General features: G+C 66.4%; 47 protein-coding genes, 3 tRNA genes, 2 rRNA genes and 8 pseudogenes (2 of these 60 only partly in view). 31 read left to right on the top strand and 29 right to left on the bottom strand.

The genetic code is table 11. The annotated features are described in order from the left end of the window. On the top strand, positions 1–797 hold the 3' portion of the coding sequence (locus QM789_RS18440) for an aldehyde dehydrogenase family protein (RefSeq protein WP_420353258.1). It extends 640 nt beyond the left edge of the window; the window shows 797 of its 1,437 coding nt (coding positions 641–1,437); its start codon lies beyond the left edge, outside the window; its stop codon occupies positions 795–797. Between the two features lie 40 nt (positions 798–837). On the opposite strand, the gene QM789_RS18435 is transcribed toward QM789_RS18440, so the two are convergent. From QM789_RS18435 to tsaD, 4 genes and pseudogenes are all read right to left on the bottom strand, one after another. Next, positions 838–1,257 carry an EVE domain-containing protein gene (locus QM789_RS18435; protein ID WP_420353350.1) on the bottom strand — a complete coding sequence of 140 codons (420 nt, stop codon included), beginning with the start codon at positions 1,255–1,257 and terminating at the stop codon, positions 838–840. A 42-nt stretch (positions 1,258–1,299) separates the two neighbouring features. Then, a pseudogene (locus tag QM789_RS18430) lies at positions 1,300–1,524 on the bottom strand (YciI family protein); the annotation flags it as partial. 2 nt (positions 1,525–1,526) lie between these two features. Then, positions 1,527–2,471 carry an NAD(P)H-dependent glycerol-3-phosphate dehydrogenase gene (locus QM789_RS18425; protein WP_420353257.1) on the bottom strand — a complete coding sequence of 315 codons (945 nt, stop codon included), beginning with the start codon at positions 2,469–2,471 and terminating at the stop codon, positions 1,527–1,529. Continuing rightward, positions 2,468–3,550, bottom strand: coding sequence for a tRNA (adenosine(37)-N6)-threonylcarbamoyltransferase complex transferase subunit TsaD (tsaD, locus tag QM789_RS18420; protein WP_420353349.1), 1,083 nt, complete (start codon positions 3,548–3,550; stop codon positions 2,468–2,470). Before tsaD ends, QM789_RS18425 begins: the two co-directional genes overlap by 4 nt. A gap of 72 nt (positions 3,551–3,622) precedes the next feature. On the opposite strand from tsaD, the gene QM789_RS18415 reads away from it, so the two are divergent. The 4 genes from QM789_RS18415 (at position 3,623) to QM789_RS18400 (ending at position 7,368) form a co-directional block, all read left to right on the top strand. Further along, the gene (locus QM789_RS18415; RefSeq protein ID WP_420353256.1) at positions 3,623–4,324 is read left to right on the top strand and encodes a uroporphyrinogen-III synthase; all 702 of its coding nucleotides are present in this window, start codon (positions 3,623–3,625) and stop codon (positions 4,322–4,324) included. A gap of 69 nt (positions 4,325–4,393) precedes the next feature. Then, positions 4,394–5,728 carry a hypothetical protein gene (locus QM789_RS18410; RefSeq protein ID WP_420353255.1) on the top strand — a complete coding sequence of 445 codons (1,335 nt, stop codon included), beginning with the start codon at positions 4,394–4,396 and terminating at the stop codon, positions 5,726–5,728. A 10-nt stretch (positions 5,729–5,738) separates the two neighbouring features. Next, positions 5,739–7,193 carry a heme biosynthesis protein HemY gene (locus QM789_RS18405; protein ID WP_420353254.1) on the top strand — a complete coding sequence of 485 codons (1,455 nt, stop codon included), beginning with the start codon at positions 5,739–5,741 and terminating at the stop codon, positions 7,191–7,193. 99 nt (positions 7,194–7,292) lie between these two features. Next, positions 7,293–7,368: transfer RNA gene (locus tag QM789_RS18400), tRNA-Thr, on the top strand. A 719-nt stretch (positions 7,369–8,087) separates the two neighbouring features. Here the strand turns inward: QM789_RS18400 and QM789_RS18395 are convergent. Continuing rightward, positions 8,088–8,588 (bottom strand): Lrp/AsnC family transcriptional regulator, encoded by a 501-nt coding sequence (locus tag QM789_RS18395; RefSeq protein ID WP_420353253.1) that lies wholly within the window; start codon positions 8,586–8,588, stop codon positions 8,088–8,090. A 273-nt stretch (positions 8,589–8,861) separates the two neighbouring features. Between QM789_RS18395 and QM789_RS18390 the strand changes: the two genes are divergently transcribed. The 6 genes from QM789_RS18390 to QM789_RS18365 are packed head-to-tail and all read left to right on the top strand — an operon-like array spanning position 8,862 to position 17,210. Then, positions 8,862–9,530, top strand: coding sequence for an APC family permease (locus QM789_RS18390; RefSeq protein WP_420353252.1), 669 nt, complete (start codon positions 8,862–8,864; stop codon positions 9,528–9,530). Beyond that, on the top strand, positions 9,490–10,320 hold the full coding sequence (locus QM789_RS18385) for an amino acid permease (protein ID WP_420353251.1): 831 nt from the start codon (positions 9,490–9,492) through the stop codon (positions 10,318–10,320). The genes QM789_RS18390 and QM789_RS18385 overlap by 41 nt, the downstream gene beginning before the upstream one ends. Beyond that, positions 10,317–11,201 carry a universal stress protein gene (locus QM789_RS18380; protein WP_420353250.1) on the top strand — a complete coding sequence of 295 codons (885 nt, stop codon included), beginning with the start codon at positions 10,317–10,319 and terminating at the stop codon, positions 11,199–11,201. Before QM789_RS18385 ends, QM789_RS18380 begins: the two co-directional genes overlap by 4 nt. Before the next feature lie 30 nt (positions 11,202–11,231). Further along, positions 11,232–13,943: a cyanophycin synthetase gene (gene cphA, locus QM789_RS18375; RefSeq protein WP_420353249.1), complete on the top strand. Its 2,712-nt coding sequence runs from the start codon at positions 11,232–11,234 to the stop codon at positions 13,941–13,943. Position 13,944: 1 nt separating this feature from the next. After that, on the top strand, positions 13,945–16,107 hold the full coding sequence (locus tag QM789_RS18370) for a cyanophycinase (protein ID WP_420353248.1): 2,163 nt from the start codon (positions 13,945–13,947) through the stop codon (positions 16,105–16,107). Positions 16,108–16,118: 11 nt separating this feature from the next. Then, positions 16,119–17,210, top strand: coding sequence for a succinylglutamate desuccinylase/aspartoacylase family protein (locus QM789_RS18365; protein WP_420353247.1), 1,092 nt, complete (start codon positions 16,119–16,121; stop codon positions 17,208–17,210). 40 nt (positions 17,211–17,250) lie between these two features. Here QM789_RS18365 and QM789_RS18360 read toward each other — a convergent pair whose 3' ends face one another. Both QM789_RS18360 and rocF read right to left on the bottom strand, forming a co-directional pair. Then, positions 17,251–18,294 (bottom strand): ornithine cyclodeaminase, encoded by a 1,044-nt coding sequence (locus QM789_RS18360; protein ID WP_420353246.1) that lies wholly within the window; start codon positions 18,292–18,294, stop codon positions 17,251–17,253. A gap of 9 nt (positions 18,295–18,303) precedes the next feature. Further along, a complete protein-coding gene (rocF, locus tag QM789_RS18355) occupies positions 18,304–19,230 on the bottom strand; it encodes an arginase (RefSeq protein WP_420353245.1) in 927 nt (308 codons plus the stop codon). Between the two features lie 110 nt (positions 19,231–19,340). On the opposite strand from rocF, the gene QM789_RS18350 reads away from it, so the two are divergent. Continuing rightward, positions 19,341–19,775, top strand: coding sequence for an Lrp/AsnC family transcriptional regulator (locus QM789_RS18350; protein ID WP_420353348.1), 435 nt, complete (start codon positions 19,341–19,343; stop codon positions 19,773–19,775). On the opposite strand, the gene QM789_RS18345 is transcribed toward QM789_RS18350, so the two are convergent. Beyond that, complete coding sequence (locus tag QM789_RS18345; protein ID WP_420353244.1) at positions 19,776–20,243, bottom strand: MarR family winged helix-turn-helix transcriptional regulator; 468 nt, start codon at positions 20,241–20,243, stop codon at positions 19,776–19,778. A gap of 57 nt (positions 20,244–20,300) precedes the next feature. Between QM789_RS18345 and QM789_RS18340 the strand changes: the two genes are divergently transcribed. Further along, a complete protein-coding gene (locus QM789_RS18340) occupies positions 20,301–21,218 on the top strand; it encodes a quinone oxidoreductase family protein (RefSeq protein ID WP_420353243.1) in 918 nt (305 codons plus the stop codon). Between the two features lie 9 nt (positions 21,219–21,227). On the opposite strand, the gene QM789_RS18335 is transcribed toward QM789_RS18340, so the two are convergent. The 6 genes from QM789_RS18335 to QM789_RS18310 form a co-directional block, all read right to left on the bottom strand. Beyond that, entirely contained in the window at positions 21,228–21,884 is a 657-nt protein-coding gene (locus tag QM789_RS18335) for a prolyl oligopeptidase family serine peptidase (protein ID WP_420353242.1), read from the bottom strand. A gap of 305 nt (positions 21,885–22,189) precedes the next feature. Beyond that, positions 22,190–22,693, bottom strand: a complete 504-nt coding sequence (locus tag QM789_RS18330) for a VPLPA-CTERM sorting domain-containing protein (RefSeq protein WP_420350317.1) — start codon at positions 22,691–22,693, stop codon at positions 22,190–22,192. A 488-nt stretch (positions 22,694–23,181) separates the two neighbouring features. Beyond that, a complete protein-coding gene (locus QM789_RS18325; protein WP_420353241.1) occupies positions 23,182–24,210 on the bottom strand; it encodes a dihydroorotate dehydrogenase-like protein in 1,029 nt (342 codons plus the stop codon). After that, positions 24,210–27,803: a pyruvate:ferredoxin (flavodoxin) oxidoreductase gene (gene nifJ, locus QM789_RS18320; protein ID WP_420353240.1), complete on the bottom strand. Its 3,594-nt coding sequence runs from the start codon at positions 27,801–27,803 to the stop codon at positions 24,210–24,212. Before nifJ ends, QM789_RS18325 begins: the two co-directional genes overlap by 1 nt. A gap of 8 nt (positions 27,804–27,811) precedes the next feature. Beyond that, a complete protein-coding gene (locus tag QM789_RS18315; protein WP_420353239.1) occupies positions 27,812–29,479 on the bottom strand; it encodes an NAD(P)-binding protein in 1,668 nt (555 codons plus the stop codon). Positions 29,480–29,524: 45 nt separating this feature from the next. Then, positions 29,525–30,790: an MFS transporter gene (locus QM789_RS18310; RefSeq protein ID WP_420353238.1), complete on the bottom strand. Its 1,266-nt coding sequence runs from the start codon at positions 30,788–30,790 to the stop codon at positions 29,525–29,527. Positions 30,791–31,049: 259 nt separating this feature from the next. On the opposite strand from QM789_RS18310, the gene QM789_RS18305 reads away from it, so the two are divergent. Next, positions 31,050–31,868: a prolipoprotein diacylglyceryl transferase family protein gene (locus QM789_RS18305; protein ID WP_420353237.1), complete on the top strand. Its 819-nt coding sequence runs from the start codon at positions 31,050–31,052 to the stop codon at positions 31,866–31,868. A 36-nt stretch (positions 31,869–31,904) separates the two neighbouring features. On the opposite strand, the gene QM789_RS18300 is transcribed toward QM789_RS18305, so the two are convergent. After that, on the bottom strand, positions 31,905–33,032 hold the full coding sequence (locus QM789_RS18300) for a VPLPA-CTERM sorting domain-containing protein (protein ID WP_420353236.1): 1,128 nt from the start codon (positions 33,030–33,032) through the stop codon (positions 31,905–31,907). A gap of 293 nt (positions 33,033–33,325) precedes the next feature. On the opposite strand from QM789_RS18300, the gene QM789_RS18295 reads away from it, so the two are divergent. Then, positions 33,326–33,499 carry an FAD-dependent oxidoreductase gene (locus tag QM789_RS18295; RefSeq protein ID WP_420353235.1) on the top strand — a complete coding sequence of 58 codons (174 nt, stop codon included), beginning with the start codon at positions 33,326–33,328 and terminating at the stop codon, positions 33,497–33,499. Further along, the gene (locus QM789_RS18290) at positions 33,475–34,053 is read left to right on the top strand and encodes an NAD(P)/FAD-dependent oxidoreductase (RefSeq protein WP_420353234.1); all 579 of its coding nucleotides are present in this window, start codon (positions 33,475–33,477) and stop codon (positions 34,051–34,053) included. Before QM789_RS18295 ends, QM789_RS18290 begins: the two co-directional genes overlap by 25 nt. A gap of 1 nt (position 34,054) precedes the next feature. On the opposite strand, the gene QM789_RS18285 is transcribed toward QM789_RS18290, so the two are convergent. Both QM789_RS18285 and QM789_RS18280 read right to left on the bottom strand, forming a co-directional pair. Further along, positions 34,055–35,341, bottom strand: a complete 1,287-nt coding sequence (locus QM789_RS18285; protein ID WP_420353233.1) for an NAD(P)/FAD-dependent oxidoreductase — start codon at positions 35,339–35,341, stop codon at positions 34,055–34,057. Between the two features lie 9 nt (positions 35,342–35,350). Next, positions 35,351–35,950: a cupin domain-containing protein gene (locus QM789_RS18280; protein ID WP_420353232.1), complete on the bottom strand. Its 600-nt coding sequence runs from the start codon at positions 35,948–35,950 to the stop codon at positions 35,351–35,353. Between the two features lie 303 nt (positions 35,951–36,253). Between QM789_RS18280 and QM789_RS18275 the strand changes: the two genes are divergently transcribed. The 7 genes and pseudogenes from QM789_RS18275 to QM789_RS18245 all read left to right on the top strand — a co-directional run. Continuing rightward, positions 36,254–37,003, top strand: a complete 750-nt coding sequence (locus QM789_RS18275) for an ABC transporter substrate-binding protein (protein WP_420353231.1) — start codon at positions 36,254–36,256, stop codon at positions 37,001–37,003. A 57-nt stretch (positions 37,004–37,060) separates the two neighbouring features. After that, entirely contained in the window at positions 37,061–37,723 is a 663-nt protein-coding gene (locus QM789_RS18270) for an amino acid ABC transporter permease (protein ID WP_420353230.1), read from the top strand. Between the two features lie 9 nt (positions 37,724–37,732). After that, entirely contained in the window at positions 37,733–38,461 is a 729-nt protein-coding gene (locus tag QM789_RS18265; RefSeq protein ID WP_420353229.1) for an amino acid ABC transporter ATP-binding protein, read from the top strand. Positions 38,462–38,839: 378 nt separating this feature from the next. Beyond that, entirely contained in the window at positions 38,840–40,489 is a 1,650-nt protein-coding gene (lldP, locus tag QM789_RS18260; RefSeq protein ID WP_420353228.1) for an L-lactate permease, read from the top strand. Next, the gene (locus tag QM789_RS18255) at positions 40,486–41,244 is read left to right on the top strand and encodes an FCD domain-containing protein (RefSeq protein ID WP_420353227.1); all 759 of its coding nucleotides are present in this window, start codon (positions 40,486–40,488) and stop codon (positions 41,242–41,244) included. Before lldP ends, QM789_RS18255 begins: the two co-directional genes overlap by 4 nt. Before the next feature lie 10 nt (positions 41,245–41,254). Further along, the gene (gene lldD / locus QM789_RS18250) at positions 41,255–42,397 is read left to right on the top strand and encodes an FMN-dependent L-lactate dehydrogenase LldD (RefSeq protein ID WP_420353226.1); all 1,143 of its coding nucleotides are present in this window, start codon (positions 41,255–41,257) and stop codon (positions 42,395–42,397) included. Positions 42,398–42,799: 402 nt separating this feature from the next. After that, positions 42,800–43,373, top strand: a pseudogene (locus QM789_RS18245) (IS21 family transposase); the annotation flags it as partial. On the opposite strand, the pseudogene QM789_RS18240 reads toward QM789_RS18245, so the two are convergent. The 4 genes and pseudogenes from QM789_RS18240 to QM789_RS18225 all read right to left on the bottom strand — a co-directional run bounded on the left by QM789_RS18240 (position 43,321) and on the right by QM789_RS18225 (position 45,468). Further along, positions 43,321–43,841, bottom strand: a pseudogene (locus QM789_RS18240) (ATP-binding protein). The pseudogenes QM789_RS18245 and QM789_RS18240 sit on opposite strands and share 53 nt — an antisense overlap. A gap of 50 nt (positions 43,842–43,891) precedes the next feature. Next, the gene (locus QM789_RS18235; protein WP_420353225.1) at positions 43,892–44,158 is read right to left on the bottom strand and encodes a hypothetical protein; all 267 of its coding nucleotides are present in this window, start codon (positions 44,156–44,158) and stop codon (positions 43,892–43,894) included. Between the two features lie 142 nt (positions 44,159–44,300). Beyond that, positions 44,301–44,849, bottom strand: a complete 549-nt coding sequence (locus tag QM789_RS18230; RefSeq protein WP_420353224.1) for a nucleotidyltransferase domain-containing protein — start codon at positions 44,847–44,849, stop codon at positions 44,301–44,303. Positions 44,850–45,039: 190 nt separating this feature from the next. Continuing rightward, the gene (locus QM789_RS18225) at positions 45,040–45,468 is read right to left on the bottom strand and encodes a CopG family transcriptional regulator (RefSeq protein ID WP_420353223.1); all 429 of its coding nucleotides are present in this window, start codon (positions 45,466–45,468) and stop codon (positions 45,040–45,042) included. Positions 45,469–45,618: 150 nt separating this feature from the next. Here QM789_RS18225 and parA point away from each other — a divergent pair, with 150 nt between their 5' ends. The 3 genes from parA to QM789_RS18210 all read left to right on the top strand — a co-directional run bounded on the left by parA (position 45,619) and on the right by QM789_RS18210 (position 47,217). After that, the gene (gene parA / locus QM789_RS18220) at positions 45,619–46,236 is read left to right on the top strand and encodes a ParA family partition ATPase (protein ID WP_420353347.1); all 618 of its coding nucleotides are present in this window, start codon (positions 45,619–45,621) and stop codon (positions 46,234–46,236) included. Further along, on the top strand, positions 46,233–46,751 hold the full coding sequence (locus QM789_RS18215) for a DNA methyltransferase (protein ID WP_420353222.1): 519 nt from the start codon (positions 46,233–46,235) through the stop codon (positions 46,749–46,751). Before parA ends, QM789_RS18215 begins: the two co-directional genes overlap by 4 nt. Positions 46,752–46,947: 196 nt before the next feature. After that, positions 46,948–47,217 carry a hypothetical protein gene (locus QM789_RS18210; protein WP_420353221.1) on the top strand — a complete coding sequence of 90 codons (270 nt, stop codon included), beginning with the start codon at positions 46,948–46,950 and terminating at the stop codon, positions 47,215–47,217. Here QM789_RS18210 and QM789_RS18205 read toward each other — a convergent pair. Both QM789_RS18205 and QM789_RS18200 read right to left on the bottom strand, forming a co-directional pair. Next, a pseudogene (locus QM789_RS18205) lies at positions 47,198–47,962 on the bottom strand (IS5 family transposase); the annotation flags it as partial. The gene QM789_RS18210 and the pseudogene QM789_RS18205 sit on opposite strands and share 20 nt — an antisense overlap. Positions 47,963–48,271: 309 nt before the next feature. Then, positions 48,272–49,293: pseudogene (locus QM789_RS18200) on the bottom strand (IS110 family transposase). Between the two features lie 729 nt (positions 49,294–50,022). Here QM789_RS18200 and QM789_RS18195 point away from each other — a divergent pair. The 3 genes and pseudogenes from QM789_RS18195 to QM789_RS18185 all read left to right on the top strand — a co-directional run bounded on the left by QM789_RS18195 (position 50,023) and on the right by QM789_RS18185 (position 51,688). Continuing rightward, complete coding sequence (locus QM789_RS18195) at positions 50,023–50,244, top strand: hypothetical protein (RefSeq protein WP_420353220.1); 222 nt, start codon at positions 50,023–50,025, stop codon at positions 50,242–50,244. A gap of 128 nt (positions 50,245–50,372) precedes the next feature. Beyond that, positions 50,373–50,982 (top strand): annotated as a pseudogene (locus tag QM789_RS18190) (hypothetical protein). A 475-nt stretch (positions 50,983–51,457) separates the two neighbouring features. Next, positions 51,458–51,688, top strand: a complete 231-nt coding sequence (locus QM789_RS18185) for a hypothetical protein (RefSeq protein WP_420353219.1) — start codon at positions 51,458–51,460, stop codon at positions 51,686–51,688. 353 nt (positions 51,689–52,041) lie between these two features. Here the strand turns inward: QM789_RS18185 and QM789_RS18180 are convergent. Both QM789_RS18180 and QM789_RS18175 read right to left on the bottom strand, forming a co-directional pair. Beyond that, a tRNA-Gly gene (locus QM789_RS18180) sits at positions 52,042–52,115 on the bottom strand. Positions 52,116–52,382: 267 nt separating this feature from the next. Then, complete coding sequence (locus tag QM789_RS18175; RefSeq protein ID WP_420353218.1) at positions 52,383–52,937, bottom strand: DsbA family protein; 555 nt, start codon at positions 52,935–52,937, stop codon at positions 52,383–52,385. Positions 52,938–53,346: 409 nt separating this feature from the next. On the opposite strand from QM789_RS18175, the pseudogene QM789_RS18170 reads away from it, so the two are divergent. Both QM789_RS18170 and QM789_RS18165 read left to right on the top strand, forming a co-directional pair. After that, positions 53,347–53,963 (top strand): annotated as a pseudogene (locus QM789_RS18170) (IS5 family transposase); the annotation flags it as partial. A 65-nt stretch (positions 53,964–54,028) separates the two neighbouring features. Then, positions 54,029–55,179: pseudogene (locus QM789_RS18165) on the top strand (IS3 family transposase). 452 nt (positions 55,180–55,631) lie between these two features. Here QM789_RS18165 and QM789_RS18160 read toward each other — a convergent pair. The 4 genes from QM789_RS18160 to QM789_RS18145 all read right to left on the bottom strand — a co-directional run. Continuing rightward, positions 55,632–55,874, bottom strand: a complete 243-nt coding sequence (locus QM789_RS18160; protein WP_420353217.1) for a hypothetical protein — start codon at positions 55,872–55,874, stop codon at positions 55,632–55,634. A gap of 183 nt (positions 55,875–56,057) precedes the next feature. Next, a tRNA-Met gene (locus QM789_RS18155) sits at positions 56,058–56,134 on the bottom strand. Positions 56,135–56,189: 55 nt separating this feature from the next. Next, positions 56,190–56,304, bottom strand: a 5S ribosomal RNA gene (gene rrf / locus QM789_RS18150). Positions 56,305–56,382: 78 nt separating this feature from the next. Then, positions 56,383–57,190 (bottom strand): 23S ribosomal RNA (locus QM789_RS18145); it runs 2,035 nt beyond the window's last position.

Genomic DNA, 57,190 nt, shown 5'->3' with positions numbered 1-57,190 from the left:
TTTCGACCCATCCGGATGTCGAGATGATCTCCTTCACCGGCTCGACCCGCGCCGGACGCGCGATCAGCAAGAACGCCGCCGAAACGCTCAAGCGCGTCTGCCTCGAACTGGGCGGCAAGGGGGCGAATCTGGTCTTTGCCGATGCCGACGACGAGGCCGTGCGCCGTGGCGTGCGGCATATGTTCGAGAATTCGGGCCAGTCGTGCAACGCGCCCTCGCGGATGCTGGTCGAACGTCCGGCCTATGAAAAGGCGCTGCAAATTGCGAAACAGACCGCCGAGGAAACCCGCGTCGGCAGCCCGCGCGAAGAGGGCGACCACATCGGCCCGGTCATCAACCAAAGCCAGTATGACAAGATCCAGGGCCTGATCGAAAGCGGCATCAAGGAAGGCGCGACGCTCCTTGCCGGTGGGCCGGGCCGTCCCGAAGGGCTAAACAAGGGCTATTACGTCCGCCCGACGATCTTTGCCGACTGCACGCCCGACATGACGGTCATGCGCGAGGAAATATTCGGCCCGGTGCTGTCGATCATGCCCTTCGACACCGAGGAAGAGGCGATGGCGATCGCCAATGACACGCCCTATGGCCTGACCAACTATGTCCAGACGCAGAATGCCGAACGGGCGAACCGCATCCTGCGGGAATTCCACTCAGGGATGGTCGTCGCCAATGGCAAGAGCCGGGGCAATGGCGCGCCCTTCGGCGGGGTGTCCTCCTCGGGCCGGGCGCGCGAAGGCGGCCGCTGGGGCATCGAGGAATTCTGCGATGTGAAGTCGATCGGCGGCTGGTTCGAATAGGCCGTTTCCTGTTGGCCGGGCCCCCGGCCAACAGGTCCGTTCAGGGCGCGATCCCCGCCATTTCGCAGACGATCCGCCATTCCTCCTCGGTCACCGGCTGCACCGACAGCCGCATCGAGGTCACCAGCGACATGTCCGCCAGCCGCGGCTCCGCCTTCACATCGGCAAGCGTCACCGGGTTCGCCACGGGGCGCAGCGCGCGGATGTCCACACAGTCCCAACGGGGATCCTCGGTCGTCGTGTCGTGATGCGCCTCGGCGCAGACCTCGGCGATGCCGACGATCTCCTTGCCCTGATTGGAATGGTAGAAGAAACCCTGATCGCCCAGCTTCATCGCCCGCATGTTGTTGCGCGCCAGATAGTTGCGCACGCCGTCCCACTGTTCCCCTGCGGCCCCCTTCGCAACCAGGTCATCCCAGGAAAAGACGTCGGGCTCGGATTTGAACAGCCATTTCGCCATCAGCCGATGACCCGTTTCCATTCGGTGATGGTGACGCTTCTCGAACAGGCCGGCCTTGGCATAGGGGTCGTTCGCGGCGAAGGTCTCGGCCACCTGACGGTCACCCTCGACGATCACCAGCGATCCGACCATCGCGCCGTCTTCGATCAGCGGCCCGCCCAGGAACACCACGCCGCTGCCGTTGGCATAGGCCAGATGGGCCTCGCGGTTGTCGAGCCGGGTTTGCAGCGCGCCGGGTTTGTCACGGCAGAGCAGAGCGAAATACATGGTCATTCCTCCTTGAGCGGGCGCGTCAACAGCGCCTGAGTGGCCTCGGCCACGGTGATACGATGCGCCGACAGCGCGGTGACCATGGCGGCCACCGGCATCTCGATGCCGATACGGCGGGACAGATCGACCACGGCGCGCGCGGTCGCCACCCCTTCGACGGTGGTGTTCGGGTCGAACCCCGCGCCCTGCCCCAAAGCCACGCCATAGCGGAAATTGCGCGACTGCGCCGAAGTGCAGGTCAGCACCAGATCGCCGAACCCCGACAGCCCCGCCAGCGTTTCGGGCCGCGCCCCCAGCCGGGCGGCCAGCCGCGTCATCTCGGCGAAGCCCCGGGTCATCAGCGCGGCGCGGGCGGAATCGCCCAGTTCCGCCCCGATCACCACCCCGGCGGCAATCGCGATCACATTCTTCAGCGCCCCGCCCAGTTCGGCGCCCACCGTATCCGTGGTGCGATAGATCCGCAGCGTCGGCGTGGACAGTTCCGCCTGAAGCGCCGCGCCCTTCCCGGCACAGGCCAGCGTCAGCGCCGTCGGCAGCCCGCGCGCAATATCGGCGGCAAAGCTCGGCCCGGTCAGGATCGCGGCCACCGCCCCCGGACAGGCCCCCCGGATCAGCGCGACCGGCCCCTGCCCCGTCGCAAGGTCGATCCCTTTTGAGCAGGCCACCAGCCGCCGCCCGTCCAGCGCCGCGCGATGGGTGGCCAGAAACGCCCCCATCTGCTGCATCGGCATGGCGAGAAGGATCGTCTCCGCCTGCGGCAGTTCCGCCGTAACGCTGACATTCCCGGGCAGCTCCGCCATCGGCAGGCGGCGATCGTTGCGGCGGGTGCGGCGCATCTGCGCCACATGGTCCGCATCGCGCGCCCAGAGCGCCACCGCCCCGTTCTGCGCCAGCGTGATCGCCAGCGCCGTGCCGAAAGCCCCCGCCCCCAGAACCGCGATCATGCCTTCGCCCCCTTCTTGCCGGAGCCGAGCATCGACGGCGCCGCCCGGTCGAGCGGCCAGCGCGGCCGCGCCGCCAGGTCCATCCCGTCCCGGTGCCCGGCCACGAACCGCTGAATCCCGGCCCAGGCGATCATCGCTGCATTGTCGGTGCACAGCCGGAGCGGCGGCGCCGCGAAGCGCACCCCGGCCCGTGCCGCAACCTCTTCGAGCCGCGCCCGGATCGCCCGGTTCGCCGCCACCCCCCCCGCCACGGCAAAAGCCGTCACCTCGGGGCTGGCCGCCAAAGCCCGGCGCGATTTCTCGGCCAGAACGTCGCAAACGGCGGCCTGAAACCCCGCGCAGAGATCGGCCCGCGCCTTGCGGGTCAGCCCGCCGCGCTCCGCCACCACCGCATCGCGGGCGCGCAGCAGCGCCGTCTTCAGCCCGGAAAAGGACATGTCACAGCCCGGCCGGTCCAACAGCGGGCGCGGAAACGGCACCGCCTTCGGATCGCCCATCGCCGCCTCGGCCTCGACCATCGGCCCGCCGGGCTGCGGCAGGCCCAGCAGTTTCGCCGTCTTGTCGAAGGCTTCGCCCGGGGCATCGTCGATCGTGCCGCCCAGCCGGGTGAACTCCTCCGGCCCGCGCACTGTCAGAAACTGGCAATGCCCGCCCGAAACGAGCAGCAAGAGATAGGGAAAGCCCAGCCCCTCGGACAGTTGCGGCGTCAGCGCATGGCCCGCCAGATGGTTCACCCCCACCAGCGGCAGCCCCGCCCCGGCGGCGATCCCCTTGGCGCACATCACGCCCGACATCACCCCGCCGATCAGCCCCGGCCCCGCCGTCACCGCCACCCCATCGAGCGCGCGCAGCGTCACCCCCGCCTCCGCCAGCGCCTGTTCGACGCAGATATCCAGCTTCTCGGCATGGGCGCGTGCGGCGATTTCCGGCACCACGCCGCCATAGGGCGCATGCAGCGCCACCTGCCCCGCCACCACCGAAGACAGGATCCGCGGCGTGCCCCCCTCCAGCCGCACGACCGCGGCGGCGGTATCGTCGCAGCTCGATTCGATGCCGAGGAAGGTCAGGCTCTGGCTCATGGCGGTCCGGTTGCGCGGTTTCATCTTCGCAGGTAACACCGGGGGCGTGTTCATACAATCCCGGGGCCGCCCGTGACCACCCGCCCGACCGTTCTCGTCACCCGCCCCGCCGAAGCCGCCGCGCGCTTCGCCGATGCCTTCCGGGCGCGGTTCGGCGCGGATTGGCCCGTGGTAAGCGCGCCCCTGACGGAAATCGTGCCGACCGGCACCGAGGTGCCTCAGGCGGATGTGCTGATCTTTACCTCGGAACGCGGCGTGACCGTGCCCGGGGCTGGACGGCTGGCCTATTGCGTCGGCACCCGCACGGCACAGGCGGCGCGCGCGGCCGGCTTTCGGGTGGTGACGGGGCCCGGTGAGGCGCGGGGCCTGTGCGCGCTGATCCTGTCCGAGCGGCCCCGGGGCCGGATCGTGCATGCCCGTGGCCTGGAGGTCGCGCGGCCCATTGCCGCAGAACTGACCCGGGCCGGGCTGCCCACGGCGGAGGTCATCGTCTACCGGCAGCAGGATCTGCCCCTCTCGCCGCAGGCGCGCGGCCTGCTGGACCGGCCCGGCCCGATTCTGGTGCCGCTGTTCTCGCCGCGCGGAGCGGCGCGGTTCGCGGCGGCGGCACGGGGCGCGCGGGCGATGCTCTGGATCGCGGCGATTTCCGGGGCGGCGGCGCGGGCCTGCACAGGGGCCGAAACGGGGGCCGAACGGCTCGAAATCGCGCCCTCACCCGATCAGGGCGGCATTCTGGACGCCATAGCACAGCTATTGAAGAATCAGGCGGGTTGAGCGGCGGCAAACCCGCCACTAGACTGCCCCCGTAACACGGCGCATCCGCGCGAGACTGGAGGAGTAGCAGTGGCAAACCGAACGACTCATCGCACCGATGCGACCGAGGGCACAGAGGCCCCCGAGGTGCCGCCCGTCACCGCCGCGCCCGAAACGGCCGCGCCCGCGGAAACGGTCGCCGATGACGCCGCGCCGGACTCGACGGAAACCGGCCCCTGGGCTGAGGAACCGAAGGATTCCACGCCCGCAGAGTCCGAACCCGCTGACAGCGACCCCAAGGAGCCGGAGCCCGTTACGGACCCCGAACCCACCCCCGAGCCCGTCAAACCGGAACCGGAGGCCGCGAAGCCCGAACCTGCCGCGCCGGTAGTGGTGCACAAGGGGCCGGGTGCCGGGGCGCTGATTCTGGGCGGCGTGGTGGCCGCGCTGATCGGGGGCGGGGCCACGCTTTATGCCATCCCGCATCTGCCGCCGCAGCTTGCCGGCTGGATCCAGCCGCCGCAGCCCAACACCACGGCCTTTGATTCGGCTCTCAGCGCGCAGGGCAGCCGGATCGACGCGGTAGCCGCCTCGGTCGAGGCGCTGAAAGCCGCCCCCGCCCCGGCGGCCGATCTGACCGGCCTGCAAGGCGCGCTCGACGCGAATGCGGCCGACATGCGCACCCTTCAGGAGAGCGTCAAGGCGCTGGCCGACCGGATCACCGCGTTGGAATCCCGCCCCGTCGCCGTGGTCGAAGGCGGCGCCCCCGTCGATAGCGCCGCCGCGCTGCAATCGCAGATCGACACGTTGCGCGCGCAACTTTCGGGGGTCGGCAATGTCGGGGATGTGCAGGCGCAGATCGCCGCTGCGGCTGCGGCGGTGAAATCCGAACTGGAAAGCGCACAGGGCCAGGCCTCGCAGATCGGCTCCGCCGCCGAGGCCGCCGCCAGGCGCAGCCTGCAACAGGCGGCGGCGGCGCGCGTGGCTGCCGCCTTGCAGGCCGGGGTGCCGCTGGCCCCCGCCCTCGCCGATGCCGAAGCCGCCGGGCTGACCGTGCCCGATGCGCTGAAAGCCGATGTGCCCGGCCTCTCCGTGCTGCAATCCACTTTCCCCGAGGCCGCACGCACCGCGCTGACTGCCTCGCGCAAGGCTGCGGCGGGCACCGGGCTGGGCGAGCGTCTCGGGGCCTTCCTGATGGCGCAGACCGGGGCGCGGTCGCTGACCCCGCGCGAGGGCACGGACCCCGATGCGGTGATGTCGCGCGCCCAGGCCGCGGTCGACGATGGCGACCTGCCCCGCGCGATCCAGGAGATCGGCGCCCTGCCCCAGGCCGGGCAGGCGCTGATGTCGGGCTGGATCACCCAGGCGCAGTTGCGCATCGCCGCCGATCAGGCGGTGGCCGACCTTGCGCAATCCGTGAAGTGAGGGGACACCGATGATCTGGTCCTTCATCAAGGTCGCGCTGTTCATCGCCATCGTCGCGGTGGTCGCGCTCGTCGGCGCGCATCTGGCCGACAGCGCGCAGGGGCTGCGGCTGATTTTTGCCGGAACCGAATATACGCTGCGCCCGGTGTCTGCGGTGATCGCGGCGCTGGTGCTGTTCGCGCTGGTCTGGCTGGCGCTGAAACTCACCGGGCTGCTGGTCGCCTTCCTGCGCTTCATCAACGGCGACGAAACAGCGGTCACCCGCTATTTCGACCGCAGCCGCGAGCGCAAGGGATATGAGGCGCTGGCCGAGGGGATGCTGGCCGTCGCCTCCGGGGAGGGGAAGCTCGCGCTGTCGAAGGCCGCGCGGGCGGAACGCTTCCTGCACCGTCCCGAGCTGACCAACCTGCTCTCGGCGCAGGCCGCCGAAGTGGCCGGGGACAGCCGCAAGGCCGAAGAGGTCTACAAGAAGCTTCTGGGCGATGACCGCACCCGTTTCGTCGGCGTCCGCGGCCTGATGCGGCAAAAGCTCAAGGATGGCGATACGGATACCGCGCTGAAACTGGCCGAGAAAGCCTATGCCCTGAAGCCGAATCACGTCGAAGTGCAGGATACGCTGTTGCAGTTGCAGGCCGAGAAGGGCAACTGGAAGGGCGCGCGCGAGGTGCTCAACGCCAAGCGCTGGCAGGGGCTGTTGCCGAAGGATGTCCACAAGCGGCGCGACGCGGTGATGGCGCTTCAGGAAGCCAAGGAGGTCTTTGCCGAGGGCGCCACGATCGAGGCCCGCGAAGCCGCGATCGCCGCGAACAAATCCTCGCCCGACCTGATCCCGGCGGCGGTTCTGGCGGCCCGCGCCTATGTGGCCGAGGGCAAGCCGAAGAATGCGACGCGGGTGCTGTTGAAGGCATGGGAAGCCCGCCCGCATCCGGATCTGGCGGCGGCCTTCGCCGCGATCGTACCCGACGAGGATCCGGCGGCGCGGCTGAAACGGTTCGAAAAGCTGCTGTCGCTGCGTCCGGATGACGAGGAAACGAAGCTGCTGCGCGCCGAACTCGCCCTTGCGGTCGAGGATTTCCCGGCGGCGCGGCGGGCCCTGGGCGATCTGCCGGAAACCCATCCCACGGCGCGCGTGCTGGCGATTCTGGCGGCGGTCGAGCGGGGCGAAGGCGCGGATGACGCGGTGGTGCGCGGCTGGCTCGCCCGGGCGCTGACGGCGCCGCGCGGGCCGCAGTGGTGCTGTGACAAGTGCCACAACATCCAGGCGGAATGGACCCCGGTCTGCGACAATTGCGGCGGATTCGATACGCTCACCTGGCGCGAACCGGTCCAGACCGAAATGCCCTTGCCGAACGGGGCCGAGATGCTGCCGCTGATCGTGGGCAAGCCGCAACCGGCGGAACCGGCCCCCGATTGGGTCGATGCCGCCGCAGAAGCCCCGGTGGACGGCAAGCCGGACGAAAAATAGGGCTACACAACGCCGTGCGGGCATGCTAACTGCCCGCACAGGATCCCGGCGGTTCATGTCGGCGGGGTCGGGTGACCGGTTTCGGTCATTCATGGAAATGCCGGTGTAGCTCAGCTGGTAGAGCACGTCATTCGTAATGATGGGGTCGGGGGTTCGAGTCCCTTCACCGGCACCAGTACCCTACTGGAACCAGCGAAAAGGCCGTCCCCCGGGGCGGCCTTTTGCTTTGCCGCAGAGGGCGAATGCCCCCTCTACGCAGAAAACGAAGCCCCGGCAGCCGCCAGCACGAAGAGTGTCCCCCCGGAAGCGGAGGACCGAGGCGCGCGGTTCACGGCGTGACGTTGCCGAAGGCGTGTCCCTCCCCGGAAGCGGGGGACCGAGTGTCCGGACCGGCGATCGGCTGTCTATGCCGTTGGTTCCCCACGGATGCGGGGAATCGTTTCTGCGCAGGCTGGCGACACCGGGCCTATCCCAGCGGATGTGGCGAACGGGACCGGCTTCCCGAGGCCATGGCCATTGGCTCACCCCCTCTGGTGAGCGGAGGATTACGGCGCAGACAATCCGCAAGCGGTTCGGTTCATCCCGCAGGGGCGGGGAACAGGACGCGTTGCGCTCCACCGCGATGTGACGAACCGGCCCAGTGCGGGGAACAGGGCAAGGGCCGACCATACCCGGAACTTGGCATCCCCGCAGGGGCGGGGAACAGCTCGTTCTGTTCCGTGTCGTTTATTTTCGGCTCATCCCCGCAGGGGCGCAGAACGCCTCGGGTTCAGCCACTCCGTTTCACCCCAGCGGGCGGGAGGACAGGGTTGAAGCGGCAGGAGCGGCTCCTCAAGACCCGGTATGTCCGGAGAGCAGGCCGAGGCATCGTCCCTCCCCGCCCTACCCCATGCCCTATTTCAGGGAGACCAGCCCCTCCAGCGCCAGGCCCCGGAAGGGTTTCACCGTTCGCAGCACGATATAGCTCGACAGGTTGCTGATCTTCGGCCCCAGCCGGAGGAGTTCATCCGACAGCATCTGATAGGCCGCCACATCGGGGCAGATGAACCGCACGAGGTAGTCGATCGGGCCGCTGACCTTGGTGCATTCGACGACGAAGCGCATCTCCGTCACCATATCCTCGAAGGTCTTGAAATCCTTCAGCCCGTGGTCGCGCAGGGTGACGGCGGCGATCACATCGACATGGCGGCAGACCTTCGTCAGTTCGACCCGCGCCTGAAAGCAGGAGATCACGCCCGCCTTCTCCATCCGCCGCACCCGGTTCAGGCAGGGGCTGGGCGACAGGCCGACGGAATCGGCCAGTTCCTGATTGGTCATGCGGCCATCGACCTGAAGCCGTTCCAGGATCTTCAGGTCGATCTGGTCCAGTGTCACACTGCCGTCATTGTCTTTCATCGTATTTTGCCACCCCTGTTTTTCGTTAAATTGTCTCCCGCCCGGCGCGAAGCACAAGCCGATTCTGCCGGGCGTGCCGCGCCGCAGCGGGCGCGCGGGGCGATCTGCGGGCGGGTCCGGCAGATCCTGCCCTGAAAACGCTCATCGCTTGCGGAATTTTCCATCGCGGCGGGCAACTACGGCAGGACTTGCCCCCTGCCCCGAGGTAATCTTCCGTTTACAAATGCCGCGGACCACCGCGCGAACCATAATAAACAACGAACAGGGATACAGATGAACGGAACACCCAGCCTGGGCAGGCGCCTGCTGCGCAAGAAGCCCATGACCAATGTCGTTGACGGACACGGCGCGCATGACGGCGAGCTCAAGCGCTCCATCACCCTCTTTCAGCTTACCATGTTCGGCGTGGGTGCGACGATCGGCACCGGGATCTTCTTCGTGCTGAGCGAACAGGTGCCGATCGCGGGGCCTGCGGTGCTGGTTTCCTTCCTGCTGGCCGGGATCACGGCGGGGCTGACGGCGCTGTGCTATGCGGAGATGAGTTCGATGATCCCGGTCTCGGGCTCGTCCTATTCCTATGCCTATGTGACAATGGGCGAGGGCGTGGCCTTTCTGGTCGCCGCCTGCCTGATCATGGAATACGGCATCTCCGCCGCCGCCGTTTCAGTGGGCTGGAGCGAATATCTGCACAACCTGATCCACAACACCACCGGGCTGGAACTGCCGCGCTGGATGCTGTCGGCGCCACTGGTGGCCGAGGGCTATTCGCTGCATTTCGGCGGCGAGGGGCTGATCAACCTGCCCGCAGCGGTGCTGGTGTTCCTGTGCTCGCTGCTCCTGATGCGCGGGGCGACGGAATCGGCGCGGACCAATGCGATCATGGTGGTGATCAAGCTTCTCGGTGCTGGTGCTGTTCATCGCCATCGCGGTCACCGCCTTTGACGGCAGCCGTCTGCTGCCCTTCGCGCCGCAGGGCGTCACGGGGATCAGCGCGGCGGCAGGGGCGATCTTCTTCACCTATGTCGGGCTCGACGCGGTTTCGACGGCGGGCGAAGAGGTGGAGAACCCGCGCCGGAACCTGCCGCTGGCGATCCTGCTGGCGCTGATCATCGTCACGACCTTCTATGTGCTGGTGGCGCTGGTCGCGCTCGGCGCGCAGCCGACCGAAGCCTTCGAGGGGCAGGAGGCGGGCCTTGCCACGATCCTCCAGAACATCACCGGCTCGACCTGGCCCGCGATCGTGCTGTCCGCGGGCGCGGTGGTTTCGGTGTTCTCGGTCACGCTGATCGTGCTTTACGGCCAGACGCGGATCCTGTTTGCCATGGCGCGCGACGGGATGCTCCCGCCGATCTTCGCCAAGGTGAACCCGCACACGCTGTCCCCCAATGCGAACACGTTGATCGTGGCCTGCTGCGTGGCGGCGGTGGCGGCCTTCATGCCGGCCGATGTGCTGTGGCACCTGACCAGCATGGGCACGCTGGTGGCCTTTGCGGTGGTGTCGGCGGGGGTGATCGTGCTGCGCTACCGCCAGCCGGACGCGCCGCGCGGCTTTCGCGTGCCGCTCTTTCCGCTGCTGCCGATCCTGAGCATCCTGTCCTGCCTCTACCTGATCTCCAGCCTGTCGTTCATCGTGTTCAAGCTGACGGCGGTCTGGGCGTTCCTGGCGGCGGTTCTGTATTTCACCTATTCGGCGCGGCATTCGGCGCTGGAACGCAAGGACGGGGCGCAATGAAATATCTGGTGGGGTATTCCGCCGACAAGGGCGGGGCCGAGGCGCTGCAACTCGCGGGCTGGCTCGCGCGGTCCTCCGGCGGGTCGATCGTGGTGGTGACGGTGCTGCCGGGGGGGTGGGATCACCCCTCCCCCGCGCGGGTCGATGTGGAATATGTCCGGTTTCTGGACCAATATGCCGCGAAGACCCTGGCCGGGGCACATAAATTCGCGCCCGAGGGCGTCGAGGCCGAATTCCACGCCCGCCACGCCGGAACGGCGAGCGACGGGCTGATCGCGGCGGCGGCGGAATTCGGCGCCGGGGCGATCGTGCTCGGCTCCTCGCGCAAGGCGCCGACGACACGGTTTCAGGAAGGCGTCGTCGCCTCGGAAATCCTGCGCAGCGCCTCGGTGCCGGTGGTGCTCGCGCCGCGCGGCTATGTTCCGCCGCCGCAGGGCGTGTCGCGGGTGACCTGCGCCATCGCCTCGTCGCGCCGCTCGGTCGAGCTGGCGCAGAAGGCGGGCGAAATCGCGACGGGCTTCGGGGTGCCGCTGCGGCTCGCGACCTTCATCGTCCGCGACCGGCAGATGTATCCGACGGGCGCGGGCTATGACGCGGAAAACATGGTGGCGAACCAGTTCCGCGAACAGGCGAGCGCCGCCTATGAGCAGATCAGCGCGACCTGGCCCGGCCCGGACAAGCCCGAACTGGTTCTGGGCGACGGGCGGAACTGGAAATCCGCCGTCGCTTCGCTGGACTGGGATCCGGCGGAGCTTCTGGTGATCGGGTCGAGCCATCTGGGCGGGTTCCTGCGGGTCTTCGTCGGCTCGAACTCCGGCAAGATCCTGCGCCACGCCCCGGTGCCGCGCATGATCGTCCCGCGCATGGCCGAACCGGCATAACCCCCCTACGGACAAAAGGAAGAACTCCGCATGAATATCGTCTCCACCTCGGTCTATGTCGGTCCGAACGTCCATGCACGGGGGGCGCTGATCCGGCTGGGCGTCGATGTGAAGCCCGCCTATGCCGCGCGTCTGGCCGAACTGGGCGGCGCGGCGATGGAGCCGCTTCTGGCGGTGCTGCCCGGCTGGGCGGCGGCGGATCCGGATTGGGTGGCGGCGGCCTGTGCGGGACAGGTCACGCTGGGCGATCTGCTGGCGAAGCTGGCGCTGGAACTGCAACGCGTGGCGGGGCAGCGCGGCGATCTGGCCTGGTCCGAGGCGGACGGCGATCTGTGGCGGGTGTTCTACAGCTTCGATTCCGAGGACATCGGCCTTGAAGCGGGCGAAGTCGCCTGCGACCTGCTCGCCGCCATCGCCAAGGATGAGGCGGAGGATCTGTCGGAGGATCTGGGCCGGTTCCTGCGCTATGCGGACAAGCGCAGCCTCGGCCCCTCGGCGCTGGAACTGGTGCGGGCGGCGGAGGCGCGGGATATTCCGTGGTCGCGGCTGAACGATGCGAGCCTGATTCAGGTCGGACAGGGCAAATACCAGCAACGGATCGAGGCCGCGCTGACCTCGCGCACCTCGCATATCGCGGTGGAGATCGCTTCGGACAAGAACATCTGCAACCAGTTGCTGGGCGATCTCGGCCTGCCGGTGCCGAAACAGCGGCTGGTCTATGACGCGGACGAAGCCGTTTCGGCGGCCAACCGGATCGGCTATCCCGTGGTGGTCAAACCGCTCGATGGCAACCATGGCCGCGGTGTGACGGTGAACATCACCGACGAAGCGGGCGTCGAGGCGGCCTTTGCCGTCGCCGACGAAGAGGGCAGCGCCGTGGTGGTCGAAAGCATGATCACCGGCGACGACCACCGCCTGCTGGTGGTCAACGGCACCCTGGTCGCCGCCGCGCGCCGCGTGCCGGGCCATGTGAAGGGCGACGGCAGCCACTCCATCGCGGAACTGGTCGAGATCGTGAACCGCGATCCGCGCCGGGGTGTCGGCCATGAAAACGTCCTGACGCGGCTGGAACTCGATGCGCAGGCGCTGCGCCTGCTCGAAGAGCGCGGCTATACGCCCGAAACCGTGCCGCCCGAGGGCGAGGAAGTCTATCTGCGCAAGACCGCCAATATCTCCACCGGCGGGACGGCGGTCGATTGCACCGACACGATCCACCCGGACAACCGGCTGATGGCGGAGCGTGCGATCCGGGCGATCGGCCTCGATGTCGGCGCGGTGGATTTCCTGACCTCCGACATCACCCGCAGCTATCGCGAAACCGGCGGCGGGATTTGTGAAATCAACGCCGGGCCGGGCCTGCGCATGCACATCGCGCCGTCCGAGGGCACACCGCGCGACGTGGGCGGCGCGATCATGGACATGCTGTTCCCGCCGGGCACGCAATCGCGCGTACCGATCGCCGCGCTGACCGGCACCAACGGCAAGACCACCTGCGCCCGGATGCTGGCGCATATCCTCAAGATGGCGGGGCATGTGGTGGGGCAGACCTCGACCGATGCGGTCTATATCGACGGCAACGTCACGGTGAAGGGCGACATGACCGGCCCGGTTTCCGCGCGGATGGTGCTGCGCGATCCGGCGGTGGATATTGCCGTGCTGGAAACCGCGCGGGGGGGCATCGTGCGCTCCGGCCTTGGGTATAATTTCTGCGACGTGGGGGCGGTGCTGAACGTCACCTCGGACCACCTCGGGCTCGGGGGCGTCGATACGCTCGATGGTCTCGCGCGGGTCAAGCGGGTGATCGCCGAGGTCACGCGCGGTACCGTGGTGCTGAACGCCGACAACGAATATACGTTGAAGATGGCCAGCCATTCCCCCGCGCAACATATCCTTTACGTCACCCGCAACCCGGATCACGAGCTGGTGCGGGAACATATTCGCCTCGGCAAGCGCGCGGTGGTGCTGGAACAGGGGATCAACGGCGATCAGATCGTGATCTATGACAAGGGCACGCAGATCCCGCTGATCTGGACGCATCTGATCCCGGCAACGCTGGAGGGCAAGGCGCTCCACAATGTCGAAAACGCGATGTTCGCCGCCGCCATGGCCTTTGCCCTGGGCAAGACGCTGGACCAGATCCGCACAGGCCTGCGCACCTTTGACAACACCTTCTTCCAGTCTCCGGGCCGGATGAACGTCTTTGACGAACACGGCTTCCGGGTGATCCTGGACTATGGCCATAACGAGGCCGCCGTGGGCGCGATGGTCGATCTGGTGGACCGGCTGAAACCGCGCGGGCGGCGCATCGTCTGCGTCACCTGCCCCGGCGACCGGCGCGACGAAGACGCGCTCGCCATCGCGGCCAAGGTGGCGGGGCATTTCGACCATTACATCTGCCACCGCGACGACGACCTGCGCAACCGCGCGCCCGATGAAATGCCCCGTCTGATGCGCAAAGCGCTGATCGCGAATGGCGTCCCCGCCGACACGATCCAGATCGTGGAAGAAGAACAGGACGCCCTTGGCACCGCGCTTAGTATGGCGAAGCGGGACGATCTGATCCTGTTCTTCTGCGAAGGCATCACCCGGTCGTGGAAGCAGATCATCCAGTTCACCCCCGCCTTCGGAGCGGAACCCGAGGAGGACCGCGCCGCCCGCCACCTTCAGGACAGTTTCGACATCCCCGAAGGCTACCGCGTCGTCACCGACGAGCGCGGCGTGCTGATTGCGCCCGCGCCCTGACATGACAAGAAGCAATAACCCCAAGCTGGCCGTGATCGGCGGCCGGCTGGAGGACGACAACGACGCGATCTATGCCGCGATGCACCGCCTTTCGGGCGGGCGGATTGTGGTCTTCCCCACCGCTTCGGGCGAACCCGAGGCGGTGGGCGCGGAAACCGTGGCGGTGTTCCGCGCGCATGGGTTCGATGCGGTGCTGGCCCCGGTTTACGGCGAAGGCGCAGCAGCGACGGCGCGCGATCCCGCCGTGGCGGCGCTGGTCACCGATTACGGCAGCGTGTTCTTCACCGGCGGCGATCAGGCGCTGATCACCGGGGCGCTGGCGCCCTGGGGGGTGGACAGCCCCGTTCTGGCGGCGATCCGCGCGGCCCATGCGGCGGGCGGGCTGGTGGCCGGATCCTCCGCCGGTGCCGCGATCATGTCGGAGGTGATGATCGCCGGGGGCACCTCGCTCGAAGCCGCGACCTGGGGCGCGGTGTCGGATCCGGATCAGCCGGGGATCCTGCTCGGCCGGGGGCTCGGCTTCTTCCCCTGGGGCATGGTCGATCAGCATTTCATCAAGCGCGGCCGCTTTGGCCGGCTGGTGGTGGCGATGGCCGCGAGCGGCACCCGGCGCGGCTTTGGCGTCGATGAGAACACCGCGCTGTTCGTCGATGGCAGCCATGCGCAGGTGGTGGGCGAATTCGGCGCCTTCGTGCTCGACATGGGCCCGGCGAAACAGGACCGCCGCCGCCATGCGATCGACAATATCGCCTTCAGCTATGTCGATGACGGCGACAGCATCGACCTTGGCGCGGAACGGATCCTGCCCGGGCCGGAGAAGCGCCCGGTGACGCCGCGAGACATCGCCTATAGCGCGCCCGCGCGTTCGCTGCGCAATGTCTTCGGCGCCTATACGCTTTATGACCTGCTGGCGCGGCTGGTGCTGGGCGATCCCCAGACCTATCCCTCCGACCGTGCCCGCGCGATCGAACCGAAGGGCGGCTATGCCACCACCGTCGAATTCGCGCGCGCGCCTGCCTCAAAGGTGCTGATGTTCGAGCGCGACCGCGATTTCCGCATGACCGCCATCGACTTTCTGGCCAGCATGAGCACGCGCAAGCTGAACGCCGCGCAACTGGCCGAGAACCGGCGTACCGCGCTTGCCCGCGATTACGGCGTGAAGCCCGGGAAGGGCGCGCGGCTGATGCTGCTGGGCTCCACACCGCTGCGGGCCGAGGCGCTGATGGATGAGATCGCGGCACAGGCCACGGGGCCGGTGGGAATCATCGCCGCCGCCTCCGCCGATCCGCGCGACGAAGCCAGCCGCTATGCCCGTGCGCTGGCGGCGCGGGGGGTCGAGGCGGTGGACCTCGGCCTGACCATCGACAATGTGGAACGGCTGTCGCGCGATGCCGCGCTGGTCGGGCGGATCGCCGCGATGAAGACGATCCTGCTCACCGGTGGCAATCAGATCCGGCTGATCGAAACCCTGCTGCACCGGGGCGAGGTCACACCGATCCTGCGCGCCATCGCCTGCGCCCATGCGGCGGGGGGGATGGTGATCGCGGTCAGCGGCGCGGCCTCGGGGCTGTCGGGCTTCATGGTCGCGGGCGGGACGAGCTACGAGGCGCTGCGCTTCGGCATCGCGTCGGATATGGGGCGGCGCGGGCTGGTGATCCAGGAGGGGCTCGGCCTCTTCGGCGCGGCGATCGTGGATCAGAACCTTGCGTCCTCGCGCCGTCTCGGGCGGCTTGCCGTGGCCTGCGCCGAGGAGGGCGTGCGCTACGGGCTGGGCCTTCTCGAAGACAGCGGCGTGATCGCGAGCCATGACGGCCTGCGGCTCACGGTGATCGGTGCGGCGGGGGCGGTGCTGGTCGAGGTCGATCTGGCCCATACCGAATTGCAGGGCGACGATTTCACCGCGCCCGGCACCCGGCTGGCCTTTGCCCTGCCCGGCGACGTGATCGACCTGAAGACCGGCACCATCACCCGCGCCGCGCCCACCGGCGCCACGGAGGCACTGGACAGGCTGGTGCAGGATGTGATCAGCGATTGTTGCGGCAGCTTCGGCACCGACACCCGCCCGGGCCACGAGGTCGAGGCCCATATCGCCCTGCGCTGGACCCCGGCGGGGGATGGCAGCGGGCATCTCGACATGGAAAGCATCCGCGACCGCCACGGTTGAAAGGAACCCCGATGGACAAGCTCGAATTCCCCCTGCCCGGCAGCGATGCCCGCATCACCGCCTTCCGCTATGGCACGCCCGGCGCGCGGCCCAAGGCCTATCTTCAGGCCGGGCTGCATGCCGATGAATTTCCCGGCATGCTGGCGCTGCACCTGCTGCGCGGGATGCTGGAGCGCGCCGGGGACCGCATCACGGGCGAAATCGTGATCCTGCCGCAGGCCAATCCGCTCGGCCTGGAGCAACATCCGAACGGGTTCCTCTATGGCCGCCACGACAGCGCGAGCGGCCAGAATTTCAACCGGGGTTATCCCGACCTCGCGCCCGCGCTGGCGGATCTGCCGCTCGGCCCCGATGCGGCGCAGAACGTGGCGATGGTGCGCGATGCGATGGGCGCGGCGCTGGCGGCGATGCAGCCCGAAACGGCGCTCGATGCGATGCGGCACCGGCTGATGGTGCTGGCCCATGATGCGGATCTGGTGCTGGACCTGCATGCCGACAATCAGGCGCTGCCGCATATGTATACCGGCACGCCGCTCTGGCCCGACGCGCAGGACATCGCCGCCGAGATCGACGCCCGCGCCGTGCTGCTGGCCGAGGTGTCGGGCGGCAATCCGTTCGACGAGGCGCTGAGCGGGCCATGGTGGGCGCTGGCCCGCGCCCGGCCCGAGGCGGCGGTGCCGTCTGCCTGCCTTGCGGCGACGCTGGAACTGGGCAGCAACGATGACGTGGACCTGCGGCTGGCGGAGGATCAGGCGGCGGCGCTCTATCGCATCCTCGAACGGCGCGGGATGATCGAGGGCAACCCGGGCCGCCTGCCCGGCGCGCTGTGCGAGGCGACACCGCTGACCGCGATGGCGCAGGTCAAGGCCCCCGCGGGCGGGCTGATCGCCTATCACCGGCAGTTGGGCGATACCCTGCGCGCGGGCGAGGTGGTGGCCACGATCATCGACCCGCTGGGCACCAGCGTGGAGGTGACCGCCGAGACCGACGGCATCCTCTTCGCCCGCCACAGCCAGCCCTACGCCTGGCCCGGCAAGGTGATCGGCAAGATCGCCGGGGCGAGCGACCTCGCCCACCGGCGGGGGCTGCTGCTGACGGATTAACCGGCGCTCCGGACCTATCAGGCCGGCGCGCCGGGGTGCCTCAACCGGCGCGCAGGATCATGCCGAACAGGTCGCGCGGGTCGTCCGGGTCCGCGATCATGTCGAGGTTCTGATAGAGCCCGGTGTCCTTCAGCCGGGAATGGACATAGCGCAGCGCGGAGAAATCCTCGATCGCGAAGCCCACGCTGTCGAACAGCGTGACCTGACGCGCATCGGTGCGGCCCTTCGCCTGTCCGGTGATGACCTGCCACAGTTCCGTGACCGGATGGTCTGGGGCGAGCTGCTGGATTTCGCCCTCGATCCGGGTCTGCGGCGGGTATTCGACGAAGATGCCGGAGCGCAGCAGAATGTCGCGGTGCAGTTCCGTCTTGCCCGGGCAATCGCCGCCGACCGCGTTGATATGCACCCCGGCGCCCACCATGTTATCGGTCAGGATCGTGGCATACTGCTTGTCGGCGGTGCAGGTGGTGACGATCTGCGCGCCCTCAATCGCCTCTTCGGCGCTGTGGCAGGGCACCACCGTCAACCCGCGCCCGGTCAGGTTGCGCGCGCATTTCTCCGTCGCCGCCGGGTCGATGTCGAATAGCCGGACCTCGCGGATACCGCAGACCGCCTTGAAGGCCATCGCCTGAAATTCCGCCTGCGCGCCATTGCCGATCAGCGCCATCGTCCCGGCGCCCGGCTGCGCCAGCCATTTCGCGGCCATCGCGCTTGTTGCCGCGGTGCGCAGCGCGGTCAGGATCGTCATTTCCGACAGCATCAGCGGATAGCCCGTCGCGACATCCGCCAGCATCCCGAAGGCCGTCACCGTCTGCAACCCCTGCCGCGTGTTCGCGGGGTGGCCGTTGACGTATTTGAAGCCATAGGTCTCGCCGTCCGAGGTCGGCATCAGTTCGATCACGCCGATGTCGGAATGGCTGGCGACGCGCGGCGTCTTGTCGAACAGCGGCCAGCGGATGAAATCGGCCTCGATCTCGGCGGCAAGGGCCGAAAGCATGGTCTCGATCCCGGTCCGCTGCACGAGGCGCATCATGTTCTCGACGCTGACGAAAGGAACGAGGGCGATCTGCGAAGGGGGTGTCATGGGGTCACCTCAGTGATGGCTGCGGGTCGGGCGGTCGAAGACGCGGCGGCCGAACAGCGACCCGGCAAGGTCCACCATCAGCCGCGCGGTCCGGCCGCGATCATCCAGAAACGGGTTCAGTTCAACGAGGTCGAGCGAGGTCATCAGCCCGCAATCGTGCAGAAGCTCGCAGACCAGATGCGCCTCGCGGAAGGTCGCGCCGCCGGGCACGGTCGTGCCCACGGCGGGCGCGATCGCCGGGTCGAGGAAATCGACATCCAGGCTGACATGCAGCATACCCTGCGCCGCCCGCACCTTGTCCAGAAACTCCCGCAGCGGCGCGACGATGCCGCGTTCGTCCAGCACGCGCATGTCGTTCATGGCGATCCGGGTGGTCAGCAGCGCGGCATGTTCGGCGGGATCGACGCTGCGGATGCCGAACAGGCAGATATTCTGCCCCGGCACCGGCGCGGGAAACGGCGGGAAGGCGTCGAACCCCGCGCGCCCGGCGATATAGGCGACGGGCGTGCCATGCAGATTGCCCGAAACGGTGCTCAGCGGCGTGTGGAAATCGCTGTGCGCATCGAGCCACAGCAGAAACAGCGGCCGCCCCACACGGGCGGCATGCTCCGCCGCCCCGGCGACGGAACCGAGCGCGAGGCTGTGATCCCCGCCCAGCACCACCGGCACCCCGCCCGCATCGAGCGCCCGGGCGACATGGCCACGCAGCGCGGCGGTCCAGCCCAGCGTCTCGTCCAGCTGGTCCACGGCGGGGTTGGCGCATTGCGCAGGCGGCAGCGCCTCGGGCAGGGCATCGCCCAGGTCGGTGACCCGGTGGCCAAGGTCGCGCAACACCGCCGCGATCCCCGCGACACGATAGGCCGCAGGCCCCATCAGGCAACCGGGGCGGCGCTGGCCGGAATCAACCGGCGCGCCGATCAGGGAAATATCCGTCATTCGCGTCTCCTTCTCCGCCCCGAGAGTTCCCGCGCCGGATGGTGACTGCAACGGAAAGATTGGCTAATATGGGCAGGGATATTACCGGAATGACAAGGCAGGCTGCCGATATGGACGATCTGGATCAGGCATTGATTGCCGAATTGCGCCGCGACGGGCGGGCACCGATCTCGGACCTGGCCGAGCGGCTGAAGGTCAGCCGCGCCACGGTGCGCGCCCGGCTGGAGCGGCTGAAGGCGGCGGGGGAAATCGCGGGCTTCATCGTCCTGACCCGCGCGGACATCTCCGAGGCGCCGGTGCGTGGGCTGATGATGATCGGCATCGAAGGGCGCGGCGCCGACCGGATCGTGACCCGCCTGACCGGCCTGCCCGCCGTGACCGCCGTGCATACCACGAACGGAAAATGGGATCTGATCGTGGAACTCGCCACCGGATCCCTCGCCGAACTCGATCAGGTTCTGACACAGGTCCGCAGATTCGAGGGCGTCACGACATCGGAAACGAACCTCCTGCTTGCAACGAAAAGAGCAGGCAAACGGATTTGATCAGGGGTCCGGCGGCTGCATCATCGCGTCGGCATAGCGGCGCATCAGGCGGACGAAGGTTTCGACCTCTTCCGCGGTCCAGCCGTCGAAGGTCCGCTGCATGATCCGTTCGCGCGCGGCGTCGATCCGGTCGGTCATTGCCTTGCCGGCGGGGGTGATCACGGCCTCGCGCACGCGGCGGTCCTCTCCCGGGCGGCGGGCGATCAGGCCCAGTTCCTCCAGCCGCGCGGCCTGACGGCTGATCGTGGTGTGATCCCGCCCCACCCTGTCGGCCAGTTCGCCAAGCGCCAGCGGACCCAGCCGCTCGACAAGCACCAGAAGCGGAAACAGCGCCCGGTCCAGCCGGATCCCCGCGGCGCGCACCATTTCCGCGTCCCGCTGCGGCCGGTTCATCACCGCGACGATATCCAGCACCGCGCCATGCAGCGCGCGGATCTGTGTATATTGCAGGTTTTTCGTTGACGTCATTCCGGGTTCCATTTACCTGCATCCTACAGGTTATTCCCGCCATGGAAAGGAAAAGCCATGAAGGCAGCCGTCGTTACCGGGGCAGGTCAGGCGCCGGTCTGCGCCGAATTCCCCGCCCCCAGCCCCGAACCGGGCGAAGTCCTGGTCAATGTCCGCGCCGCCGCGATCAGCCCGCTGGTGCGGGCGCGGGCCTCGGGGCGGCACTATTCCTTCGACGGGCGCTATCCTTTCGTGGCGGGGTTCGACGGCGTGGGGGTGCTGCCCGATGGCCGCCGGGTCTATTTCGCGATGCCGCGCGCGCCCTTTGGCGCGATGGCGGAACAGGTGCCGGTGCAGGCGGAGCGCTGCGTGCCACTGCCCGACGGGATCGACGACATCCGCGCGGCGGCGCTGGCCAATCCGGGGATGTCGTCGTGGATGGCGCTGCGGGAACGGGCACGGATTCAGCCCGGCGAAACGGTGCTGGTCAATGGCGCGACCGGGGCCTCCGGGCAGCTGGCGGTGCGGATCGCCCGGCACATGGGCGCGCGGCGGGTGATCGCCACCGGGCGCAACCCGGAGGTTCTGGCGCAACTGCCCGCCGATGCGGTGATCCCCCTCTCCGATCAACAGGCGCTGACGGAGGCCGTTGCCGCCGGGGTGGATGTGGTGCTCGATTACCTCTGGGGGCCTTCGGCGCGGGTGATCCTTGAGGCCGCCACCCATGCCCGCCCGGCGGATCACCCCTGCCGCTTCGTGCAGATCGGCGCGATCTCGGGCGAGGAAATCGCCCTTCCGGGAAGCTGGCTGCGCTCCGCCGCGATCGAACTCATGGGCAGCGGGCTGGGCAGCGTGCCGATGCCGCGGATGCTGGCGGCGGTGCGGGAGATGCTGGCGGCGGGGCTCGACATCCCCACGCGGGCGGTGCCGCTGGCAGAGATCACCCCGGCCTGGGCCGATGCCACCGACCTGCGGCAGGTCGTCACGATCGGGTGAAAGGGGCCTTCAGGGCGCGGGCTGCGCCGCGAACCAGTCCGCACAATCCCGGGCGATCCAGGGGCCGATGGTATAATACCAATGCGTATGCCGGTTGATCGTGACCAGATCCACGGGATGCCCCGCCGCGATCAATGCGTCGGCGGTCATCCGGCCCCGCCGGGGCGGGAAAAGATGGTCACCCGCCCCGAGATAAAGGCGAACAGGAACGGGCTTTGCCGCCGGGCTGCGCAGGGCCTGAACAGGTACGGCAGCGCCATGCGTGGCGACGGCACGCCAGGGGCCGGGCACCTGGTTCGCATAAAGCTGCGCCAGCAGGCCGCCCGAGGAATGCCCGAACATGAACAGCCGGTCATGATCGAGCTGCACCTTTTTCACCGCCGCATTCAGCGCGGCGATCAGAAACTGCGGCGGGTCGGCTTCGGGATTCCAGCTATCGCCCGCCGCATCGGGCGCGATCAGGACAGTCCCGGACCGATCCGCCTCCGCGCGCCACATGTCCAGCATCGACCGCCCCGTGCGGTTGGCGCCATGCAGCAGCAGGACGGAGGCCCCGGTGGCGCCTTCGGGAATATAAAGATGCACACGCCGCACGGCGCCATCGACGTCAAACGGGACGGTCTCGCCGATCGTTTCGGGTTCGTTATAGGTGGGATTCGCACCCACGCGAGGCACCCCGGGCGGATAGGGGATATTCTTCGCCTGTATCGTCGCGGCATGGGCCCCGCCGCCGAATGCCAGGACTGCGGCACCTGTCGCGACCAAGGTTCTGCGGGTGAATAACATATCGGCTCCCTGCTTCGCATATCAGCCTGCCGGGGGCGTCCGGATCGGGCGGCAGCGTTCCGCGCAAGGATCCCCCGAGGCCCGGACAAGCGCAAGCCGGAATATGCTGGCGGGCGCAGCGATTGGAGACCGTTGCGCCCGCCGCAAATAAGGACGCCGCCCGAAGGCGGCGTCCCGAGGGAACCTTAGCCCTTCTTGCGGCGCTTCGCGGCGCCGAGGCCGGCGAGGGCGGAGACCAGCAGCATACCGGCGGCCGGGACCGGCACGGCGGCGGGGGTCGCGGTGAAGGTATAGGTCGCTTGCAGGTCCTGCGTGCCGGCGGCGTCATAGGCCATCGAAATCGCAAAGCTCTTGCCCGCGTCGATCGCGAATTCGTCGCTGTAGGAGAAGCCGAAGGTCACCTTGCCGCCCGGAACGGTGATATATTCCCAGGTGGTGCCGGTAAAGCCATTGCCCTCGGCCAGGACCTTTTCGATATTCGACTTGACGACCGTATCGAGCCCGGCGCCATTCAGCGTATAGCCGATTTGCGAAATGTCGAAGGCCTGCCCGGCATTCCAGACCGTGCTGTGGGTTTCGCCCGGCTTCAGGGTAAATGCCTCGCCGTTCGAGCCCGCCGTCACCGTGGCCGCATTAACCGCGACCGGAGCCGCCAGAGCCAGAACCGCCGCCGTGAAAGCCATCTTCATGTTCATAACGTTTCCCTCGTTACTGTGCCCCGACCGGGGGCGAACCATTTTCAACTTTGTCCCGATCCGGAGCGAACTCATTCGGAACAAGGGTTTTTTAGCCGGTCCGGGCGGGCTGTGCCATAGGCTTGTTTTATGCCAAAGGGGCGGTAACCAATTCCGTTACGGTTAAAGAAGCGAAATCCCGTTGCGGATCAACGTTGTATTAAAATGGCGTTAAGATTAATGCCGCAGGCGGGCGGGGGAATGATTCCGGCGGGGAATTGGTAAATGTTTTCTTATCGAATATAGTGCGGAAAGGAATCAGCAAGAACACACGCGAATCGGGCCGCGAGCGGTCGTGTTTTCAATGGCGTTGTCGTTTCATCGCCTCGTGCCGGATTCTCTGCGCGGCAGGCAGTCTCTGGCGGTGGGGGCCCTCACTGCCTCCATACCGGCCCCCGATCCGCGGCATTGGGGGCCGCAGCGCGCGGCCCCCAAGATACGCTTCAGGCGTGTTCCGCGCTGTAGGTTTCGATCAGGCGGATGTAGTTCGCACGTTCATAGGCGCCGGATTCGCGCAGGCGGGCCTTGCTCATCACACCACGGACCTGCGACACCGAGGCCAGACCCCGCGCCGCGAGCCAGTTCGACAGCCCGTCGCGCAGCACCGTCACATATTCCGGCCCGTGCCGCAGCAGGGCCGAAGTCGTCATCACCACATCGGACCCGGCGAGAAGGAATTTCACCACCTCGTCCGGCCCCTCGACACCGCAGGACGCCGCCAGCGCGCAATCCACCCGCCCCGCCAGAACCGCCGTCCATAGCAGAGGCAGCCGCATCTCGGCCGGGGCCGACAGTTCCAGCCGACGCGACAGCCGCAGCCGGGCCAGTTCGATATCCGGCTGGATGTAGCGGTTGAAAATCACCAGCCCGTTCGCCCCCGCCGCAACCAGTTGCCCCGCCATATGGCCGACGGAACTGAAGAACGGCGGGATCTTGACGATGATCGGCAGGCGAACCTGAGCGCGCACGGCCTCAAGCACGCGCAGGTAGCGGGCCTCCATCTCCGTGCCCGACTGGGTGATGTCGACCGGGACGTAGTAGATGTTCAGCTCCAGCGCATCCGCCCCGGCCTTTTCCATCTCCGCCGCATATTCGACCCAACCCGCGACGTCCGACCCGTTCAGGCTGGCGATCACCGGCACCGAAAGTTCGGCTTTCGCGGTTCGGATCAGGTCCAGATACTCCTCCGGCCCGACACCATAGGGACCGGTGACCGAGGTGGGCAGGTAGCTCTGCGCCTCGGGGTTGTTGTCCTGCGTCTGGGCCAAGACGGCGGCGGCTGCGCGGTCCTGCGCCTCCATCTGTTCCTGGAACAGCGAGGGCAGGACGACCGCCCCGATCCCCGCCGCATCCAGCCGCTTCAGCCACGGCAGATGCGCGTTTTCCGGCGAGGGCGAGGCGACGATCGGGTTGCGCAGCGTCAGCCCCGCATATTGGGTGCTCAGGTCGGGGGTGGTTGCAAGGCGTGCCATCACTTGCCCTCCCCAGCCGGAACCAGATCCGGTTCATAGTTGAAGCGCGCGCCGTCCCGGGCGGCAAGATCCTCATACTGCATGTATTTCTCCTGGATCCAGCGTTCGGCGGCATTGGCGAGCGCCGCCGCTTCCTCGGGCCGTTCTCGGGCGAGCGACTGATACCGGACCTCGTTATAAGCATAGGATTTGAACGGGATCGACGGGCGCGGGCTGTCGAGCGAGAACGGGTTTTCCCCCACCTGCCGCAGCGCCGGGTTGAACCGGAACAACGGCCAGTAGCCCGACGCGGTGGCCAGATCCTGCTGATGCAGCCCTTTGCGCATGTCGATGCCATGCGCGATGCAATGGCTGTAGGCGAGGATCAGCGACGGCCCGTCATAGGCCTCGGCCTCGCGGAAGGCTTGCAGCGTGTGCTGCGGATTGGCCCCCATCGCGACCTGCGCCACATAGATATTGCCGTAGGAAATCGCCAGCATCGCCAGATCCTTGCGCGGCGTGCGCTTGCCCGCCGCAGCGAATTTCGCCACCGCGCCAAGGGGCGTTGCCTTCGACGATTGCCCGCCAGTGTTGGAATAGACCTCGGTATCCAGCACGAGGACGTTCACATCCCGCCCCTGCGCCAGAACGTGATCCAGCCCGCCATAGCCGATGTCATAGGCCCAGCCATCGCCGCCCACGATCCAGATCGAGCGCCGCACGAGGTGATCCACCACCGACAGCAGATGCCGGGCGTCCTCGCTCTCCATCGCCAGCAGTTTGACCTTCAGCGCGGCGACCCGTTCGCGTTGCGCGCGGATCTCGCTTTCGGTCTTTTGCGGGGCGTCGAGAATGGCCTTCGCCAGATCCGCGCCCACCTGCGGCGCGACACGGTTGAGGTATTTCACCGCCAGCGCGAATTGCTGATCCGCCGCCAGCCGGTAGCCAAGGCCGAATTCCGCGTTATCCTCGAAGAGCGAGTTCGACCACGCCGGCCCGCGCCCCTCGCCATTCTTCGCCCAGGGCGTCACCGGCAGGTTGCCGCCATAGATCGACGAACAGCCCGTCGCATTCGCCACCTGCAACCGGTCGCCGAAAAGCTGCGACAGCAGCCGCAGATAGGGCGTCTCGCCGCAGCCCGCGCAGGCGCCGGGGAACTCGAACAGCGGTTCGAGGAACTGCACCCCGCGCACATTGCCGAAATCGACCCGCGCGCGGTCATTGACCGGCAGCTTCTCGAAGAAGGCGATGTTGTCCTGTTCCTGTTTCAGGATCGGCATTTTCTCGACGATGTTCAGCGCCTTGGTATCCGGCTCGATCGGCGACCAGGCCGGGCAGGTTTCCACGCACAGCCCGCAGCCGGTGCAATCCTCGACATAGATCTGAAGCGTGAACTCGGTGTCCGGATAGCCGCGCGTATTGATCGGCGCATGAGCGAAATGCTCGGGCGCTCCGGCCAGCCGGTCGGCATTGTAGTATTTCGACCGGATCACCGCATGCGGGCAGACAAAGGCGCATTGCCCGCATTGGATGCACAGATCCGAGCGCCATTCCGGCACGGTATCCGACACGTTGCGCTTTTCAAACGCCGTGGTGCCGGAGGGGAACGTCCCATCCGCCGGGATGCGAGACACCGGGATCGTGTCGCCTTCGGCCGCGAACATCACCGCCGTGACGTTCTTCACGAACTCCGGCGCATCGGCGGGGACCAGCGGCGCAAGGCCGGGGGCATCCGCCTCGGCCATGGCCGGGACCGTCACCGCATGCAGCCGTTCCAGCGCGCCATCCACGGCGGCGAAGTTCATCTTGACGATCCTCTCGCCCTTGTCGCCATAGCTCTTGCGGATCGAGGCCTTGATATGCTCGATCGCCTGTTCGCGCGGCAGCACGCCCGACAGCGCGAAGAAGCAGGTTTGCAGGATCGTGTTGACCCGGAAGCCCAGCCCCAGTTCCCGCGCGGCGGCGGAAGCGTCGATCGTGTAGAACTTCAGCCCCTTGTCGATGATCGCCTGTTGCACCGGCTTCGGCAGGTGGTGCCAGACCTCACCCTCGCCATAGGGCGCGTTGAGCAGGAAGGTCGCCCCCGGCGCGGCATATTTCAGGATGTCCTGACGCGCGAGGAACTCGAACTTGTGGCAGGCGACGAACTGCGCCTCGCGGATCAGATAGGGCGCGTGGATCGGGTCCGGGCCGAAGCGCAGGTGCGAAATCGTCTGCGCACCGGATTTGTGGCTGTCGTAGACGAAATAGCCCTGCGCGAAGAGGTCGGTATCCTCGCCGATGATCTTGACCGAGTTCTTGTTCGCACCCACCGTGCCATCGGCGCCAAGGCCGAAGAACACCGCCCGCGTCACGCGCGGAGAATCGAGCGTGAAGGCCGGATCGTCGGCCAGGCTCAGCCCCGTCACGTCATCCGCGATACCGAGGGTGAAGGAATTCACCGGCCGGTTCGCGAGCAGGTTGTCGAGCGCCGCCTTGACCATCGACGGGCGGAAATCCTTGGACGACAGGCCGTAGCGCCCACCAACGATCAGCGGCAGCGCGGGCCAATCGCCCCGGCTGGCCGCGCCCGCAAGCGTCGCCACCACGTCCTGATAAAGCGGCTCGCCCGTTGCACCGGATTCCTTGCATTGCTCCAGCACGGCGATTTTCTGCACCGTTTTCGGCAGCACCGCGAGGAAATGCGGCACCGAGAACGGCCGGTAGAGCCGCACCTGCACGAAGCCGACCTTTTCGCCCTTCGCCACCAGCGCCTTGACCGTTTCCTTCGCCGTTTCCGCGCCCGAACCCATGGCGATCAGCACCCGTTCCGCCGCCGGATCGCCCGTGTATTCAAATAGTCCGTAGTGCCGCCCGGTCAGTTCGCCGAACCGCGCGAACAGCCGCTCCACGATCGCAGGCAGCGCGTTGTAATAGGGGTTCGTGGCCTCCCGCGCCTGGAAGAAGGTGTCCGGGTTATGCGCCGTGCCGCGGATCCGCGGGTTTTCGGGGCTCAGCGCGCGGGCCCGGTGCGCCCGGACCAGATCATCGTCGATCAGATCGCGCATCACCTCTTCGGGCAGCAGATCGAAGGTGTTCACCTCATGCGAGGTGCGGAACCCGTCGAAGAAATGCAGGAAGGGCACGCGGCCTTCGAGCGTCGCGGCCTGCGCGATCAGCGCCATGTCCTGCGCCTCCTGCACCGAGGCGGAATTGAGCAGCGCGAACCCCGTGCCCCGCGCCGCCATCACATCCGAATGGTCGCCAAAGATCGACAGCGCCGAAGTGGCCAGCGACCGCGCCGCGACATGGAACACCGTCGAGGTCAGTTCCCCGGCGATCTTGTACATGTTCGGCAGCATGAGCATCAGCCCCTGCGAGGCCGTGAAGGTCGTGGTCAGCGCGCCCGATTGCAGCGCGCCATGCACCGCCCCCGCCGCGCCGCCCTCGGCCTGCATTTCCTGCACATGGACAATATCGCCCCAGAGGTTCTTTTCCCCGGCCGCGGCCCATTCATCGGCCAGTTCCGCCATCGTCGAGGACGGCGTGATCGGATAGATCGCCGCGACTTCGTTGACCTTGTAGGCCACCCGGGCGACGGCGGTATTGCCGTCCATCGTCTTGCGGTTTTTCATGACGGCACTCATTGCAGGGCCTCCGAAAGCGTGGGGCCGGCCACGGCGACGGGGGCCGCTTCGGGCACCATGTCGATCGCGTGGCAGGGACATTGTTCAAAGCACGCCCGGCATCCGGTGCAGAGCGAGAGGTTGACCGAATAGCCGCGCCCCGGCCCGAGCTTGGTGATCGCGTCTTCGGGACAGGCGGCATAGCAGTTGTCGCATTCGTAGCAATTGCCGCAGGACAGGCAGCGGCCCGCCTCATGGATCGCCTCGGCCTCGGTCAGGCCACCCAGAACCTCCTGGAACCCGGTGCGTTTCTCGACCGGCACCTCGGCCTGACGCGCCTGCGCGGCATCGTCGAACACCGGCAGGTGCAGATCATCGAAGGGCACGACGCGCGGACGCGGCGGATGATCCCAGCGGATCCCCTTCAGCCAGGCGTCGATATGGCGCGCGGCGTGTTTGCCAAGGCCGACCGCATTCGTCACCGAACGCGTGGCGGGCGTCACGTCGCCGCCCGCGAACAGGCCCGGATGCCCGGTCTGCATGTCCTCGCCCACGATCAGCGTGCCGTCGCGGCCGAATTCCAGCCCCGGCACCCCGCGCAGAAAGCCCACATCCGTCGTCTGCCCCAGTGCCAGAACAAGGCTGTCCGCCTTCAGCGTCTCATATTCGCCGGTGGGGGTGACATTGCCCTTGTCGTCGATCGCCATCTTCTCGACGGTGATGTCCTCGCCGGTCATGTCCTTGATCGAGGACAGCCATTTGAAGGTGATGCCTTCCTCCGCGGCTTCCTGCGCCTCGAAGGCATGGGCGGGCATATGGGCGGCATCGCGGCGATAGATCACCATCGCATCACTCGCACCCAGACGCCGCGCGGTGCGCGCGGCATCCATCGCCGTATTGCCGCCGCCATAGATCGCCACCCGGCGGCCCAGAAGCGGCTTTTCCCCCTGCGACGCCGCCCGCAGCAGATCGAGCGCATCCATCACCTTCGCCGCATCGCGGGCCGGAATGTCGACATGCCGCCCGACCTGCGCGCCGATCGCCAGATAGACGGCATCGTAGCCGCCCGCCGTCTTTTCGGCCATCACATCGCTCACCGGGTGGTTCAGCTCGATCCGGACGCCCAGATCCTCGACCCGGGCGACTTCCTGCGCGAGGATTTCACGCGGCAGCCGGTAGGCCGGGATCGCGAAACGCATCATGCCGCCCGCGACCGGCCCGGCCTCCAGCACCGTCACCGCATGGCCCCGCACCGCCAGATGCCAGGCGGCGGACAGCCCCGAGGGACCGGCGCCGATGACCAGCACCTTCTTCCCCGTTGCGGGCGCGGGCTGCACCTTCCAGCCCCGCGCCTGCCCCAGATCGCCGATATAGCGTTCGATCGCATGGATGCTGACCGACCCATCCAGAGACCCGCGGTTGCACGCCCCTTCGCAGGGGTGATAGCAGACCCGACCATGGATCGCCGGGAACGGGTTGTCCGTGGTCAGCACCTGCCAGGCGCCGTGCCAGTCCCCCGCCCGGGCGCGGTCGAGCCAGGCCTGGATGTTCTCGCCCGCCGGGCAGGCGTCGTTGCAGGGCGGCATCAGGTCCACATAGACCGGATGGCTGCTGCGGCTCACCCCGACCGCGTGCCGCACGCCGAGGTTCACGGCGGGGCTGATGTCTCTGATGGTTTCCGACATGGCTGGGTTCCTTTCCGGACCTTGCTGTGTAGGGGTGGGGGGCTGTTAGTTGCCCCGCGCCGGCTGTGCCTTGACGCTGCCCGATTCCCGCAGCGGGATGATCAGCAGAATGGCCAGGACGATCCCGCCCAGAAGCCACGTCCCCGCGGATTGGAAGGTGGCGAGCGTCATCACGCCATCTTCGGACTTGCTGGCGAGGATCCGCCCGAACCAGGGGTTGAGCACCGCCGTCATGGTGAAGACGAGGAAGTTCATCGCACCCGTCGCCGATCCCTTCACCCGGTCGGGGTTCAGTTCCTTGATCGAGGTATAGGGGATCATCGCCGCGCCCGAACCGATACCGAGCATCAGCCCGCCGACATAGGGCGGCAGCATGCCGGGGAAATGAAGGATCATCGTGCCGGAGATCAGCATCAGCACCGCACCGGCCGCGATCACCGGCTTGCGCCGTCCCATCCGGTCCGCGACATAGCCGAGCAGCGGGCAACCGAGCACCCATCCGAGCGGCACCATCGAGGCCCGCGCCACCGCCGTGCCGTAATCCAGGCCCAGCCCCTCACGCAGGAACGGCACGCCCCAGATCATCGCGAAGATCGTCGTCGGCAGGAACAGCAGCCCGCCGATCAGCCCGCAGATCCAGCTTTGCGGATTGCTCAGCACCACCTTGTAGGGCTTCCACGGCGCCTCGGTCGTGCGTTCCTCACGCGTGGCGGGGGGCGTGACCAGCATCATCCCCACCGCCATCACCAGCAGGAAGAAGCCCGACACCGCCCAGAACGCCTGCCAGGTCATCATGCCATGGATGACCGGCGCCACGGCGAATTGCCCGACCGAACCGCCAAGCATCCCGAAGCATTGCGTGACGCCCACCGCCGTGGCGAGCCACGCCTTCGGGAAGCCATGCGCGGCCAGATAGACCGCGCCGGTGAAGGCCATCGCCGACCCGGCACCTTGCAGCAGCCGCCCGGCCTCCGCGCTCACGACCGAACTGGTGCCGAACAGCAACGCGCCGACGCCCACCGCAACGATCCCGGCGGGCACGGTATATTTCGCCCCCGCCCGGTCCAGCGCCGCGCCGGAGACCAGCGCGAAGATCGAGTAGGTATAATAGTAAAGACCGATCAGCTTGCTCAGCTCGACATTGGTCATCGAGAGCGCGCCGCCCAGTTCGGGCAGCATCACGCCGGGCGCCGAGCGCAGCGCGTATTGGACAAAGTAGAACAGGCTGCACAAAAGCCAAGCCGCGATGAAGGCGATTCGCGTCTCCTCCGCGGTACTGAATTCCCGTGAGACCGGATTTTTGTCGGACATTGTATAGTTCCCCGCATATGGGTGGGCAGGCTTGCCCGTCGCATTCCGTAAGGTCACGCGCTTCGACGCGTGTGATGATCCATTGTTTACCTTCCGGAAGGGGTCCGCCTTGATCTGCCACAAATTCCACAGGGGGGAACCGGCCATGTCCTGACCTCATGGCACGCGCAGCCGTCGGGCTTGGCCCGGAGGATGGGCCCGCCTATGCTGCGGCGCGAACGCCCATCGCCCGGTCCGGAGCGGGGGCACGGGAGGGGTGATGCAGATCGGACCGTTGGTTATACCGCCCGACAGGCTGGCCGTCGGCCTGGCCGCGCTGGTGTTCCTGCTGGCCGCGCGGCTGATGGCGCGGCGCAGCCCGGGGCTCGCGGGCTGGGCGGTGAACGCGCTGCTGGCCGGGGTGGTGGCGGCGCGGGTGGGCTTTGTCGCGCGCCATGCCCGGATCTATGCCGAGGATCCGCTGAGTGCGTTGGCCGTCTGGCAGGGTGGGTTCTGGCCCGCCGCCGGGGCGGTCGGCGTGCTGATCGTGACGCTTTGGCACCTGCGCCGCGTGCCCGATGCGATCGGCCCGGTCGTGGTGGTGCTGGTGATCGGCTGGATCGCTCATTCGGTGATCGCGCCCTTCACCCGGCTCGGTACGGCGCCGCCGATCCCGGAGATCTCCCTTGCCGGGCTGGACGGACAGGGGCGCAGACTGGCTGCGGGCAAGCCGATGGTGCTGAACCTCTGGGCGACATGGTGCCCGCCATGCCGGCGCGAAATGCCGATGATGACGGAGCTTGCCGCCGGGTCGGCGGACATCGCCTTCGTCTTCGCCAATCAGGGCGAGAGCGCGGGCAGCGTGCGGCGCTACCTTGAGGCGCAGGGCCTGCCCGGCGCGGATGTCTTCCTCGACCGGGAACAGGCGCTGATGGCACGCTACGGCGCGATGGGCCTGCCGACGACGCTGTTTCTCGCCGCCGATGGCACATTGGTCGCGGCCCACATGGGCGAAATCTCCCGCGCCGCGCTGATCGAGGGGATGGAGCGGCTGCGGGCGCAGCCTCTGCCGCCGGAGGCCGGATCCGTCCGGCCCTGAAACGGCGGGCGGCACCGCCGCCGCCCGCCGATCCTGTCAGCGCTTGCGGCGCAGCGCGGCAAAGCCCGCCAGCGCCCCCGCCAGCAGCACACCCCCTGCGGGCAACGGCACCGGCGCCACATCGGGCGTCAGCAGATAGGCATGGCTCACCCCGTCGCTGCGCGTGCCCCAGCCGACGATCTGCCCGGCGTCGTTGATGCCGATCGCGCGTTCCAACGTCCAGCCGAGATTCGCGTCGATCAGGCCGTTCAGATCCTGCATCCCCGCCACCGCATCCCAGACAAAGGCATGACGGCCGAAGTCGGTATAGCCCACGCCCACCACCGTGCCCTTGTTGTTCAGCCCGTTGGCGATGCTGAAATCCAGCCCGCCCGGCAGGTCGCCGAGGTCGACCATCCCCAGCGTTTCGTCCCAGAAATAGGCGTGCTGTGCACCACCCGCCACCGTGCCGACGCCTGCCATCTGCCCCTGCGCGTTGATCGCCCCTGCGAGGCTGTAGGCCGGGCCGCCCGGCAGGTCGCCGATCAGGGTCCGGCTGCCGTCCGCCTCCAGCCGGTAGGCCACGGTTTGCCCGTTCAGCTCGATGTCCCCGGCGACCTGCCCCGCGTCGTTGATCTTGCGGGCGTAGTTGGTGGCATCGTCATCGGCGCCGTTGAGATCCTCCATCCCGCCGGTCTCGGTCCAGCGGAAGCCATGCGTGCGCTGCGTGCCCGCGGCATTGGCGGCGAAGCTGAACCCCACCACGGTGCCCGCCGCATTGATGCCGAGCGCCTGGCTGTAGTCGCCGCCGCCGGGCAGATCGCCCAGATCGCGCATCCCGTTCGCCGCATCCCAGACAAAGGCGCGGGTGCCGGTTTCGGCGCGGCTGTAGCCCACCACCTGCCCCGCGTCGTTCAACCCCTGGCCGGAACTGCTGTCGGTACCGCCCGGCAGGTCGCCAAGGTCGATCATCCCCAGCGCCGGATCCCACAGGAAGGCATGCGTGACGCCGGAGGCGGTGGTGGCGTCGCCGACGACCTGACCCTTCGCATTGATGGCGCGGGCCGAGCTGCTGCCGTTACCGCCCGCAAGGTCGCCAAGGTCGGTCAGCCGATAGGTCGCCGCCTGCGCCGCCCCGCCTGCCAACAGAGCCGCCAGGATGGCGGTTGAAAATCTGAGACCCATGAAGAAACTCCGCTAGAGGATGCGGGCCGGGATTGGCCCACGCGTCAGATCTGGCGCGCGCGGAAGCTGGCTGATCCGGGTCGTGGTAGTGTGGGAAATTGAATGTGTAAAGATTCCGTTTATCACTGACCCGGACGGCGGAGATTTCGCCCCGATCGCAGCCGAACGTCCCGCACCGGGCGGGCGGCGGGACGGGGCCCGGCCTGTTCAGGCGCCGGGGGCGGTGCTTTCGGTTGCGTGATCCCGCGACCGGGTGGAATGTGGCGGTACAGTTCATTCGACGGGAGAGTCGGTTGACCAGTGGGGAGGTCATGCGCGGCGTGGATGTCGCGGTTGTCGGCGCGGGGGTGGTGGGGTTGTCCTGCGCGATGTGGCTGGCGCAGGCGGGCCACCGCGTCACGCTCTACGATCCGGGCCTGCCGGTACTTTCCGAGGGCGGGTGGTGGCGCAGCAGGTCACCGCGCTGACACCGGAGGCCGAGGGCGTGCGGCTGCACCTGCCCGACGGCTCCGCGCGGCATCAGCGGGTGGTGATCGCCGCCGGGGCCTGGTCGGGGGCGCTGGCGCGCGGGATGGGGGAGCCGGTGCGGCTCGATACCGAGCGGGGCTATCATGTGCTGTTCCCCGGCGCGGGCGGCCTGCTTCGCGGATCGGTCTGTTACGCGGAACACGGGTTCTTCATGAGCCCCCTCGCCGAGGGGCTGCGCTGTGCGGGCACGGTCGAGCTGGGCGGTCTGGACACGCCGCCACGCTGGCGGCGGGCCGAAGCCATTGCCCGTGTCGCGCGGGATCTGATCCCCGGCCTGCCCGAGGTAGGGCGGAAGTGGATGGGGTCGCGCCCCTCGACGCCGGATTCCCTGCCCATCATCGGGCCGTCGCGCGTCGATCCACGGGTGATCCATGCCTATGGCCACGGGCATCTGGGCCTGACGCTGGGGGCGGTGACGGGGCGCATCGTCGCCGGGCTGGTGAGCGGGGAAGCGCCCCTCATCGACCTTGCCCCGTTCCGCCCCGACCGTTGAGCTACTTCGACGCCAGCCCCAGCCGATCCTTCAGCCAGTACCAGCGGATGCCCAGATCCATCACCGGCTTGCGCAGCGCGTGCCAGGCGAGCGGCCGGACCGGCGTGGCGGGAAACAGCACCGGCTCACCCGTGGCGACATGCTCGGCATACATCTTGCCGAAGGCCGTCGCCATCGCCACGCCGCGCCCGTTATAGGCCAGCATGACATGCAGGCCGGGCGCCGGGGCATGCAGATGCGGCATCCCGTCCATCGACATCGCGATATGGCCGGACCAGTGATGGTCGATGCCGATCCCGGCGATCTGCGGAAACATCCGGGCCATGCCCCGGCGCAGTGCCTCAATCAGCGCGGGCTTTTCGGCCGGCCCCACCGCGCCGCGCCCGCCGATGAGGAACCGCCCCTCCGCCGTCTGCCGCATGTAGAAGGCCAGCTTGCGGGTCTCAGACAGCACCACGCCGCCGGGCATGATCGTGCGGCGCAGGTCTTCGGGCAGCGGTTGGGTGGCGATGATCATGCTCTGCACCGGCAGGATGCTTTGTGCGAGGCCCGGCACCAGATCGCCGGTATAGCCATTGGTGGCGACCAGTGCGCGCGGCGCCCGGACCCGGCCCCCGGCGGTGGTGGCGATCCAGCCCGCGCCCTCGTGCGTCAGGCCGGTGACGGGGGAATTCTCGAAAATCACCGCGCCATGGGCCTCGGCGGCACGCGCGAGGCCCCGCACATAGTCGAGCGGCTGCAACGCCCCCGCGCGCGGATCGCGCCAGCCGCCGAAATAGACCGGAGTGCCCGAGCGCTCCGCGATCTGGTCGCGGTCCAGCATCTCCACCGGCACGCCCTGCGCCTGCCACTGCCGCGCGCGGGTCTGCACCGCCTTCAGCGCGAGGGGGGAATGCGCGCCCTGGATCCAGCCGCCCCGGACCGGCGCGCATGGGATGCCATGGGTCGCGATGGTGTCGAACACCAGATCCGCCGCGCCGCCCACCATCCGCACCAGCCGGGCGCCCTGATCGGGGCCGTATTCGGCCAGAAGCTCCTCCGGATCGTGCTTCAGCCCCGGGATCACCTGCCCGCCATTGCGCCCCGAGGCGCCAAAACCGACATGCCGCGCCTCCAGCACCACCGCCCGCTTGCCCGCCTGCGCGAGGAACAGCGCGCTGGCGATCCCCGTAAAGCCGCCGCCGATGATGGCCACATCGGCCTCCTCGGGCTGGCTCAGGGTGGGGCGGGGGTCCGGAGGGACGCTCCACCACAGCGCACGGGAATAGCTTTCGGCACTGGAATTCACCGCGGTCTCCTATCTTGCCTTGTTGACCCAGAGGATCCGGGCCTCGCTGTCGGAGGTATTGTAGAACCGGTGGCGCAGGGTCGAGGGCAGGGCAAAGCCATCCCCCGCCTTGACCTGATAGGCCACGCCCTCGACCTCCAGCACGAACCGGCCGGAGATCACATAGCCAAGCTCCTCGCCCGGATGGCTGTAGGCCTCGGCCCCGGTGGTGCCGCCGGGCTGAACGGTGACGACGAAGCATTTCATCGTCTGGATCGTCGCGGGGGAGGCGAGCAGCTTCGTCACCCCGCCCGCGTCGATCACCACCTTCTGATCCGCGGCACGCAGCACATAGAGCCCCGAGCCGATCGTCAGATCATAGCCCGCCGGGTCGATCAGCTGCGCGGGCGGCATCCGCAAGACCCCGGCGATGGTGTAAAGCGTGCGCACCGTGGGCGAGACCAGCCCGCGTTCGATCTGCGACAGCGCCCCGATCGACACGCCCGACGCCTCCGACAACTGCCCCAGCGTCAGGCCGAGCCGCTGGCGCGACTGGCGGATGCGCAGGCCGATGCCCTCGGGGCTCGGGTCACGGTCCGCAACGGCGGGGAGACCTTCCTTCGGCGACACGAAATCCTCCTGGGCTGTTATCGGGGCATTCTGCGCGCGGCGGGGCGGGAGTTCAATATTCTTAAATCCCGCACCCCGCAGATTGCCGCCGCCCCGGTGGCGCCCTCCGCAGAGTGTCTGTTTTTCAGGCCAATATCGCGGGAAATTTGCACTTTGGCGCCCCCGCCCAGCCCTCATCGGTTTCCAGATGGTGGAATCGTTGACGGAAATTTTCACTTTGCTAAAACCTCTGCAACAGCCTCCGGCAGAAGCGTCAGCAGGACGCCACCGGAAAACGGCACCTCTTTGCACAGGGAGATCATCATGCGTCGCCGTCCTCTCATGGGAATCATTCTCGCCGCCTTTGCGGGGGTCGCGCTGCCCGCCTCGGCGCAGCAGACCGTCAGGGTCGGCTCCTCGCCCACCGGGCTGCCGTTCAGCTTCATCAATACCGAGACCAGGGCCCTCGATGGCGTCATGGTCGATATCGTCAAGGCGATCGGCAAGGAGATGGGCTTCGAGCCGGACTTCGAGGCGATCCAGTTCTCCGCGCTGATCCCCTCGCTGACCAGCGACAAGATCGACCTGATCGCCGCCGCCATGTTCATCACCGACAAGCGCAGGGAAGTGATCGACTTTTCCGCGCCGGTCTACGGCTATGGCGAGGGCCTGTTCGTGCCCGCCACCGACGGCACCGCCTACAAGAGCCATGAGGATCTGAAAGACAAGACCGTGGGCGTCCAGGTCGGCACGACCTTCGTCGATGCCTTCCAGCAAAGCGGGCTGTTCAAGGACGTGAAGATCTACAAGACGATCCCCGACATCATCGCCGACGTGAACGCGGGCCGGATCGACGCGGGCTTCGCCGACGGGCCGATCGTGGCCTACTACCTGCAACAGGGGCGGTTCCCGAAGGTGCGGCTGGTCGAAAGCTACGAGCCCTCGGTCACCGGCGAGGTCGGCATCGGCATCCGCAAGGGCGATGCGCGGCTCGACCAGATCAATGCGACCATCGCGAAGATGAAGGCGGACGGCACGCTCGACGCGATCTTTGCGAAATACGGCCTGAAATGATCCGGGACGGGCGCGCGGCGCCCGTTTCCCGCCCGCAGGCATGCCAGAGGCCCCTCGATGCGTGACTTCCTGACAGATGCCCATGAGTTTTTCCCGCTGCTGCTGGAGGGGGCGAAATATACCGTGATCGTCACGGTGGGGGCGCTGCTGCTCTCGACCGTGCTGGGCATGATCTGGGCGCTGATGCGGGTGTCGGGGGTGCGGTGGCTGGCATTCATCGCGGCCACGATCGTCAATGTGATCCGTGGCATCCCGATCCTGGTGCAGTTGTTCTACATCTACTTCGTCCTGCCGGAGATGGGCATCGCGCTCAGCGCGCTCCAGGCGGGGATCATCGGCCTCGGCATCGCCTATTCGGCCTATCAGGCGGAGAATTTCCGCGCCGGGATCGAGGCGATCGACCACGGGCAGATGGAGGCCGCACAGTCGATCGGCATGGGCTGGTTCCTGACGATGCGGCGGGTGATCCTGCCGCAGGCGGTGCGGGTGATCCTGCCGCCCTATGGCAATACGATGATCATGCTGCTCAAGGACAGTTCGCAGGCCTCGGCGATCACGGTGGCCGAACTGACGTTGCAGGGCACGCTGCTGGCGTCGTCTACCTTCAAGAACATGAGCGTTTTCACGCTGGTCGCGATCTTCTACCTGTGCATGAGCCTGCCGCTGATGCTCCTCGTCAGCGGGCTGGAGAAGCGCTTCGGCAAAGGCAGGGGGCGCTGAGCCATGTCCATGATCGAGATGAAGAACGTCACCAAGAGCTATGGCTCCTTGCAGGTTCTGAAGGGCATCACCGGCGCGGTGCGCAAGGGCGAGGTGGTCTGCCTGATCGGGCCTTCGGGCTCGGGCAAATCCACCATCCTGCGCTGTCTGAACGGGCTGGAGACCTATCAGGGCGGCGAGATCACCATCGACGGCGTGCGGGTCGATGCGCGCCACGCCGCGATCCGCGACATCCGCACCCAGATGGCGATGGTGTTTCAGCGCTTCAACCTGTTCCCCCATCGCACCGCGCTGGAAAACGTGACGGAGGGGCCGATCCATGTGAAGGGCGAGCCCGCCCATGAGGCGCGCGAGCGCGGCGCCGATCTTCTGGCGCGGGTCGGGCTTGGCGACAAGATCCACCATTATCCCGGTCAGTTGTCGGGTGGGCAGATGCAGCGCGTCGCCATTGCGCGGGCGCTGGCGATGCGGCCGAAAGCGATCCTGTTCGACGAACCGACCTCGGCGCTGGACCCGGAACTGGTGGGCGATGTGCTGGACGTGATGCGCGCGCTGGCCGACGAGGGGATGACGATGCTGGTGGTGACGCATGAGATGCGCTTCGCGCGCGAGGTTTCTGACCGGGTGCTGTTTCTCGACGGCGGGGTGATCGTCGAGGAGGGCACGGCGGAGGTGGTTCTGGGCACGCCGCAGCATCCCCGGACCCAGGATTTCCTGCGCCGGGTACTGAACCACTGATCAGCCGAAGACGACGCCCCGCCACGACACCGCCCGCGCAGGCATCATTTGCCGATGGCATGATCGCAGGTCGGACCGCCGCGCCGGGGGCGGGATCCCGGCGGATGTGATTCGCGCCCCGCGCGCCTGCGGCACTTCCGCCCAGGTCCATCACGTTTCCGTTCACGGAAACTTCCGGCCCCACCCGCCCGCCCCGGCATGGCGCAGCCTTGGGAAATCAGGGGCTTGGGCTGGACCGACCATTATGGTCCGACCAGCAACAATTGCAGAATCCAACATCTGATTGACTTTATTGCATCTTCGCGGATCATGTATGTGATAGGCACGTTTTTGGTCGGACCAAACACAAACCACACTCTGGGAGGAGACCGTCTCAACATGACCTGGGCTCAGGATTATGTCCCCTTGGGCAATCTGTGGATTTCGGCGCTGGTGGCCGCGATCCCGATCATTTTCTTCTTTTTCGCGCTGACCACCCTGCGGATGAAGGGCTACATGGCGGGCACGATCACCGTGGCGCTGACGCTGCTGATCGCCATTATCGTCTATCGGATGCCGGTATCAGCGGCGCTGTCCTCGGCCGTCTACGGCTTCTTCTACGGGCTCTGGCCGATCGCCTGGATCATCGTGTGCTCCGTCTTCCTGTACAAGCTGACGGTGGCGACGGGGCATTTCGACATCATCCGCAATTCGATCCTGAGCGTGACCGAGGATCAGCGGTTGCAGATGCTGCTGGTCGGCTTCGCCTTCGGCGCCTTCCTCGAAGGGGCGGCGGGCTTCGGCGCGCCGGTGGCGATCACTGCGGCGCTGCTGGTCGGGCTGGGGTTCAAGCCGCTTTACGCCGCCGGCCTGTGCCTGATCGCCAATACCGCGCCCGTCGCCTTCGGCGCGATGGGGATCCCGATCATCGTCGCCGGGCAGGTCGCGAACATCGACCCGTTCCACATCGGTCAGATGGCCGGGCGGCAGCTTCCGCTGCTGTCGGTGCTGGTGCCGTTCTGGATCATCATGATCATGGACGGCTGGCGCGGGGTCAAGGACACCTGGCCCGCGATCCTGGTGGCCGGCGGATCCTTTGCCATCGTGCAGTATTTCACCGCGAACCATATCGGCCCCGAGCTGCCCGACATCACCGCCGCCATTGCCGCGATGGTCTGTCTGACGCTGTTCCTGCGCCGCTGGCAGCCGAAGCGCATCTTCCGCTTCGAGCCGGAACCCGGCGTGAAGGCCGAGGCGCTGGATACCACGAAGCGCTATACCGGCGGCGAGATCGCCCGCGCCTGGTCGCCCTTCATCTTCCTCACGGTCATGGTGACGATCTGGTCGCTCGCCCCGTTCAAGGCGCTGTTCGCCAAGGGCGCGCTGTCGGGCTGGGTCGCCTCGATCCATGTGCCGATGCTGGATAACGTCGTGCAGAAGATGCCGCCGATCACCGCCGCGCCCGCGCCCTTCCCCGCCGTCTACAAGTTCGACTGGTTCTCGGCCACGGGCACGGCGATCCTGTTCGCCGCGCTGATCTCGATCCTGTTCCTGAAGATCCGCCCGGCCAAGGCCGCCGAAGTCGCGGGCGACACTCTGAAGACCCTGCTGATCCCGATCTACTCGATCGGCATGGTGCTGGCCTTCGCCTTCATCGCCAACTACTCGGGCCTGTCGGCGACGCTGGCGCTCGCGCTCGCGCATACGGGGCATGCCTTCACCTTCTTCTCGCCGTTCCTCGGCTGGCTCGGGGTGTTCGTCACGGGGTCGGATACGTCCTCGAACGCGCTCTTCGGGGCCTTGCAGGCGACGACCGCGCATCAGATCGGGGTCAGCGATACGCTCCTTGTGGCGGTGAACACCACGGGCGGCGTGACCGGCAAGATGATCTCGCCGCAGTCGATCGCCATCGCCTGCGCGGCGGTGGGGATCATCGGGCGGGAATCGGACCTGTTCCGCTTCACGGTGAAGCATTCGCTGGCGATGTGCACGCTGATCGGCGTCATCACCACGCTTCAGGCCTATGTCTTCCCGTGGATGATCCCGTGACGGCGCGTCCGCGCGTTGCCGAGCGCCTCGAACAGCAGATCGAGGCGCTGATCCGCTCGGACAGCCTTCAGCCGGGCGACCGGCTGCCGTCCGAGCGCGATCTCGCGCAGCGTCTGGGGGCTTCGCGCAGTTCGCTGCGCGAGGCCATCGGCCGGCTCGTGCATCGCAATCTGGTCGAGGTGCGCCAGACCGGCATCGTGGTCGCCGAACCCGTACCGCAATCCTGGGCGGCGGAGGCGATCAGCGCACCGCTCAGCGCCCTCGTCGCGGCGCAGCCCGCCTATGGGCGCGATGTGCTCGAAGTGCGCCGCGCGCTCGAAGGTGCCGCCGCGCAACTCGCCGCCGAACGCGCCGACCCGGTGGCGCGGCAGCAGATCCTCGCCTGCCTTGAGGCGATGGAGGCCCATGACGGCACCTCCGATCCGAGCGAACAGGCGCATCTCGACGCGGCCTTTCACCTGGCGATCGCCAAGGCATCGAACAATGCCGTCCTGCATCAGGTCATGGCCAGCCTGTTCGACCTGCTCAGCACCTCGATCCAGCAGACGCTGGAAAAGATCTTTCTGGTGCCGCGCATCGCCGATACCCTCGCCCGGCAGCACCGGGCGATCTACGACGCCATCGCGGCGGGCGACGCCGATGCCGCGCGCGCCGTTTCCGACACGCATCTCGAATTCGTCGCGGTCTCGCTGCGCGAGGCGGACGAGGATCTCGCCCGCAAGGCCCGCGCGGCCCGGATGCTCGGCAACACCTGAGGAGAGCCCCATGATCATTTCGTCCATCTCGGACTATCGCGAAGGCGCCCGGCGCAGGCTGCCGCCCTTCCTGTTCCATTACATCGACGGCGGCGCCTATGCGGAATACACGCTCGGGCGCAACGTCTCCGACCTGTCACGGATCGAACTGCGCCAGCGGATCCTGAAGAACGTCGCCGAACTCAGCACCGAGACCGAGGTTCTGGGCCAGAAATTCGCGATGCCGCTGGCGCTGTCGCCGGTCGGGCTGACCGGGATGTATGCGCGCCGGGGCGAGGTGCAGGCGGCAAAGGCCGCGGCCTCGCGCGGGATTCCCTTCACGCTCTCGACCGTTTCCGTCTGCCCGATTGAGGAGGTGCAGGCCGCCTCCCCCGCGCCGATCTGGTTCCAGCTTTATGTGCTGAAGGACCGCGGTTTCATGAAGAACGCGCTGGAACGGGCCTGGGCCGCCGGGATCCGCACGCTGGTCTTCACCGTGGACATGCCGGTGCCCGGCGCGCGCTACCGCGACCGCCATTCCGGCATGTCGGGGCCGGATGCGAAGTTGAAGCAATACTGGCAGGCGGTCACCCATCCGTTCTGGGCCTGGGACGTGGGCCTGAACGGCAGGCCGCATGACCTTGGCAACATCTCGAAATACCGCGGCACGCCGACGAAGCTCGAAGATTACATCGGCTGGCTCGGCGCGAATTTCGACGCCTCGATCAGCTGGCAGGATCTGGAATGGATCCGCGAATTCTGGAAGGGGCCGATGCTGATCAAGGGGATCCTGGATGTCGAAGACGCGCGCGACGCGGTGCGCTTCGGGGCGGACGGGATCATCGTGTCGAACCATGGCGGGCGGCAGCTCGACGGGGTGCTGTCCTCGGCCCGCGCGCTTCCGGCGATTGCCGATGCGGTGAAGGGGGATCTGACGATCGTCGCCGATTCCGGCCTGCGCTCGGGGCTCGACGTGGTGCGGATGCTGGCGCTCGGCGCCGATCTGACCATGATGGGCCGCGCCTTCATCTATGCGCTGGCAACGGCGGGCGAGGCCGGTGTGGCCAATATGCTCGACCTCGTGAAGAAGGAGATGCAGGTCGCGATGGCGCTGACCGGCGCGCGCTCGATCTCCGAAATCACCCGCAACTCGCTGGTGCAATCACCGTCCTGACGACCGGGGCGCCCTTCGCTGTCCCGCCCCCGGATGGCGGGTCGGAATGGGGGAAACGAATGAGCCGGGCAGAGGCATCCCCCTGTCCGGCCATTGTTTTCAAGACCCTGCCTTGGGACGCACGATGGCAGGCGCATTAGGCACCCCGCCGCTGCCTGCATCATCCGGGCCGGGCGGTTCCGCCCTCCCGGCGATACTCAACCCCCTTCCGTGTCGCGACACGCCCGCCCTTCCGGTTCCGGGCGAAGCACCTTCCACGGAACGGCAAAATTCAATAACCCATCTGCCATCGTCACGCTCCGCTTGCGCAACACCGGCGGCTCCGGCCCCGCAGAGCGGTTTGCACCGGTCAGGGCGGCATCACGGAAACAATGGGGAACCAACAGCCCCACATCATCAAGAGTGTATGGGCTGAGAGCGCACCAAGTGCAGGTCGCCCACATCAAGATATCGCATAGCCGGGCTTTCCCGGTTCGCGCCTATGTCTTGCAGACCCACGAGATTTCTATTCGATGCTCACTGGCATGGCTTTCGTGTCTTCGGCGACGCTCCGGAATGCGGAGGCTAAGACGATATGCGAACCGCGTCGGTCGGGGCAAGGAGCGCCAGGTCAACATGCACCTCCCCAATCACTACGGAGTTCTGCAATCCGGCCACCGGCTGAGACTGCGCCGGCGTGGCGCCACCGATTCAAGCCCGCCGGTGCAGGGACGGGCCGAGAAAAACGTGCAGGATGCGCGCCCTCGGCTGTGGCAACCGATACCGAACTTCCCCGATCTGGCAGCCCTGAACGCGTGGCTGGAGCAACGCTGCGTGGAGCCATACCGACATCTGGGCCGAGGAGCAGGCGGCGTTGATGGCCCTGCCGGTCGTCTTCGACGGCTTTGTCGAGCAGAGCAAACGCGTCTCGCCCACCCGCCTGATCAGCTTCGAGCGCGGTCGCTACAGCGTCCCGGCGCCATTCGCAAACCCTCCTTGGCCTGCTCCGGGATCGGCGCGATCCCCAGGATCAGCAGCTCGGCGTTGATCAGACCGGCACGCAGCTTGGACACGGACCCATCCAGGTGCGCAAGGCGAAACTCTTCGAGCGTGGGGTTGGTGCGGACATAGCGGACGGAGAGCTTCAGGTTGACCGCCGCCATGCCGATCGCACAGGCGAGCCAGGTCTTACCGGTTCCGGCGGCACCAACAGATTGTCAGCTCGTCGAATCCATTCCCCTGTCAGCAGTTCCGCGATCATAGCGCGATCAAGATTTCGACCCTCAATGAAGCGAATGTCCTGGGGCGCGGCCCGATGTTTGAAGTGGGCGCGCGAGATCAGCCGGTCGCGACTCCGGACGTCGCGATAGCGCTGTTCCGCCAGGTGAAGATGCTCCAGGCGATCCGTAAAAGCCAATTCCGAAAATGCCGTGCTGACCTGCTGCTGCTCGAAAGTTTGCAGCATGCCATGCAGCCTGAGATCGGTCAGGTGCCGACAGGCTTGATCGTACCCCATCATTCTCTCCCCTTCTTGCCGTAATAGCGGGCGCCGCGGATATTCTTTTCCGGTAGCGTCATGCGCTGCACGGTGCTTTGGGCGGGCGTGGCTTCTATGCCGCGCTTCAGCACGTTTCCAACGTGTTCGAAGCGCAGATCACCAAGACCGACGGCGCGCTCGCAGGCTTTCTGGAAGCGCGCTTTCCCGAACCGTCGCGGCATCGACTGGATCCAGCGCAGACGGGACTGCATCTTCTGCTGCGTCTGTGCTATGGCCTGTTCCACCTGCGCAAGCCTGGCGCAGGCGTTAGCCCTTCGCCCACTCCAGAAGGCCCGTATCTGCCCAAGCGGCATGTGCCTCGGGCCGGTGAGCCGGATCGGCAATCGGCGGTCGCCCCCCGGGTTTAAGGTCGGGACAGATGGGCGATCAGCGCGGGCAGCTCAGTCTGCACCGTGATCCCGACGACATGCAGGTCGATGTCGAAAAGCCGGGGGCGATGCGATTGCGCATTCCACGCCATGGGATCGCCGCCTTTGCCTCCGCGAAGCCGGGGCGATCCGAGAGAATCCGGCTGGCTGCCTCGCCGACCATCACCACGGCGCGTTGCGTCCGCAGATCGGCCAGGAAATCCTCCTCGGTCATGCCTTCCGTAAAGGTGAGGGCATCGGTCGCCGCTGTCACCGGGACCGCCTGCCGCAGGACATTCGCACGGATATGCGGCGGCAGGTCCATCGGGGTCTTCACATCGACGCGCACGCCAAGCGCCTCTTCCAGCGCATCCTGAAGTCCCCCGAGGTCGAAGAGCGTGGTCTCGGGCAGCGGCTCGACCAGCACGTCGAGGTCGCTGTCAGCCCGATCCCTACCCGTCAGGACAGAACCGAACACACGGGGATTGGCCGTGCGGTGCCGGGCCGCGAGTTCGCGGATCAGGTTGCGGCCCTGTTGCAGGGCCTGGGATGGCGTCTGGCTCTGCATCACAAGGATCTCCTGCGTCCAATATAGACGATCCGGGGGCAACAGCCAATCCGCGCGCTCATTCTTCATGGCTGGCGCCAGTTTGGGCACATTCCTGCAATAGCACTGTGAATTGGGCGCCTGCTGAAGCGCCATGTCGACTTTTCCGGGATGGTTGTGCCGTAGTGCCAGCAGGAGATGAGCGCAATTTCTACTGATCTGATCCGCTCACATCCTCCACGACCTCCTGCCGGAGCTTCGGCCCCTGCGCGAGCCCCCGTCCGAGCGCGATGATGAAGGCCTCGTAGCGCTCGCCGACCTTGGCCTTGGCCGCCTGCGCGGCGGGCTCGGGCAAGGCCGGGGTGGTGGCAAGCCAGAAGCGGATGAACACGGCCAGGGTTTCGACAGCAATGCCGACATCGCGCTCCGTCCGTCCCATGCGGCGATCGAGATGGTCGAGGCGCCGGGCCACGACCGCTTCCCGGTGCTCGGCATCATCGGGCGACAGGAAGGAGGCAATCGCGGCCTCGGCGATCATCGACTGCGACTGGTCCCTGCGCGCGGCAAAATCCGCGAGGAACCGCTCGACCTCGGGGTCCAGATAGACCGTGACCTTTCTCTTTTTCCGGGGATTGGCCATGGCGCTACAGTTCCATCCCGTCGTTCGGGTCCATCGCCACCTGCCGGATCATGCCGCGGCTCGGCGACAGCCGCGTCATGTGGATGCGCCACGAGCGCGCGATGCGACGCGGCGGACGATCCGTCCGGACAGGACGATGCCGGGGTGGTGCTGCCCGCCTTCCCTGCCGGTGACGGCGGTGACGAAGCCGCTTCGGCCGACGATGCAGCCACCCTGATCGACGCCGATCCGGAGGGATCGTCGCTCGACTGGTCGCAGCAGCGTGCCCGTGAGGGCCTGCCGCGGCTGTTCGGCACCATTGGCCTCGCGCGCGACACGCTGCACCGGGAGGCACCCGAGCTGGCCCGCGATGCCGATCACATCGTCATCGACGGCCCACCCCGCGTCGCCGGCCTCATGCGCTCCGCGCTCCTCGCCGCCGACCTGGTGCTGATCCCGGTGCAGCCGTCGCCGCTCGACGGCTGGGCCTCGGCCGAGATGCTGGCCCTCCTGGCGGAGGCCCGCATCTACCGGCCGCAACTCGTCGCGCGCTTCGCGCTCAATCGCTGCGGCGCGCGCACCGTTATCGCCCGCGAGACGGCCGACACGCTCGCCGACCATGATCCGCCGATGCTCGCCACCGCCATCGGCCAGCGCGTCGTCTTCGCCGACGCCGCGCAGGCAGGGCGGCTGGTCCGCGAGATCGACCGCCTGTCTCCCGCCGCCCGCGAGATTGCTGCACTCACCGCCGAGATCGAAGGGCTGGACACCGGGAGGGCCGGGCCATGACCATCCTCACCGGCGATTGCCGCGAAGAAATGCCTTGGCACGCGCCCTTCGACATGATCCTTGCCGACCCGCCCTATGGCGACACGTCGCTCGCCTGGGATCGGCGCGTCGAGGGCTGGATCGCGCTGGCGCGCGCCGCCCTCCGGCCGACCGGCTCGCTCTGGGTTTTCGGCTCGCTGCGCTGCTTCATGGCGACCGCAGACCGCTTCGCCGACGCCGGCTTGCGGATCGCGCAGGAGATCGTCTGGGAAAAGCAGAACGGCACCGGGTTTCATGCCGACCGCTTCAAGCGTGTGCATGAGCTGGCCGTGCAATTCTATCCGGCAGAGACGGCCTGGCGCGACATCTACAACGACGTCCAGACCACGCCCGATGCAACCGCGCGGACGGTTCGCCGCAAGTGCCGTCCTCCCCATACCGGCCAGATCGACGCCGGGCATTACATCAGCCAGGACGGCGGGCCGCGCCTGATGCGCTCCGTCATCTACCTGCGCAAGGGGATTTATGGGGCCTGACCGTAGGCCGCGCGTCGGCACGCAAATGTGGAATTGGGGTTCAAATGGCCAAGGGAAATGGCACCTCTCTCATCCGCTTCATTATGCTAGAAGCGGAAATGCCTGAAAGTGACCTTTCGCAAATTATAAACACCATTCAAAATGCTTTGCCGCCGGCCTCGCCGAGCGGACCAAAGTACCGAAAGCGTCCGCCCAGATGATCCGTGCCAGCGATCAAGATGACGACGATGAAGACGTCATCGACGCGTCAGTCGATGAGGATGACGAAGCACCGACGGCCCAAGCGCCAAAAGTGACACCATCAAAACCGCACCGTCCGGCAAAGACGAAAGTTGTCGAGATTCAGCTCGACGCCGCAGTGTCTTTGGCGTTCTACGTTGATCAGTACGCTCGACTCTGTTGCATAAATCGTCGGCTTGCCGAGGTTTCCCTTTCCCTGGACAGACTCATCCCACAGCCTCAGTGAGGGGTATGTCGAGCGCGATGAAGCCGTTGAGAACGGCGATGCGGACCTGGAACTCGGCGACCTGACGGCCGAAGTTCCGAGCGGTCAGCCGCTGGCCCAGCAGTTTCACACAGGGCATCCTGGTCTCGATGCGGCTTCGGCGGTGGTAGCCGCTCCATCGTCGCCAGATGGTCCAACCGACACGCCTTGATGTGCGCAGGGTGTCGTTGCGCGCGATGGCGCCGGCGGTATCTGGCTTCCAAGGCTTGGCGTTCTTGCGGGGCGGAATGATCGCAGCGGCACCACGGGCCGCGATGGCTTCGTGGCACTTGCGCGTGTCGAAGGCGCCATCAGCGGTGACTGTGCCGATCTCCTGTCCGGGTGGAAGCTGGTCCAGCAGTTCGGGCAGCATAGAGGCGTCGCCGACATCGCTGGTGGTGAACTCGGCAGCCCGGATCTCCAGGGGTTTCTCGTCGATCCCGAAATGGATCTTGCGCCAGACCCGCCGTTTGGGTCCGCCGTGCTTGCGCGCGTTCCACTCCCCTTCGCCCTCGACCTTGATCCCGGTGCTGCCGAGCAACAGGTGAAGCGGGCCGTCTGATCCGCGACGGGGAATATTGACCATCAGGGGGCTCTGGCGGCGTGACAGCGTGCTGAAGTCCGGCACGCTCCAGTCCAGACCGATCAGGCCCCGCAGGCTCTCGACGAACCCGGTCGTCTGGCGCAGTGCCATGCCGAACAGCACTTTTTTCGTCAGACAGATCTGCTGGCGGCCTCACTTGCCACGCTGGATTCGCATCAGGAATCCAAGCCGACGATTTATGCCACCTGTATAACCGCCGCTTGCGCAAGGGGGTATTCTGGATCCTTTTGGCGGGTCATAGGGGCTGACATGTATCCGACCTCTTTGCAGCCATCGTCATGCTGCGGGCCGGTATGGTGTTCGCGGATCAGGTCCAGATCAAAGCCGCGTGCTCGAAGGCACTCTGTTGCACACTGGTTCTCCCGATCCCGTCTCACGACGATTGCGCCAAACCGCTCCTTGCGCTCCGACGTCCGCGCGACCGACGACGATTTACACCGCCGTGGCCGGAGCCTTGTAGACACCCCGGGCCATCACGGCCCAGACGATCCGCGCCGTTCGCGATGAGCTTGAACCCGTGGCGCTTCATCGCTCATTGTTGGCCAAAGCCACCCGCACCAGCATCGGTGGTTTGCGCAACAGCAGACTGCTCAGCCAGCTTCCTTGTGAACATTACGTTTGATCACCACGCTGTTGGCGCCATTGATCAGCAGGCGCCGCAAGGATCGTTCCCCCATTCCGGCCGTCGCTCCGAGACATTGCTTCCCGCCGGTCGAATGCTGCCGTGGCACCAGACCAAGCCAGGCGGCAAAATCGCGGTCCTTGCGGAACGTCTCGGGTGGCGGAGCCAGAACCGCAATGGCCGTGGCGATCAGCGGCCCGATCAGGCACCGTCATCAGCCGCCGGGCGACGTCATTCTCCTTGGCGCGCCGCGCGATCTCCGCATCTCTGCCTCCAGGTGCGCGCGTGCCGCGATTAAAGCCTTCAGCGTGGGAATGGCATCGGTAGGCAGGTCACTTTCCGCATCCTCGACGAGGACAATCAGCCGTGCCGCGTTGGCCGCTTCCTGCGGCACGATCTGCCCGAACTCGGTCAGATGGCCGCGCAATGCGTTGATCGCCCGCGTGCGCTGCCGGATCAGCAGCTCGCGCAGGCGGAAGACCATCGCCGCGCCCTGAGTCTCTTCGCTCTTCACTGGCACGAAGCGCATTGTCGGCCTCTGAGCCGCTTCGCAGATTGCCTCGGCATCCGCCGCATCGTTCTTCTGGCGCTTCACGAACGGCTTGACGTAAGTGGGCGGGATTAGCCGCACGTCATGGCTCAGCTTGCCGATAGTAATGCGCCCCTCCACAAGCTTCCATCGCCACGACGCAAGAGGGCAACTGGCTGAAAACCCCAGCACCTGCGACCGCCGCAACTTCCTACGCAGAACGGCCTGTCCTGCGCCGTCGGCTCCATGCACCTGGAACACATTCTGCGCCAGTTCGAGCCCGATCGCGATAATCTCCAACATGACCGCTCCCCTTTGTGACCCGGGCACAAAGATCCCCGCAGGGGACAGCAACAGAGTCCGTTTCACCCCAAAATCGCCCTTTCCGTTGCCAGTGCAGGGTTGTTGATGCGCCCCCGCATCCCCGAATGAGGATTCTTCCCTGTCCGGTAGGCCCAGAACGCACAGTTGTAGATGGCACGGCGCCTTCACCGCCCCGGGGCATCCTCAGCGCACCCAGGGCAATGCCCCCGGATGCTGCGGAAGGTCGTTATGTCCTTGGGATACAGGTCGGGATCACGTTCGCCCCTGACCGTGGTCGTCATTGCCCGCCGGAGTTGGCGCAAGATGCCCCGATGCCGCCAAGGTCTCCGGGGGGATGCTCAACGGGTCCAGAGCATTGCTTCGGTCGTCAAGCAACAGATGGGCATGGGGCTGATTCTCCGAACGGAAGCCAGCCGTTGTGCGTCATGGGCTCGCACCCTGTCACAGGAGGGCACCAGCCCGACTCCGCAGCCTTGGCGATAGCTTGGGTGCTGGCATCAAACATTGGCTTGCCCCCAATGCTCGACAGGTAGGTTTGGAACCGCCATTCACCTGCCCATAGGAGTTCTTGGGGCCGTTGCGCGGTGAAGGCGGCGGCCTGACCGTTGCGAACCCCAACCAGCGCAGCATGGAAATCCGCGAGGTCGGCCCCGGTCGCCGCGAACCGCGCTTCCCGACCATCGAAGACTGATCACGGAAGGATCAAGCATGACCGAGACCACCATCAACATCGCCGACGAGATGATGCGCCACATTGCCCGCGCAACCGATGTCCAACGCCTCTCCGGCAAGGAAATCCTCCCCGTATACCTCGACGGAGGCTCGGTGCCCTGCATGCACCATATGGCAATGTGGGAAGGCATGACGCATATCGACCTGACCGGCGGACTGGACAAGCTCGCGACCAGGTTGGCAACACCATCACCGTGATCGTGCCTGATCCGACTCCGGAGACCACGGCAACCATCTCGCTGCCCGGCTCTGGTGTGCTGCTGATCGCGGCGATCGGGGCCATGTGCCTCGGGAGGTTGTTGTGATACGCGTTCTGATCGGGTGTGATGCGGCGTGCTTTCGCGGCTCGCGGGTATGACGCATGGTCGTGTGACCTGCTGCCTGCTGCGGACGGTTCCAACCGCCATATTCGCGGGGACGTGCGCGACGTGCTGCGGGACGGATGGGATCTGTTGGTTGTGGCGCATCCTCCCTGCACCCGCCTCCGCAATAGCGGCGTCCGCTGGCTGCCCACCCCGCCGCCGGGGAGGACGCTTGCCGACATGTGGTCCGATCTGGACGAAGGCGTTTCGCTGTTCACTGCATGCTGGCGTGCGCCAATTGATCGGATCGCGGTCGAAAACCCGGCGATGCACCGGCACGCCCGCGCGGGGATGCCGTCCGACCTGCCCCGCCCGCAGATTGTGCAGCCGTGGTGGTCTGGCGATCGGGCCAAGAAGGCGACGAGGTTCTATCTGCGCGGCCTGCCGCAGCTGAGGCCGACGAACAATCTCACGCCGCAGACCGGATCCGACGAGGCCAGGCGGTGGGAATCTGTCCACCGCTGCCCGCCGGGCCCAGAACGCACCCGCAGCCGCACATTCCCGGGCATTGCCGACGCCTGCCGACCAGTGGGGATCGTATGCCCTTGGCTCCGCAAAACAGGAGGATGGATGATGGTCAGGCCCAGGTCTGTCACGCAGTCAGATATTGATCGCGCGCTCGCCGTCGCCGCACGGCGGGCCTGTCGATCCGCGAAATCGTGCTGGAGCCTGGCCGCGTCAGGGTGCTGACTGACGCCGGGGCATTCCGCATCAGCCCGGAGCCTGAGCCGGTTGCCCGCGCCATAAAACCGGCGCAGGATGACCGGAAGCCGATACCGCGAACCTGACCGCAATGAAAATCAAATACCCTGGCCTGCTGACCGAAAAGCTGCCGTCCGGGGCGGTCCGGTATCGCGTGCAGGTCGAGGAAGACAAAGCCCGGCGTATCCTGCTATCGGTAACGCCGGATCATCCGCAGTTCGTGACGATCTACCGGGCCGCGCGGGCTGGGGTCAAGATCGCGCCGAAAGCCACGCCAGAAGAGCGGGCCATTCGCGGCTCGATCGGCTGGTCAGCGGTCAAGCCATTTGGTGGCGATGGAGCGCGAGATGAAAGCCGGGGTCGTCTTCCCTCTCACGCTGAAAAAGCGGAGTGGCGTGATGAAGGTGCTGACGGACAAATATGCCAATCGCGCTCTGGATATCCCGTTGCAGAAATTGATCGAAGCCCCGGCATGGGCCGACAGTGTGATTGAGGGAGTGCGTGCGCTGCGCTGGCAGCCGGTCAAGCGCGGATCGGCCGAGGTGCAAATTCCGATGCTTCCCGTGCGGCCACCGTGACGGGAGAGACATACCTGCTCAATGCCAAGGGGCAGCGCTTTGCCACGCCGGATTCACTCGGGCAGATGTTCCGGCGATGGCGCTCTGATGCGGGCCTGGAGGACCGGTCATCACACGGCATCCGGAAGGCCGCCGGTCGCCTGCTGGCTCGGGAAGGCTGCTCGCAATACCAGATCATGACGGTGCACGGGCCGTCAGAGGTCTACACAAAGGGGGGTGGAGTGCTGGAACCTTGCCCGCGATGCCATGCCCGCGCTTGAGTCTATGGATATGGTGAGTGTCCCGCATGCCATTCTGACGTGGGACGCAATGGGAATTAACGAATTGAAATTACAAGAATAATGTTTGGTAATTGGAGCGGGCGGCGGGAATCGAACCCGCGTCTCCTGCTTGGAAGGCAGGGGTCTTACCATTACACAACGCCCGCGATACGGTCTCGGTACCGTAACCGATTTCAATTTACAAGCCTGCACGTCGAAATTGCCGCGTCCCGCCCCGGGCAGCAACGGCCAAGGGGGGGCCGTCATCTGCGGCCCCCATGTTGCCCGAGCTCTGCTTCGGGGCCGCAATACTGAGCAGATGAACGTCGACGGACGATCAGTTCAACCGCGAGGCCGGTGGTCAGGACGGCTGAGATGCGCGCATCAGAGCCCTGAAGGCGGGAAACGACCGTAAGCCCCTGCGCTTCTACAGCCTACTCCGGCAGCCGCGCGGCCCATGCCTCGACCGGATCCCCCGAGCCCAGATCGGGTTGCACAAGCCCGTTCACCATGAAAGTGGGCGAGACATGGATGCCGTTCTGGCGGGCGTATTTCGCGTGCCACTTGATCTCGGCCTCCAGTTCGGGAAATGTAAAGGCCTCGGCCAGCGCGAGCCCGGTATAGCCCTCGATCCGGGCGATGATCTGGTTCGGCGTGGTCTCCATGTTCGGCCCCCTGCAATGGGCCTCGAACTCGAATTCCTCGCGCCGGGCACCGACCTCGGCCAGCACCTTCTTCGCATTCTCACGCCCGCCCGACAGCATCGAGGCTGCCAGCACGCAGCGCGTGATCACACCCGAGAACATGTGCCAAGGCTGCGACTGCATCCGCAGCTTCACCGTGACGCGATCCTCCCCCACCGCCAGCAACGCATCCATCTTGCCGAAGGCGCGGACGGAGAAGGGGCAGGTCGGCTCAAGGAACATCTCGAAGACATGCGGGCCATGCCCCCAGGACAGGGGATCGGCGCGGCGGGGGATTGGGGTCATAGGAACCTCCGGAGAATGAATGGGCGCAGGGGCTGATCGCTTCCGCACCGCATTGAACCTCGCCAGGATCGCGAAGCCAAGGGCCGCGCCGTTGGGACCGCGACAATCGTCGCAACATCAGCCCGGACGCGGATGGCATCGCGGCCAGACCCGCGCTCATCTTCCGGATCCGCGAGACAGGGACGAAGCCGGAGGGAGCCAATCGCGTGGCTGGCCGTAAGATCAAGCGACGGGTACCTGTCCGGGGCGATCTACTGCCACTTGATGGGTGCCCAGACACAGCCGCAGCGGGACAATCACGGTGTCGAGAAAATGAAGACAATTCGGCTCATATCTACAGTCAGGACCCATAGATCTGCTTGAGTGCAGGCGGGCGTCATGATTCATCCTCCCGACCTGGAGAGGGATCATGGACGAACTTTTCTGGCTGACGGAAAGGCAGATGGAGCGGCTGCGGCCGTTCTTTCCGAAGTCCCGCGGTAAGCCGAGGGTCGATGATCGGCGTGTGCTGAGCGGCATAATCTTCATTCAACGCAATGGGTTGATGTGGAAGCACGCACCCAAGGAGTATGGCCCGCCGACTTGAGGGAAACCGTGGCCCCAGTGGGGCCGCGTAAGTTCCCGAAAAGGCCCTACAATCGCTGGAAGCGGTGGAGCCGCATGGGCGTTTACCACGATCATGACCGAACTGGCCGCACAGGCCCAGGAAACCGGGATCGTGATGATCGACGCAGCGCACGCCAAGGCGCACCGGACCGCATCGAGCCTTGCGGTTCAAAAGGGGGGCGCGGGCGACTGATCGGTAGGACCAAGGGTGGGTTGAACTCGAAGCTGCACGTCCTGGCCGACGCGAAGGGCCGCCCGATCCGGATGTTTCTGTCGGCGGGCCAGACCTCGGATTACATCGGTGCGCGGGCGCTCCTGTCCTCCATCCCTCGGGCCGGGGCACTGCTTGCCGACCGGGGCTATGATGCCGGCTGGTTCCGCAACGCACTGATCGAAATGGGCATTTCGCCCTGCATACCCTCTGACCTTCCACGGGATTTTTCCTTCACTGTTGATTAGAGTCCGGCCCAACTTGAGGACGGACAATGAAGCGAACGAGATTCACGGACGAGCAGATCATCGGCATCCTGGCTGAGCACGAGGCAGGCGCGAAGTGTGCTGACCTTTGCCGCAAGCACGGCATGTCAGAGGGGACTTTCTACAACTGGAAGGCCAAATTCGGTGGCATGACGATGTCAGAGGCCAAGCGGCTGAAGGTGCTCGAGGATGAGAACGCCAAGCTGAAGAAGTTGCTGGCCGAGCAGATGCTCGATCTCGCCGCGATGAAGGAATTGGTTTCAAAAAAGTGGTGACGCCTGCCGTGAAGCGCGAGGCAGTCGCGCATCTGAGGTCCCTGCTTGGGCTCTCTGAACGGCGGGCGTGCCGGATTGCCTGGGCAGATCGCAAGATGGTGCGATACCAATCGCATAGGGCGCCGGACACGGTGCTGCGCGGGTGGTTGCGGGAGCTGGCCAACGAGCGCCGACGGTTCGGCTATCGGCGTCTCTTCGTGCTGCTGCGGCGCGAGGGCGAGCCGTCCGGCATCAACCGGATCTATCGGCTCTACCGCGAGGAGGGGCTGACGGTGCGCAAGCGAAAGGCCCGGTGCAAGGCCGTCGGGACGCGGGCGCCAATTCCGGTCGAGGCGCGGCCCAATGCGCGCTGGTCTCTGGATTTTGTCCATGACCAGTTAGCCAGCGGCCAGCGCTTTCGGGTGCTGAATATCGTCGACGATGTCACCCGAGAGTGCCTCGCGGCGATCCCGTTCGCCATCGGCCTTGAACCGGTGGCGGCGCGATGGCTCACCATCAATCTCGGGCCGCCGCGTGGCGCGTGAGCTGACGGTCCTGATCGAACGCCGCGGCAAGCCCGGCATGATTGTCAGCGACAACGGCACCGAGCTGACCAGTCGCGATCTTACACTAGCCGACTTCGTCGTCGAGCGGCTCCAGATGGTCGTCACGCCGCATGTCGCACAGAGTTTCGGCATTCCGCGATCGACGGCAGAACCACCCAGCACGTCGGCTACGCTCAATCCCAGCGGCGGCGGAAGAAGATCGAGGAGCCTTTCTGGGCAAAGACCGTTGGTGGCATGGCGCAGACGCTCTACCGCGAGATCGAGCGCGTCCGCGCCCCGTTCACCCTGACGATGGCCGCCTGCAACCTCGCAAGGCTGCCGAAACTGCTCGGTGCCTGAGCGGGAAGCTACGGGCTGAAACAAGCCGAGGAGTATTTCAGCGGCCTGTCAATGAAGAGGGGGTGAGGAATAGAAGAAAGGTTGTGACAATATATCGAACAAGCGTTGCCTGAATCAAATGGAAAGGTGTTGGGGATATAATGGGTGTCAGGAAAAATACGGCCGGGCATTAATGGACAAAGGATTGGTTGTCCGAAGAAGGTATCTCCCCAACACCCCGGAGAAACATATTCCCGCATTGCCTCTGCCCTGTCAGGTGTCCCCCTTATCAACACCGGACTCTAGGCGTTCTCTGTTTCTCTCCGGACAACAAAGCCCTATTCCCTGTCTCCCTTTGACGGATTCAATGCAAAAACCGAAGGAACCTCAGGCGACCGCTGAACGGATCGCTGCCGCTGTCGCGCACCAGGCCGAGAAGGGAGTCATCCCCTCCCTGAAGTCGATTAGCTGGCTCACAAGGAAGACCTTCGCCCGACGGGATCACGGCCCGAACGCACCGTCCGAAGGATCTGGGTCAGGGCCGCTTCCCCGATCTCCGAACCCACCCGGATCGTGGCATCGCCGATCACCAGTTCAACCTGGTCAATGTCCACGGTCGCCGTCGGGGCCGGGATCTCCAGCGCGGGCATCAGGTCGGGGTGCTGTTCCAGCAGCTTCTTGCGCCACTTCCCGCTTACCAGCCGACAGAAAAGCATACTTCTGGCTGCCTTCGCTTCGCCCCCCTTCTCCGAGCCGGGCCGGGGCGCACGGCTTTGTGATCCCGCCGATTCTGCGCTGTTGTTCGCTGCGGGCTGCTTCCGGTTTGATTCCGGGGCTCGGGAGGCCCAAATGCCGAAAGTCTCCCTGTGGAGGTTTAAGCAGTTGTGATATGTTGGAACTGGTTGCGGGGGCAGGATTTGAACCTGCGGCCTTCAGGTTATGAGCCTGACGAGCTACCGGGCTGCTCCACCCCGCGCCGATGTTTGTCTGTTGGTTTTTGATCGTATTGAGAGAACGTGGCTTCTTTCTAGGTTTGGCGGTGACCTACTCTCCCACGTCTTGAGACGCAGTACCATTGGCGTGTTGGCCCTTAACGGCCGAGTTCGGGATGGGATCGGGTGTTTAGCCAGCGCTATGACCACCAAACCGAGGAAGAAGCCTTTGTCCAAGTCCTGTTCACATAAGTATGCATGCTTATTGATTGTAGCCTTGCTGCTACTGGATCAAATCAAGCCAATCGGGCAATTAGTACCGGTCAACTGAACGCGTTACCGCGCTTACATCTCCGGCCTATCGACGTGGTGGTCTTCCACGGCCCTCAAGGGATACCTAGTTTTTGGGGGGGCTTCACGCTTAGATGCCTTCAGCGTTTATCCTGTCCGATCATAGCTACCCAGCACTGCCGTTGGCACGACAACTGGTCCACCAGTGGATCGTTCACCCCGGTCCTCTCGTACTAGGGGCAACTCCCATCAAGTATCCTACACCCACGGCAGATAGGGACCGAACTGTCTCACGACGTTCTAAACCCAGCTCACGTACCTCTTTAAATGGCGAACAGCCATACCCTTGGGACCTGCTCCAGCCCCAGGATGAGATGAGCCGACATCGAGGTGCCAAACGATGCCGTTGATATGGACTCTTGGGCATCATCAGCCTGTTATCCCCAGAGTACCTTTTATCCGTTGAGCGATGGCCCTCCCACTTGGGACCACCGGATCACTATGACCGACTTTCGTCTCTGCTCGTCTTGTCAGACTTGCAGTCAGGCAGGCTTCTGCCATTGCACTCAACGACCGATTTCCGACCGGTCTGAGCCTACCTTCGCGCGCCTCCGTTACGATTTGGGAGGCGACCGCCCCAGTCAAACTCCCCACCATGCAGGGTCCCGGACCCGGATAACGGGCCGCGGTTAGACATCAAGAGTGCGAAGGGTGGTATCTCAAGGGAGGCTCCGCCGGAACTGGCGTCCCGGTTTCAAAGCCTACCACCTATCCTGCACATCACAATCCTGATGCCAGTGCAAAGCTAG

This window comes from Paenirhodobacter sp. (genome assembly GCF_047600745.1).
In the GTDB taxonomy this organism is placed as follows: Bacteria; Pseudomonadota; Alphaproteobacteria; order Rhodobacterales; family Rhodobacteraceae; genus Rhodobacter.
The sequence above is the reverse complement of the archived record's forward strand: the minus strand, read 5'-3'. Positions and strand labels throughout refer to the sequence as shown.

Coding starts and splice junctions, on each gene's coding strand:
- QM789_RS18435 (WP_420353350.1), bottom strand. CDS start 1,257: ATGGCGAAATGGCTGTTCAAATCCGAGCCCGACGTCTTTTCCTGGGAT.
- QM789_RS18425 (WP_420353257.1), bottom strand. CDS start 2,471: ATGATCGCGGTTCTGGGGGCGGGGGCTTTCGGCACGGCGCTGGCGATC.
- tsaD (WP_420353349.1), bottom strand. CDS start 3,550: ATGAGCCAGAGCCTGACCTTCCTCGGCATCGAATCGAGCTGCGACGAT.
- QM789_RS18405 (WP_420353254.1), top strand. CDS start 5,739: ATGATCTGGTCCTTCATCAAGGTCGCGCTGTTCATCGCCATCGTCGCG.
- QM789_RS18395 (WP_420353253.1), bottom strand. CDS start 8,588: ATGAAAGACAATGACGGCAGTGTGACACTGGACCAGATCGACCTGAAG.
- QM789_RS18390 (WP_420353252.1), top strand. CDS start 8,862: ATGAACGGAACACCCAGCCTGGGCAGGCGCCTGCTGCGCAAGAAGCCC.
- QM789_RS18380 (WP_420353250.1), top strand. CDS start 10,317: ATGAAATATCTGGTGGGGTATTCCGCCGACAAGGGCGGGGCCGAGGCG.
- cphA (WP_420353249.1), top strand. CDS start 11,232: ATGAATATCGTCTCCACCTCGGTCTATGTCGGTCCGAACGTCCATGCA.
- QM789_RS18370 (WP_420353248.1), top strand. CDS start 13,945: ATGACAAGAAGCAATAACCCCAAGCTGGCCGTGATCGGCGGCCGGCTG.
- QM789_RS18365 (WP_420353247.1), top strand. CDS start 16,119: ATGGACAAGCTCGAATTCCCCCTGCCCGGCAGCGATGCCCGCATCACC.
- QM789_RS18360 (WP_420353246.1), bottom strand. CDS start 18,294: ATGACACCCCCTTCGCAGATCGCCCTCGTTCCTTTCGTCAGCGTCGAG.
- rocF (WP_420353245.1), bottom strand. CDS start 19,230: ATGACGGATATTTCCCTGATCGGCGCGCCGGTTGATTCCGGCCAGCGC.
- QM789_RS18350 (WP_420353348.1), top strand. CDS start 19,341: ATGGACGATCTGGATCAGGCATTGATTGCCGAATTGCGCCGCGACGGG.
- QM789_RS18345 (WP_420353244.1), bottom strand. CDS start 20,243: ATGACGTCAACGAAAAACCTGCAATATACACAGATCCGCGCGCTGCAT.
- QM789_RS18340 (WP_420353243.1), top strand. CDS start 20,301: ATGAAGGCAGCCGTCGTTACCGGGGCAGGTCAGGCGCCGGTCTGCGCC.
- QM789_RS18330 (WP_420350317.1), bottom strand. CDS start 22,693: ATGAAGATGGCTTTCACGGCGGCGGTTCTGGCTCTGGCGGCTCCGGTC.
- QM789_RS18325 (WP_420353241.1), bottom strand. CDS start 24,210: ATGGCACGCCTTGCAACCACCCCCGACCTGAGCACCCAATATGCGGGG.
- nifJ (WP_420353240.1), bottom strand. CDS start 27,803: ATGAAAAACCGCAAGACGATGGACGGCAATACCGCCGTCGCCCGGGTG.
- QM789_RS18315 (WP_420353239.1), bottom strand. CDS start 29,479: ATGTCGGAAACCATCAGAGACATCAGCCCCGCCGTGAACCTCGGCGTG.
- QM789_RS18310 (WP_420353238.1), bottom strand. CDS start 30,790: ATGTCCGACAAAAATCCGGTCTCACGGGAATTCAGTACCGCGGAGGAG.
- QM789_RS18305 (WP_420353237.1), top strand. CDS start 31,050: ATGCAGATCGGACCGTTGGTTATACCGCCCGACAGGCTGGCCGTCGGC.
- QM789_RS18300 (WP_420353236.1), bottom strand. CDS start 33,032: ATGGGTCTCAGATTTTCAACCGCCATCCTGGCGGCTCTGTTGGCAGGC.
- QM789_RS18275 (WP_420353231.1), top strand. CDS start 36,254: ATGCGTCGCCGTCCTCTCATGGGAATCATTCTCGCCGCCTTTGCGGGG.
- QM789_RS18270 (WP_420353230.1), top strand. CDS start 37,061: ATGCGTGACTTCCTGACAGATGCCCATGAGTTTTTCCCGCTGCTGCTG.
- QM789_RS18265 (WP_420353229.1), top strand. CDS start 37,733: ATGATCGAGATGAAGAACGTCACCAAGAGCTATGGCTCCTTGCAGGTT.
- lldP (WP_420353228.1), top strand. CDS start 38,840: ATGACCTGGGCTCAGGATTATGTCCCCTTGGGCAATCTGTGGATTTCG.
- lldD (WP_420353226.1), top strand. CDS start 41,255: ATGATCATTTCGTCCATCTCGGACTATCGCGAAGGCGCCCGGCGCAGG.
- QM789_RS18230 (WP_420353224.1), bottom strand. CDS start 44,849: ATGCAGAGCCAGACGCCATCCCAGGCCCTGCAACAGGGCCGCAACCTG.
- QM789_RS18225 (WP_420353223.1), bottom strand. CDS start 45,468: ATGGCCAATCCCCGGAAAAAGAGAAAGGTCACGGTCTATCTGGACCCC.
- QM789_RS18215 (WP_420353222.1), top strand. CDS start 46,233: ATGACCATCCTCACCGGCGATTGCCGCGAAGAAATGCCTTGGCACGCG.
- QM789_RS18210 (WP_420353221.1), top strand. CDS start 46,948: ATGATCCGTGCCAGCGATCAAGATGACGACGATGAAGACGTCATCGAC.
- QM789_RS18195 (WP_420353220.1), top strand. CDS start 50,023: ATGACCGAGACCACCATCAACATCGCCGACGAGATGATGCGCCACATT.
- QM789_RS18185 (WP_420353219.1), top strand. CDS start 51,458: ATGAAAGCCGGGGTCGTCTTCCCTCTCACGCTGAAAAAGCGGAGTGGC.
- QM789_RS18175 (WP_420353218.1), bottom strand. CDS start 52,937: ATGACCCCAATCCCCCGCCGCGCCGATCCCCTGTCCTGGGGGCATGGC.
- QM789_RS18160 (WP_420353217.1), bottom strand. CDS start 55,874: ATGCTTTTCTGTCGGCTGGTAAGCGGGAAGTGGCGCAAGAAGCTGCTG.